The 56,369-nt window shown below is 62.4% G+C and carries 54 protein-coding genes (1 of these 54 running past the window's edge); 27 read left to right on the top strand and 27 right to left on the bottom strand.

Annotated elements, in window-relative coordinates:
• Together crtB and QQJ98_RS19165 are read left to right on the top strand one after the other, a co-directional pair.
• Window positions 1-929 carry the 3' portion of a 15-cis-phytoene synthase gene (gene crtB, locus QQJ98_RS19170; protein WP_284326896.1) on the top strand. The gene continues 97 nt to the left of window position 1, outside the view, so only the last 929 of its 1,026 coding nucleotides appear in the window; the start codon falls outside the window, past its left edge; its stop codon occupies window positions 927-929.
• Between the two features lie 36 nt (window positions 930-965).
• Window positions 966-1,499, top strand: a complete 534-nt coding sequence (locus QQJ98_RS19165) for a TspO/MBR family protein (protein WP_284326895.1) — start codon at window positions 966-968, stop codon at window positions 1,497-1,499.
• A gap of 523 nt (window positions 1,500-2,022) precedes the next feature.
• Here QQJ98_RS19165 and crtC read toward each other — a convergent pair.
• Window positions 2,023-2,859, bottom strand: coding sequence for a carotenoid 1,2-hydratase (gene crtC / locus QQJ98_RS19160; protein ID WP_284326907.1), 837 nt, complete (start codon window positions 2,857-2,859; stop codon window positions 2,023-2,025).
• Window positions 2,856-4,415, bottom strand: a complete 1,560-nt coding sequence (gene crtD, locus QQJ98_RS19155; RefSeq protein ID WP_284326894.1) for a 1-hydroxycarotenoid 3,4-desaturase CrtD — start codon at window positions 4,413-4,415, stop codon at window positions 2,856-2,858. Before crtD ends, crtC begins: the two co-directional genes overlap by 4 nt.
• A 116-nt stretch (window positions 4,416-4,531) precedes the next feature.
• On the opposite strand from crtD, the gene QQJ98_RS19150 reads away from it, so the two are divergent.
• From QQJ98_RS19150 to dxs, 13 genes are all read left to right on the top strand, one after another.
• Window positions 4,532-5,413, top strand: coding sequence for a polyprenyl synthetase family protein (locus tag QQJ98_RS19150; RefSeq protein WP_284326893.1), 882 nt, complete (start codon window positions 4,532-4,534; stop codon window positions 5,411-5,413).
• Between the two features lies 1 nt (window position 5,414).
• Window positions 5,415-6,533 carry a methyltransferase gene (locus tag QQJ98_RS19145; protein WP_284326892.1) on the top strand — a complete coding sequence of 373 codons (1,119 nt, stop codon included), beginning with the start codon at window positions 5,415-5,417 and terminating at the stop codon, window positions 6,531-6,533.
• 134 nt (window positions 6,534-6,667) lie between these two features.
• Entirely contained in the window at window positions 6,668-7,624 is a 957-nt protein-coding gene (gene bchC / locus QQJ98_RS19140) for a chlorophyll synthesis pathway protein BchC (protein WP_284326891.1), read from the top strand.
• A complete protein-coding gene (locus QQJ98_RS19135) occupies window positions 7,621-8,625 on the top strand; it encodes a chlorophyllide a reductase iron protein subunit X (RefSeq protein WP_284326890.1) in 1,005 nt (334 codons plus the stop codon). Before bchC ends, QQJ98_RS19135 begins: the two co-directional genes overlap by 4 nt.
• A gap of 54 nt (window positions 8,626-8,679) precedes the next feature.
• A complete protein-coding gene (gene bchY / locus QQJ98_RS19130) occupies window positions 8,680-10,251 on the top strand; it encodes a chlorophyllide a reductase subunit Y (RefSeq protein ID WP_284326889.1) in 1,572 nt (523 codons plus the stop codon).
• Entirely contained in the window at window positions 10,251-11,729 is a 1,479-nt protein-coding gene (bchZ, locus tag QQJ98_RS19125; RefSeq protein ID WP_284326888.1) for a chlorophyllide a reductase subunit Z, read from the top strand. The genes bchY and bchZ overlap by 1 nt, the downstream gene beginning before the upstream one ends.
• On the top strand, window positions 11,726-11,947 hold the full coding sequence (pufQ, locus tag QQJ98_RS19120) for a cytochrome PufQ (protein ID WP_284326887.1): 222 nt from the start codon (window positions 11,726-11,728) through the stop codon (window positions 11,945-11,947). The genes bchZ and pufQ overlap by 4 nt, the downstream gene beginning before the upstream one ends.
• 120 nt (window positions 11,948-12,067) lie before the next feature.
• A complete protein-coding gene (pufB, locus tag QQJ98_RS19115) occupies window positions 12,068-12,217 on the top strand; it encodes a light-harvesting antenna LH1, beta subunit (protein ID WP_284326886.1) in 150 nt (49 codons plus the stop codon).
• A 14-nt stretch (window positions 12,218-12,231) separates the two neighbouring features.
• A complete protein-coding gene (gene pufA, locus QQJ98_RS19110) occupies window positions 12,232-12,420 on the top strand; it encodes a light-harvesting antenna LH1, alpha subunit (protein WP_284326885.1) in 189 nt (62 codons plus the stop codon).
• Between the two features lie 127 nt (window positions 12,421-12,547).
• Window positions 12,548-13,396 carry a photosynthetic reaction center subunit L gene (gene pufL / locus QQJ98_RS19105; protein WP_284326884.1) on the top strand — a complete coding sequence of 283 codons (849 nt, stop codon included), beginning with the start codon at window positions 12,548-12,550 and terminating at the stop codon, window positions 13,394-13,396.
• Window positions 13,389-14,312, top strand: coding sequence for a photosynthetic reaction center subunit M (gene pufM, locus QQJ98_RS19100; protein WP_284326883.1), 924 nt, complete (start codon window positions 13,389-13,391; stop codon window positions 14,310-14,312). The genes pufL and pufM overlap by 8 nt, the downstream gene beginning before the upstream one ends.
• A gap of 28 nt (window positions 14,313-14,340) precedes the next feature.
• Window positions 14,341-14,571 (top strand): RC-LH1 core complex protein PufX, encoded by a 231-nt coding sequence (gene pufX, locus QQJ98_RS19095; RefSeq protein ID WP_284326882.1) that lies wholly within the window; start codon window positions 14,341-14,343, stop codon window positions 14,569-14,571.
• Between the two features lie 172 nt (window positions 14,572-14,743).
• Entirely contained in the window at window positions 14,744-16,651 is a 1,908-nt protein-coding gene (dxs, locus tag QQJ98_RS19090) for a 1-deoxy-D-xylulose-5-phosphate synthase (protein WP_284326881.1), read from the top strand.
• A gap of 159 nt (window positions 16,652-16,810) precedes the next feature.
• Here the strand turns inward: dxs and QQJ98_RS19085 are convergent, their stop codons facing one another.
• From QQJ98_RS19085 to bchF, 15 genes are all read right to left on the bottom strand, one after another.
• Entirely contained in the window at window positions 16,811-17,311 is a 501-nt protein-coding gene (locus tag QQJ98_RS19085) for a c-type cytochrome (protein WP_284326880.1), read from the bottom strand.
• A gap of 82 nt (window positions 17,312-17,393) precedes the next feature.
• Window positions 17,394-18,605: a 5-aminolevulinate synthase gene (gene hemA, locus QQJ98_RS19080; protein WP_284326879.1), complete on the bottom strand. Its 1,212-nt coding sequence runs from the start codon at window positions 18,603-18,605 to the stop codon at window positions 17,394-17,396.
• Window positions 18,595-19,419, bottom strand: a complete 825-nt coding sequence (gene puhE / locus QQJ98_RS19075) for a putative photosynthetic complex assembly protein PuhE (RefSeq protein WP_284326878.1) — start codon at window positions 19,417-19,419, stop codon at window positions 18,595-18,597. Before puhE ends, hemA begins: the two co-directional genes overlap by 11 nt.
• A gap of 85 nt (window positions 19,420-19,504) precedes the next feature.
• Window positions 19,505-20,611, bottom strand: coding sequence for a magnesium-protoporphyrin IX monomethyl ester (oxidative) cyclase (acsF, locus tag QQJ98_RS19070; protein ID WP_284326877.1), 1,107 nt, complete (start codon window positions 20,609-20,611; stop codon window positions 19,505-19,507).
• A complete protein-coding gene (locus QQJ98_RS19065; protein WP_284326906.1) occupies window positions 20,608-20,904 on the bottom strand; it encodes a hypothetical protein in 297 nt (98 codons plus the stop codon). The genes acsF and QQJ98_RS19065 overlap by 4 nt, the downstream gene beginning before the upstream one ends.
• A gap of 22 nt (window positions 20,905-20,926) precedes the next feature.
• Window positions 20,927-21,391, bottom strand: coding sequence for a photosynthetic complex assembly protein PuhC (gene puhC, locus QQJ98_RS19060; RefSeq protein ID WP_284326876.1), 465 nt, complete (start codon window positions 21,389-21,391; stop codon window positions 20,927-20,929).
• A gap of 9 nt (window positions 21,392-21,400) precedes the next feature.
• The gene (puhB, locus tag QQJ98_RS19055) at window positions 21,401-22,030 is read right to left on the bottom strand and encodes a photosynthetic complex putative assembly protein PuhB (protein ID WP_284326905.1); all 630 of its coding nucleotides are present in this window, start codon (window positions 22,028-22,030) and stop codon (window positions 21,401-21,403) included.
• A 2-nt stretch (window positions 22,031-22,032) separates the two neighbouring features.
• The gene (puhA, locus tag QQJ98_RS19050) at window positions 22,033-22,806 is read right to left on the bottom strand and encodes a photosynthetic reaction center subunit H (protein WP_284326875.1); all 774 of its coding nucleotides are present in this window, start codon (window positions 22,804-22,806) and stop codon (window positions 22,033-22,035) included.
• A 16-nt stretch (window positions 22,807-22,822) separates the two neighbouring features.
• On the bottom strand, window positions 22,823-24,262 hold the full coding sequence (locus QQJ98_RS19045) for a PucC family protein (protein ID WP_431307840.1): 1,440 nt from the start codon (window positions 24,260-24,262) through the stop codon (window positions 22,823-22,825).
• Window positions 24,262-24,927: a magnesium protoporphyrin IX methyltransferase gene (gene bchM, locus QQJ98_RS19040; RefSeq protein ID WP_284326874.1), complete on the bottom strand. Its 666-nt coding sequence runs from the start codon at window positions 24,925-24,927 to the stop codon at window positions 24,262-24,264. The genes QQJ98_RS19045 and bchM overlap by 1 nt, the downstream gene beginning before the upstream one ends.
• Window positions 24,927-25,826, bottom strand: a complete 900-nt coding sequence (bchL, locus tag QQJ98_RS19035; RefSeq protein ID WP_284326873.1) for a ferredoxin:protochlorophyllide reductase (ATP-dependent) iron-sulfur ATP-binding protein — start codon at window positions 25,824-25,826, stop codon at window positions 24,927-24,929. Before bchL ends, bchM begins: the two co-directional genes overlap by 1 nt.
• Before the next feature lie 106 nt (window positions 25,827-25,932).
• The gene (locus QQJ98_RS19030; RefSeq protein WP_284326872.1) at window positions 25,933-29,487 is read right to left on the bottom strand and encodes a magnesium chelatase subunit H; all 3,555 of its coding nucleotides are present in this window, start codon (window positions 29,485-29,487) and stop codon (window positions 25,933-25,935) included.
• Window positions 29,477-31,084, bottom strand: a complete 1,608-nt coding sequence (gene bchB / locus QQJ98_RS19025; protein ID WP_284326871.1) for a ferredoxin:protochlorophyllide reductase (ATP-dependent) subunit B — start codon at window positions 31,082-31,084, stop codon at window positions 29,477-29,479. Before bchB ends, QQJ98_RS19030 begins: the two co-directional genes overlap by 11 nt.
• A gap of 73 nt (window positions 31,085-31,157) precedes the next feature.
• Window positions 31,158-32,450, bottom strand: coding sequence for a ferredoxin:protochlorophyllide reductase (ATP-dependent) subunit N (locus tag QQJ98_RS19020; protein ID WP_284326870.1), 1,293 nt, complete (start codon window positions 32,448-32,450; stop codon window positions 31,158-31,160).
• Entirely contained in the window at window positions 32,447-32,935 is a 489-nt protein-coding gene (gene bchF / locus QQJ98_RS19015) for a 2-vinyl bacteriochlorophyllide hydratase (protein WP_284326869.1), read from the bottom strand. Before bchF ends, QQJ98_RS19020 begins: the two co-directional genes overlap by 4 nt.
• Before the next feature lie 320 nt (window positions 32,936-33,255).
• Here bchF and QQJ98_RS19010 point away from each other — a divergent pair, with 320 nt between their 5' ends.
• From QQJ98_RS19010 to QQJ98_RS18980, 7 genes are all read left to right on the top strand, one after another.
• On the top strand, window positions 33,256-34,047 hold the full coding sequence (locus tag QQJ98_RS19010) for a hypothetical protein (RefSeq protein WP_284326868.1): 792 nt from the start codon (window positions 33,256-33,258) through the stop codon (window positions 34,045-34,047).
• A gap of 51 nt (window positions 34,048-34,098) precedes the next feature.
• A complete protein-coding gene (gene ppsR / locus QQJ98_RS19005; protein WP_431307839.1) occupies window positions 34,099-35,514 on the top strand; it encodes a transcriptional regulator PpsR in 1,416 nt (471 codons plus the stop codon).
• A gap of 206 nt (window positions 35,515-35,720) precedes the next feature.
• Window positions 35,721-36,629 (top strand): chlorophyll synthase ChlG, encoded by a 909-nt coding sequence (gene chlG / locus QQJ98_RS19000; protein WP_284326867.1) that lies wholly within the window; start codon window positions 35,721-35,723, stop codon window positions 36,627-36,629.
• A complete protein-coding gene (locus QQJ98_RS18995; protein WP_284326866.1) occupies window positions 36,626-37,921 on the top strand; it encodes a BCD family MFS transporter in 1,296 nt (431 codons plus the stop codon). Before chlG ends, QQJ98_RS18995 begins: the two co-directional genes overlap by 4 nt.
• Before the next feature lies 1 nt (window position 37,922).
• The gene (locus tag QQJ98_RS18990; RefSeq protein ID WP_284326865.1) at window positions 37,923-39,104 is read left to right on the top strand and encodes a geranylgeranyl diphosphate reductase; all 1,182 of its coding nucleotides are present in this window, start codon (window positions 37,923-37,925) and stop codon (window positions 39,102-39,104) included.
• Entirely contained in the window at window positions 39,101-39,619 is a 519-nt protein-coding gene (idi, locus tag QQJ98_RS18985; RefSeq protein ID WP_284326864.1) for an isopentenyl-diphosphate Delta-isomerase, read from the top strand. The genes QQJ98_RS18990 and idi overlap by 4 nt, the downstream gene beginning before the upstream one ends.
• A 538-nt stretch (window positions 39,620-40,157) precedes the next feature.
• A complete protein-coding gene (locus QQJ98_RS18980) occupies window positions 40,158-41,345 on the top strand; it encodes a sensor histidine kinase (RefSeq protein ID WP_284326863.1) in 1,188 nt (395 codons plus the stop codon).
• Window positions 41,346-41,453: 108 nt separating this feature from the next.
• Here the strand turns inward: QQJ98_RS18980 and QQJ98_RS18975 are convergent, their stop codons facing one another.
• The 6 genes from QQJ98_RS18975 to QQJ98_RS18950 all read right to left on the bottom strand — a co-directional run bounded on the left by QQJ98_RS18975 (window position 41,454) and on the right by QQJ98_RS18950 (window position 48,631).
• Entirely contained in the window at window positions 41,454-41,879 is a 426-nt protein-coding gene (locus QQJ98_RS18975) for a response regulator (RefSeq protein ID WP_284326862.1), read from the bottom strand.
• A 233-nt stretch (window positions 41,880-42,112) separates the two neighbouring features.
• Complete coding sequence (locus tag QQJ98_RS18970; RefSeq protein ID WP_284326861.1) at window positions 42,113-43,681, bottom strand: cisplatin damage response ATP-dependent DNA ligase; 1,569 nt, start codon at window positions 43,679-43,681, stop codon at window positions 42,113-42,115.
• Window positions 43,678-44,667, bottom strand: coding sequence for a ligase-associated DNA damage response exonuclease (locus QQJ98_RS18965; RefSeq protein WP_284326860.1), 990 nt, complete (start codon window positions 44,665-44,667; stop codon window positions 43,678-43,680). The genes QQJ98_RS18970 and QQJ98_RS18965 overlap by 4 nt, the downstream gene beginning before the upstream one ends.
• Window positions 44,667-45,923 carry an MFS transporter gene (locus QQJ98_RS18960; protein WP_284326859.1) on the bottom strand — a complete coding sequence of 419 codons (1,257 nt, stop codon included), beginning with the start codon at window positions 45,921-45,923 and terminating at the stop codon, window positions 44,667-44,669. Before QQJ98_RS18960 ends, QQJ98_RS18965 begins: the two co-directional genes overlap by 1 nt.
• Window positions 45,924-45,996: 73 nt before the next feature.
• Window positions 45,997-47,475: an alpha/beta hydrolase gene (locus tag QQJ98_RS18955; RefSeq protein WP_284326858.1), complete on the bottom strand. Its 1,479-nt coding sequence runs from the start codon at window positions 47,473-47,475 to the stop codon at window positions 45,997-45,999.
• Window positions 47,476-47,650: 175 nt separating this feature from the next.
• On the bottom strand, window positions 47,651-48,631 hold the full coding sequence (locus QQJ98_RS18950) for a ParB/RepB/Spo0J family partition protein (protein ID WP_284326857.1): 981 nt from the start codon (window positions 48,629-48,631) through the stop codon (window positions 47,651-47,653).
• A 283-nt stretch (window positions 48,632-48,914) separates the two neighbouring features.
• Here QQJ98_RS18950 and repA point away from each other — a divergent pair, with 283 nt between their 5' ends.
• From repA to repC, 3 genes are all read left to right on the top strand, one after another.
• On the top strand, window positions 48,915-50,090 hold the full coding sequence (gene repA, locus QQJ98_RS18945) for a plasmid partitioning protein RepA (protein ID WP_284326856.1): 1,176 nt from the start codon (window positions 48,915-48,917) through the stop codon (window positions 50,088-50,090).
• The gene (repB, locus tag QQJ98_RS18940) at window positions 50,091-51,029 is read left to right on the top strand and encodes a plasmid partitioning protein RepB (RefSeq protein ID WP_284326855.1); all 939 of its coding nucleotides are present in this window, start codon (window positions 50,091-50,093) and stop codon (window positions 51,027-51,029) included.
• A 167-nt stretch (window positions 51,030-51,196) separates the two neighbouring features.
• The gene (gene repC / locus QQJ98_RS18935; RefSeq protein WP_284326854.1) at window positions 51,197-52,402 is read left to right on the top strand and encodes a plasmid replication protein RepC; all 1,206 of its coding nucleotides are present in this window, start codon (window positions 51,197-51,199) and stop codon (window positions 52,400-52,402) included.
• Here repC and QQJ98_RS18930 read toward each other — a convergent pair.
• Together QQJ98_RS18930 and QQJ98_RS18925 are read right to left on the bottom strand one after the other, a co-directional pair.
• Entirely contained in the window at window positions 52,362-52,709 is a 348-nt protein-coding gene (locus QQJ98_RS18930) for a hypothetical protein (protein ID WP_284326853.1), read from the bottom strand. The genes repC and QQJ98_RS18930 overlap by 41 nt on opposite strands.
• A 208-nt stretch (window positions 52,710-52,917) precedes the next feature.
• Complete coding sequence (locus QQJ98_RS18925; RefSeq protein WP_284326852.1) at window positions 52,918-53,757, bottom strand: PRC-barrel domain-containing protein; 840 nt, start codon at window positions 53,755-53,757, stop codon at window positions 52,918-52,920.
• Window positions 53,758-53,772: 15 nt separating this feature from the next.
• On the opposite strand from QQJ98_RS18925, the gene QQJ98_RS18920 reads away from it, so the two are divergent.
• On the top strand, window positions 53,773-54,114 hold the full coding sequence (locus tag QQJ98_RS18920; RefSeq protein WP_284326851.1) for a hypothetical protein: 342 nt from the start codon (window positions 53,773-53,775) through the stop codon (window positions 54,112-54,114).
• 91 nt (window positions 54,115-54,205) lie between these two features.
• Window positions 54,206-55,030, top strand: a complete 825-nt coding sequence (locus QQJ98_RS18915; RefSeq protein WP_284326850.1) for a cobalamin B12-binding domain-containing protein — start codon at window positions 54,206-54,208, stop codon at window positions 55,028-55,030.
• A gap of 6 nt (window positions 55,031-55,036) precedes the next feature.
• On the opposite strand, the gene QQJ98_RS18910 is transcribed toward QQJ98_RS18915, so the two are convergent.
• Window positions 55,037-56,008, bottom strand: coding sequence for an NAD(P)H-binding protein (locus tag QQJ98_RS18910; RefSeq protein ID WP_284326849.1), 972 nt, complete (start codon window positions 56,006-56,008; stop codon window positions 55,037-55,039).
• Window positions 56,005-56,369, bottom strand: a 365-nt coding sequence (locus QQJ98_RS18905) for a uroporphyrinogen decarboxylase family protein (RefSeq protein ID WP_284326848.1), incomplete at its 5' end; no start/stop codon positions are given. The genes QQJ98_RS18910 and QQJ98_RS18905, both read right to left, overlap by 4 nt.

Genomic DNA, 56,369 nt, shown 5'->3' with positions numbered 1-56,369 from the left:
GCGACCCCGCGCTGGCGCTTTATGCCTTCTGCCGCCTAGCCGACGATGCCGTCGATGACAGCGACGACAAGGCCCCCGCCGTGCTGGCCCTGCGCGACCGCCTCGATCTCGTCTACGCCGGCCGCCCGCGCAACGCCGCCGCTGACCGGGCCTTCGCTGCCGTGGTCGAAGATTTCGACATGCCCCGCGCCTTGCCGGATGCCCTGCTCGAAGGTCTCGCTTGGGATGCCTTTGGCCGCCAATATCAAACCTTGCCCGACCTTCTGTCCTACTGCGCCCGTGTCGCCTCTGCCGTTGGCGCGATGATGTGCGTTCTGATGCGGGTGCGCGACGCTGATGCCTTGGCCCGGGCCTGCGATCTGGGGCTGGCGATGCAGCTGACCAATATCGCCCGCGATATTGGTGAAGATGCGCGGGCAGGGCGGTTGTACCTGCCGCTCGATTGGCTGGCCGACGCCAAGCTGACTCCCGCCGCCTTCCTGCAAAACCCGCAAGCCACCCCCGCCCTGCGGGCGCTGATCCAACGCCTGCTGACCGAAGCCGCCCGCCTTTACCACGAAGCCGAGGTTGGGATTTCCGCGCTGCCGCTGACCTGCCGCCCCGGCATCTATGCCGCCCGCCATGTCTACGCCGGCATCGGTGGCGCAGTCGCGCGCAATGGATATGACAGCATCACCGCCCGCGCCCGCACCAGTGGCGCGCAAAAACTCGGCTGGCTGGCGCTGTCGCTGACCCGCAGCGCCGCGTCAGCCCTGCTGCCCGGATCGGCCACATTGCACGCCCCCGCCCGCCCGGAAACCGCCTTCCTCGTCGATGCCGCCGCGCGCAAATCCGCCCGCTTCAGCCGATCCGAAGCCTTGTTCGCCGCCCTTGCACAACTTGAATCCAAAGATCGCGCCCGCCGCCCCTTGGATCGCGCCGGAATCTGACCTAGCTTCAAACCACCCTAGTTTGGAGCGACGCCGATGGACTGGCCCCTGTTTTTCACCTTTCTGGCCGCCTGCGGTGCCGCCGCCGCAACGGGCGCGATGTTCAACCCCGGCGCGTGGTATGACAGCCTGCAAAAGCCAACATGGACCCCGCGCAACTGGGTGTTCCCGGTGGTCTGGACCACGCTCTATCTGCTGATCGCCTATGCCGCGATGCGGGTGGCAGGCGTTGCCTTGTCGGCTGATGTAACGGGCGGCGCGGCCGTTGCGGGCACCACGCCCTTGCCCGGCTCGGCCGTCTTGGCAGGCAATGTGGTGCAAGCCTTGGCGTTCTGGGCGCTGCAAATCGCGTTCAACACGCTGTGGACCCCGGTGTTCTTCGGCCTGCACCGCATCCGCGCCGCGATGGTGGTGATGGTGTTCCTGTGGCTTTCCGTCGCCGCGACGACGTGGAGCTTCTTTGGCGTCGATTTCTGGGCGGGCGCCGCGTTCCTGCCCTATCTCGTCTGGGTCACGATTGCAGGCGCGCTGAATTTCAGCGTGATGCGGCTGAACCCCAACGCAGGATAAAGCGAAGTTCCGCAATGGCCAAGGCCATCGCCTTGGCCAAGCGCAGCGGTTGGTGTTCCGGTCGGGGGCCAAAGTCCCCGGCCAGCGCCCGTCCCGCCCAAGCCAAAGCACTGCACCTTTCAGCGATTGCATGCTGACCCTCTTCCCGAACCGAAAGAAAACGCTCCATTGGAGCGTTTTCCGGTGAGTTGCTCATAAGCCTGAAAGGCGTTGAGCAAGGGGCGTCATGCCGCAAACCAACGTCTGTAAATCGGGGCGCGCCTGACTGGGCTGGCGCGGAAACCGCGCCTGCCGAGGGGTGATGAGCGATTAGAAATCTTCCAGTGGAAGATTTCAGCGAAGAACGCCCGGCCCGTGGCCGGGCCGGGTGGCAGGCGCGGCCCGATTTGTCTGCGGCCAAATCGGGCAAAACCCACAGCCGCGCATCATAAATCGACCACATACACTACATATTGTATAAAATCGTCCGAAATCCAGGGAAAACCACAAGTCTGTCCCCGCGGGGACAGATTTTTCCGCGCCTTTACGGCCACTTTTCCCGCCGCGGCACCCGAAACGCCAGCATCGCTTTCACCACCGGGGATCGGAACCGCCCAAGGTCCAACGCCTCATGCACCCCCGTCACCACCTCGCCGTCGATCCGGGTTTGCACCAGTGATCGGCTGTAAAACGGCGCGTCCAGCAGCGCCTTGGTCTGGCGCGGCGCAGCCCCCGCATCACAGCGGGTATCGCGCTTGATCCGCCATCCGGTGCGCGCCAGTGGCGCCAGCGGTGGCGGCGCAATCTGCACCGCAGACCCATCCGCCGCCACATCCAGCCCCAGCGCCAGCGTCGATCCATCGGCCCGGATGCCATCATAAAAACACGTCGTCCCGCCATGGGCGCGCGGATAGCGCCCCCATGTCCAACGCTGAAAATCCGCCTCCAACGCCGCCTGCCCAAAGTTGGCATCGAAATAGCCGTGCCCCGTCCAAGCGTGCCCCTGCGACAGATCCACCTCGATCCGGGCCGAGGGCGCAAACGGTCGCCAGATATGCCGCGCATCCGGGGTCAGCATCGCCTCCACCTCCGTCACAGCCGAGGGCGTCAGCCGGATCTGCCCCTGCACCCGCGCAATGATCGGCAGGCCCGAGACCTCATTCACATCAATCACCAAAGTGCCGTTCTGCCACGCCATCCGGCTGGGCCCGATCTGCAACGCATCCCGGCTTTGCAGCAACGCCCCCCGCCCCCGGTCGGTCATGGTAAAGCGCCCACCCGGCCCATAGGTCACCACATTGATGCAACAATGGTTCGCCGGATCGCGCCGCCCCGACCACGCATACCAGGGCGAGAACACCGAGCCGATAAAGCCGATCACAGAGACCGCGCGCGTCCCGTCAGCCGAGACACCATCGACATACCACCACGCATAACCGTCCGGGGCCACGACGCATCCGAAGTCAGGTCGTTCCGTATCGCCTCGGCCGCGTGCTTGCCGGATAAGGCCGCCATCGGCACCCCCGCCCCCGGATGCGCGCCGCCCCCCGCCAGATACAGCCCCTGCACCGCTGTCCGCGCGCCGGGTCGCTGAAAACTCGCCATCAGCCCCTGCGGACTGCGCCCATACAGCGCCCCCTGCGACCCCGGAAACAGCCCCGCGAACCCCTGTGGCGTCATCAGGGCTTGGTCGGGGGGTGGGGGCGAAAACGTCAGGCCGAACTTGGCCAGTTGCGGAAAAGTCTTGGCGCGACATTCGGAAACCTCATGCGGGGAAAGGGTCGTCTTGGCGGGGGCGTTCATGATGATCTCAAACCGCTCTGGCCCGGAATTAGGGAAATCTGGCACCGAACGATCCTGCGCGCAGACATACAGCGTCGCCTCATCCGGCATCCGGCCTTGGCGGATCGGCCCGAATTCAAGCGCGGTGTCGCTGTTGAAAAACACATTATGATGCGCCAGATCGAACGAGGCAGGGGTGGCGGCAAACGACCAGACCCAAGCCGACAAACTGCGCGGATGCGCCGCAATCGGTTTCAACGCCTGCTGCGGTCCATTGCCCAAAAGCCCCGCCAAAAGCGCCGCCGGATCGCCATTGAACACCACCGCATCGCATTTCATCGCCCGCCCGTCTGACAGCACCACCTCTGTCACCCGCCCCCCCTGCCGCAGGATGCGCAGCGCCGAGGTGCCATAGCGAATCGTCACCCCCAGCCGGGTCGCAAGCTCTGCCAAAGCGCGGGCCAGATGATGCATCCCCCCCTTAACCGCCCAAACCCCCTGCGCCTCGGCCTGCCAGATCAGCGCCAGCACCGCAGGCGACATATCCGGCGCACCGCCAACATAGGTGGCGTATCGCCCAAACAACTGCCGCAAGCGCGGGTCGGTAAAGCTGTTGCAAAGGTGCGCCGCCAAGCTTCGCTGCGGCAAAAGCGCAGGCCAAACCGCAGGCGCGCGCAAAGCGTTCAGCCCAATGCCAGCCAGATCAGGCCGCATCGCCTGCAGCATCGGCCGCTCAAACGCCTTGTAAAGCTGGGCGGATTGACGGTTGAAGGCCTGAAACTCCGCCTCTGCCTTGGCCCCCGCAAACTCGGCAATCGCAGCGCCACTTTGCGCCGGATCGGCAAACAAATCCAACCGCCCGCCATCCAGCCACCAATGCCGCGCCAGCAACGGCTGCGGCACCAGCGTCAGGTGATCGTCCAGAGTCTCCCCCGCCACCGCGAACAATTCATCAAACACCGCCCGCAACGTCAAAACCGTCGGCCCCGCATCAATCGGCCCCGCCATCGACGCCAAACAGCGCATCTTGCCGCCGGGGTAGGCCTGCGATTCGACCAAAGTCACCTGCATGCCAGCGGCGGCCAAGCGGATGGCAGAGCATAGCCCCCCCATGCCCGCGCCGATGACGATGATTTTTTGCCCTGCGGTTGCCATGTCTGATTGTTGACTTGGACATGGAAACTGTCCAGTATGATTTACATATATGTGTCATTTTATAGTGACACTTCCCGATGGATCAGCCGGGCGCCCGGCCGTTGAGGAGCTTTCTTATGAAGATCGACGAACGGCTTGATGCGGCGACAGCGCAGGTTTTGCGTGGGGCTATGGGCGGCGATGCCCCGGCGCAACTGGCGCAGGCGCTGCACTATGCGGTGACGCCGGGTGGGGCGCGGATCAGGCCGACGATTCTGCTCAGCGTGGCTTTGGCCTGCGGCGATGATCGCCCCCGCCTTTCCGATGCGGCGGCGGTGGCGCTGGAGTTGATCCATTGCGCCAGCCTTGTGCATGATGATCTGCCCTGTTTTGACGATGCCGACCAACGCCGCGGCAAGGCAACCGTGCATCGCGCGTTTTCTGAACCGCTGGCGGTGCTGACCGGGGATAGCCTGATCGTGTTGGCGTTTGATGTGCTGGCGGCTGCGGCGGGCAAAGATGCTGACCGTGCCTTGCAGATGATCCGGGTTCTGTCGCGCCGCACCGGAATGCCGGATGGGATTTGCGCGGGGCAGGGGTGGGAGAGTGAGTCTCAGGTCAACCTGTCCGCCTATCACGGCGCCAAAACCGGGGCGCTGTTCATTGCCGCGACGCAGATGGGTGCGCTGGCTGCGGGGCAGGATGCCGAGCCTTGGGAAGAATTGGGCGCGCGGATTGGTGAGGCGTTTCAGGTGGCCGATGATCTGCGCGATGCGCTGTATGATGCCGAAACTCTTGGCAAACCTGCAGGCCAAGATGCGGCGCATGGGCGGCCCAATGCGGTGACATCGCTGGGGGTGCAGGGCGCGATCCGGCGGCTGAAAGATATCTTGGGTGGGGCGATTGCCTCGATTCCGTCTTGCCCCGGCGAGGCGATGCTGGCCGAAATGGTGCGGCGCTATGCCGAACGGATGACTCCGGTGGCCCCGGTTTTGCAGCGGGCCGACGTGCGGCGCTGATATGACGGTTTTGCCCAGCCTAAGCTCTTTTCGGCGTGGCTGGCTGTTGCGGCTGGCGGCCTCGCGCAGGTTTCAGGTTTGGGCGGCACGTATTCCTTTTGTGCGGCGGATTGCGCGGGCCGAGGGTGCGGCGTTGTTCGACGTGGTCGCAGGGTTTGTAAACGCGCAGGTTCTGATGGCGCTGGTGGAATTGCGCGTGCTGCATCTGCTGCAAGATGGCCCGATGGCGGTGCCGCAGATGGCGGGCCTGTGCGCGGTGCCGCCCGAACGGATGCAGGTTTTGCTGCAAGCGGGTGCAGGGCTGGGCTTGCTGAAGCGGCACCGCGATGGCCGCTTTGGTCTGGCCCTGCGGGGTGCATCGCTTTTGGCCGTTCCGGGTTTGCAGGCGATGATCCTGCACCACCGCGCCCTTTATGCCGATCTGGCCGACCCGGTGGCGTTTCTGCGGGATGGCCGCGACACCCAGCTTGCGCGGTTCTGGCCCTATGTTTTTGGCGCGGCGGGCGCGGTCGATCCGCAGGTCACGGCGACCTATTCCGAGCTGATGGCCGAAAGTCAGGTGCTGGTGGCCGAGGATACGTTGCGGATGGCCCCGCTGACCGGGGTGCAGCGGCTGATGGATGTGGGCGGCGGCACGGGGGCGTTTCTGGCAGCGGTGGGTCGCGCCTATCCGCAGATGCAGCTTGATCTGTTCGATCTGCCCGTGGTGCTGGAAGGCGCGCGGACACGGCTGGCGGCTTCGGGCTTTGCCGGGCGGCTGGCGCTGCATCCGGGCAGTTTTCGGGATGATCCGTTGCCGGTGGGGGCTGATGCGATCAGCCTGGTGCGGGTGCTCTATGATCACGATGATTCGACGGTGCTGCGGCTTTTGCAGGCGGTGCATACGGCCCTGCCCGTGGGCGGGCGGCTGATCATATCCGAGCCGATGTCAGGTGGGGCTGTGCCTGACCGCGCAACCGATGTGTACTTTGCAATTTACACTATGGCGATGCAAACCGGGCGCACACGGTCTGCCGCAGAGATTGAGGCGATTTTGTCAGCGGCGGGGTTCACAAGTATCTGTGTTCATACAGGATTTCGGCCTTTCATCACATCGGTCATCACGGCCCGGCGCGGGTGAGTTCACAGAGAAGTTTTCAAAAGTGTCTATTTTGTTTGACAGTTATATATGTAAGCCTAGAATGACACCAAGAGGATAGCGCAGGGTTTGGTCTTGTATTGAGACTCAGGGCCTCAGCCATCCGGGGAGTGATCGTGAAAACCAATGCCGTCATACTTTCTGCACCAAAGCAGCTGTCACTGGGGCAACTGTCACTGACGCCGCCCGGCGTGGCGGATGTTGTGGTGCAGATCGCCTATTCGGGTATTTCGACGGGCACGGAAAAGCTGTTCTGGTCGGGCACAATGCCGCCGTTTCCGGGCATGGGTTATCCGCTGGTGCCGGGCTATGAGGCCGCGGGCGAAGTGGTTGAGGCTGGGCCCGAATCGGGTTTGCGTGTCGGCGAGTATGTGTTCGTCCCCGGCGCGAATTGCTTTGAGGCGACCGAGGCTGGTCCCGTGCGTGGGCTGTTTGGGGCGGCGTCGCAGTTGCTGGTGACGCCCGGTGCTCGGGTCACGCGGATTGACCGGGCCCTGCGGGCCGAAGGCGCTTTGCTGGCTTTGGCCGCGACGGCGCGGCATGCGCTGGCCGGATTTGACCGAGCTTTGCCGGATCTGATTGTGGGGCATGGGGTTTTGGGGCGCTTGCTTGCGCGGCTGACTGTCGCCGCTGGCGCACCGCCGCCGGTGGTGTGGGAGACCGATCTGGCCCGGCATGCGGGCGCGGAAGGTTATCAGGTGATGCTGCCGGAAGACGATCCGCGCCGCGATTACGCCGCGATCTACGATGCCTCAGGTGCGCCTGACCTTTTGAACCGCCTGATCGGGCGGATCAAAAAGGGTGGCGAGATTGTTTTGGCGGGCTTTTACACCCAACCGATTTCCTTCGCCTTTCCGCCCGCCTTCATGAAGGAAGCGCGGTTTCGCATTGCCGCCGAATGGGCTGCTGATGACATGGTGGCGACGCGCCAACTTGTTGAATCCGATGCGCTTTCGCTGGCGGGGTTGATCACCCACACCGGCGCCGCCAGCCAAGCCGCCGCCGCCTATGAGACGGCATTCACCGATCCGAACTGCCTTAAAATGATACTCGACTGGAAGGGCCACGCATGACGCTTGATATTCCGAACCTTGTCGATTTCGACAATCGGCTGCGCGAAGAGGCGCATCAGGAACCTTCGTTGGAAATTCCCCAGGGCGTACCGACCAAGAAAACCCAGATCATCGCGATCTATGGCAAGGGCGGCATTGGCAAGTCTTTCACCCTTGCGAACCTGAGCCACATGATGGCCGAGATGGGCAAGCGCGTGTTGCTGATCGGCTGCGATCCGAAATCTGACACCACCAGCCTGTTGTTTGGCGGCAAGGCGTGCCCGACGATCATTGAAACCTCGTCGAAGAAAAAGCTGGCGGGGGAAGAGGTCAAGATCGGCGACGTCTGCTTCAAGCGTGGCGGTGTGTTCGCGATGGAACTTGGCGGGCCGGAAGTGGGCCGGGGTTGCGGCGGGCGCGGGATTATCCACGGGTTTGAACTGCTGGAAAAGCTGGGGTTCCACGATTGGGATTTCGACTATGTGCTGCTCGATTTTCTGGGCGATGTGGTCTGCGGTGGCTTTGGTTTGCCGATTGCGCGCGACATGGCGCAGAAGGTCATCTTGGTCGCGTCGAACGATCTGCAATCGCTGTATGTCGCCAACAACGTCTGCTCGGCGGTGGAATATTTCCGCAAGATGGGCGGAAATGTCGGCATTGCGGGGCTGGTGATCAACAAGGATGACGGCACGGGCGAGGCTGCGGCTTTTGCTGATGTGGTCGGGATTCCAGTGCTGGCGGCGATTCCGCAGGACGATGATCTGCGCAAGAAAAGCGCGAACTATCAGATTGTTGGCAGCTATCAGTCGCAATGGGGCCCGATGTTTGCGGCCCTTGCCGAGGCCGTGGAAATCGCACCTCCGGTCCGCCCGAAGCCCGTCAACCAAGACGGATTGCTGGCCTTGTTCGATGCTGAAACCACAGGCGCCAATTTCGTGCTGACCCCGGCAACCGATGCGGACATGCGCGGCAAGAATGCCGTTCTGAAGAAATCGCTGGAAGTGGTGTATGACCATGTTTGACCTTGATCGCCTTGCCGAAATGGAAGCCGCTTTGCGCCGCCTTGTGGGTGCGAAATGACCGAAATCGGCTATGACAGCGCCCATGACGCGCCGCTGACCCAGATTGCGGCGGCAGAGGCCGAACCGCAATCGCAGGTCAGCGCGCCCGTTGATGGCATGGGCTGTCATGCCGGGGCGGCGACGATGGAGGCTGCGGCGCGCGCGGCTGGCAATTCGGAACTGTTGGACCAATACGCGGCGGATTATCCGCAAGGCCCGCATGACAAACCGCAAAGCATGTGCCCGGCGTTTGGCTCTTTGCGCGTCGGGCTGCGGATGCGGCGGGTGGCTACTATTCTGTCGGGCTCGGCCTGCTGCGTTTATGGGCTGACCTTTGTGTCGCATTTCTACGGCGCGCGTCGGTCGGTTGGTTATGTGCCGTTCAACTCGGAATCCCTTGTGACCGGCAAGCTGTTTGAGGACATCCGCGACGCGGTGCATGAACTGGCTGACCCCGAGCGTTATGACGCGGTGGTGGTGACCAACCTGTGTGTGCCGACAGCCAGCGGTGTGCCGCTGCGGCTGTTGCCCAGCGAAATCAACGGCGTGCGGATTGTCGGCATTGATGTGCCAGGCTTTGGCATCCCGACCCATGCCGAGGCCAAGGATGTTCTGGCCGGGGCGATGCTGAAATATGCCCGGGCCGAGATTGAGGCGGGGCCGGTGGCAGCGCCTGCGGCTGGTCGTTCGGATCGCCCGCAAGTGGCCTTGTTGGGCGAGATGTTTCCAGCCGACCCGATGATGCTGGGCGCGATGCTGGCGCCGATGGGCTTGGCGGCGGGGCCAGTGGTGCCGTGCCGCGAGTGGCGGGAACTCTATGCGGCCCTTGATTGCGATGTCGTGGCTGCGATCCATCCGTTCTACACCGCTGCGGTGCGTGAGTTTCAGGCAGCTGGCCGCAAGATTGTCGGCTCTGCCCCGGTTGGCCATGATGGCACGGCGGCTTGGCTGGCGGCGATTGGTGAGGCTTATGGCATTGATCCGGCGCGGATTGCGGCGGCGCAGAACGCCTTTTTGCCCGCGATCAAAGGCGCTTTGGCGGCCAACCCGATCAAGGGCACCATCACGCTGTCGGGCTATGAAGGCTCTGAATTGCTGGTCGCGCGCCTGCTGATCGAATCCGGCGCGCATGTGCCTTATGTCGGCACCGCTTGCCCGAAAACGCCTTGGAGCGCGCCCGATCTGGAATGGTTGGAGGCCAAGGGCGTAAAGGTGAAATTCCGCGCCTCGCTTGAGGATGATCTAAGCGCCATGATGGCGATCCGGCCCGATCTGGCGGTGGGGACGACTCCGCTGGTGCAGAAGGCGAAGGAACTGGCGATCCCAAGCCTTTACTTCACCAACCTGATTTCTGCGCGGCCCTTGATGGGGCCAGCCGGGGCCGGGTCTTTGGGGCAGGTTGTCAATGCCGCCATCGCAGGCCGGGGCCGGATGGAGGTGATGAAAGAGTTTTTTGAGGGCGTTGGCACCGGCGATACCGCTGGCATCTGGGAAGGTGCGCCAAATCTGCGCCCCGATTTCCGCGCTGTGCATCAGAAGAAACTCGACAAGATCGCCCGTGCCGCCAAGGCCGAGGAGATGATCTGATGTTGGTGCAGGATCATGACCGGGCAGGGGGCTACTGGGGCGCGGTTTATGCGTTTTGCGCCGTCAAAGGGCTGCAAGTGGTGATTGACGGGCCGGTGGGCTGCGAAAACCTGCCTGTCACCTCCGTTTTGCACTATACCGACGCGCTGCCGCCGCATGAGTTGCCGATTGTGGTGACGGGCTTGGGCGAAGAAGAACTGGGCCGCGATGGCACCGAAGGGGCGATGAAGCGGGCGTGGAAAACGCTCGACCCGGCGTTGCCTGCGGTGGTGGTGACGGGCTCTATCGCCGAGATGATCGGTGGTGGTGTGACGCCGATGGGCACCAACATCCAACGCTTTTTGCCGCGCACGATTGACGAGGATCAGTGGCAGACCGCCGACCGGGCGATGACGTGGATTTTCACCGAATTTGCGATGACCAAGGGCCGGATGCCTCCCGAGGCGAAACGTGCCGAGGGTGCCAAGCCACGGGTGAACCTGCTAGGGCCGATGTATGGCGTGTTCAACATGGCCTCGGACTTGCACGAATTGCGCCGTCTGGTCGAAGGCATCGGGGCCGAGATCAACATGGTGATGCCTTTGGGTGCGCATGTGGCCGAGATGCGCAATCTGGTCAACGCTGACGCCAATGTGGTGATGTATCGTGAATTTGGCCGGGGTTTGGCCGAGGTATTGGGCAAGCCCTATCTGCAAGCGCCGATTGGCGTCGACAGCACGACGAAATTCCTGCGCAAGCTGGGCGAGATGCTGGGGCTGGACCCCGAGCCGTTCATCGAGCGGGAAAAGCACTCGACGCTCAAGCCGGTGTGGGATCTGTGGCGCTCTGTCACGCAGGATTTCTTCGCAACCGCGTCTTTTGCGATTGTGGCGACCGAGACTTATGCGCGGGGCATCCGCAATTATCTTGAGGCTGATCTTGGCCTGCCCTGTGCTTTTGCCGTGGCGCGGACGCCGGGGCAAAAGACCAACAACGAGGCGATCCGGGGACTGTTGAAACAGCATCGGCCCTTGGTGGTGATGGGGTCTATCAACGAGAAAATGTATCTGGCGGAACTGAAAGGCGGCTTTGGGCCGGCCCCCAGTTTCATCGCGGCTTCGTTTCCCGGTGCTGCGATCCGCCGTGCGACCGGCACGCCGATGATGGGCTATGCCGGGGCGGTCTGGATCTTGCAAGAAGTGTGCAACAGCCTGTTTGACGCGCTGTTCCACATTCTGCCGCTGGGCACCGAGATGGATTCGGCTGCCGCAACCCCCACGACATTGCGCCGCGATTTCCCTTGGGATGTCGATGCGCAGGCGGCCTTGGACCGCATTGTGAACACTCACCCGATCCTGACCCGGATCAGCGCCGCGCGGACGTTGCGCGATGCGGCCGAAAAGGCTGCGCTGGATGCAGGTGCTGAACGTGTGGTGCGCGAAACCGTGGAGGGGCTGCCCGGCGTGGCCCTTTCCTCTGCTTTGGGAGAGAGAACATGAGTGATTACACCGCAAACGGCGACCTGCATCAGGTCAAGCGTTTGAACAAGACCGAGTTCTTCATCTATTTCGCGCTGATTTTCAGCTTGGCCGTGCTGCCGCATGTGGTGGGCTGGCTGCTGCAAACGCTGCGTCATGCCAAGTTGCCCCGGCTGGGGCCTGTGGCGCGCGCGCTGAAAGATGCGCAGGCCGTCACGCCTATGATTTTCCGCGGATAACCATCCGCACACAGAATTCGCCCTTCCGGCAACGGGGTGGCGAAACATCGGAGGGGCATTCCGCCCACCGTGGCCCGGCCGCAGGGAATGCGGCGTCAGTCCGAATATCCGGAGGGTACTATGGCTGATAGAACCGACCTGTCTTTTACAGGTCTAACTGACCAGCAGGCGCAAGAGCTGCACTCGGTCTACATGAGCGGGCTTTGGTTGTTCACGACCATCGCCGTTATCGCGCATATAGCCGTGTTCATCTGGCGTCCGTGGTTTTAAGGGGGGATCTAGACATGAGCAAGTTCTACAAGATCTGGCTGATTTTTGATCCGCGTCGCGTGTTTGTGGCACAGGGCGTTTTCCTGTTTCTGCTGGCCGTGATGATCCATCTCGTCCTGCTGTCGAACCCGGCTTACAACTGGTTCGATATCGCGGCAGCAAAATATAACTACGCACCTGTGGTTGTTGCCCCGGCTCCTTGATTGGGGCCTGCACTTGGTGCGGGCGGCTTCAATCGGCCGCACCAAATTTTACAGACAAGAACAATAGACGGTCGCGGGGCTTTGCGGGTGCAAGGTGGCTGATCCGTCCAACCGCGGAGAGGGAAGCATGGCACTGCTCAGCTTCGAACGAAAATACCGCGTGCCGGGTGGCACGCTGATCGGCGGGAACCTGTTCGACTTTTGGGTTGGACCGTTCTACGTCGGCTTCTTTGGGGTCACGACCTTCTTCTTCGCGGCCCTTGGCACCATGCTGATCTTTTACGGCGCAGCGATGGGGCCAACGTGGAACCCGTGGCTGATCTCTATCACGCCGCCGCCGATCGAGAACGGCCTGGGCTTTGCACCGTTGATGCAAGGCGGGTTGTGGCAGATCATTACGGTTTGTGCGGCGGGTGCCTTTATCAGCTGGGCGCTGCGCGAAGTTGAGATTTGCCGCAAGCTGGGCATCGGGCTGCATGTGCCGATTGCCTTTGGCGTGGCGATCTTTGCCTATCTGACGCTGGTGGTGATCCGGCCCATTCTGATGGGGTCTTGGGGTTATGCCTTTCCCTATGGCATTTTCAGCCATCTCGATTGGGTCAGCAACACCGGCTACACCTATGGCAATTTTCACTACAACCCGGTCCATATGATCGCGGTCAGCTTTTTCTTCACCAACTGCTTCGCGCTGGCTTTGCATGGCGGGTTGATCCTGTCGGCGGCAAATCCTGGCAAGGGTCAGGTGATGAAAACGCCGGACCATGAAGACACCTTCTTCCGCGATCTGATCGGCTATTCGGTGGGCACCTTGGGGATTCACCGTCTGGGCCTGCTGCTGGCGCTGAATGCAGGGTTCTGGAGTGCGATCTGCATCCTGATCTCGGGCACGATCTGGTTCGATCAATGGGTTGATTGGTGGAATTGGTGGCTGCAACTCCCGTTCTGGGCAAACATTCCAGGAGGCGTCAATGGCTGAGTATCAGAACATTTTCACCCAAGTGCAGGTGCGCGCAGCGCCTGAAATGGGGATGGTCGAGAACGTCGATCTGTCAAACCGCACCAAGACCGCAGGCTTTTCGACGCTGATGGGCTGGTTCGGCAATGCCCAGTTGGGCCCGGTGTATCTGGGCACCTTTGGGGTGATCAGCATGGCCTGCGGGCTGATCTGGTTCATGATCATCGGCTTTTGGTTCTGGCATCTGGCGGGGTTCAACCCGGCGGTGTTCGTGCGTGATCTGTTCTGGATGGCGCTGGAACCGCCTGCGCCCGAGTGGGGTCTGCGGTTTCCGCCGATGATGCAGGGCGGTTTGTTTCTGGTGGCGGGGTTCTTCTTTCTGATCTCGCTGTCGTGCTGGTGGGTGCGCACTTATCTGCGGGCCGAGGCTTTGGGGATGGGCAAGCATGTGTCCTGGGCCTTTGCTGCGGCGATCTGGCTGGTGCTGGTGCTTGGGCTTATCCGCCCGGTGTTAATGGGCAGTTGGTCGGAAGCGGTGCCTTACGGGATTTTCCCGCATCTGGATTGGACCAACCTGTTCAGCCTGACCTATGGCAACCTGTTCTATAACCCGTTCCACGCGCTTTCGATTGCGTTCCTGTATGGCTCGGCCCTGCTGTTCGCCATGCACGGGGCGACCATTCTTTCGGTCACCCGACTGGGTGGCGACCGCGAGTTGGAGCAGATTGTGGATCGTGGCACGGCCTCGGAACGGGCGGCTTTGTTCTGGCGCTGGACCATGGGTTTCAATGCCACGATGGAGGGGATTCACCGTTGGGCCTGGTGGTTTGCGGTGTTGGTGCCGATCACCGGAGGCATCGGGATTCTGCTGACCGGAACGGTGGTGGATAACTGGTTTGTCTGGGCGCAAGACCACGGCTATGCGCCGTTGAATTAAGCAAACAGATCGTTGGAAAGGATAGATCATGTCTGACGAGCATTTATACGAGGGTCAAAGCCCGGTGGTCCGCATGCGGGTCTGGGCCTTGGGGCAGATGGTCTGGGGCGCGTTTATGGCGGGCCTTGGGGTTGCGGTGGTCGGTGCGATCTTGCTCGCAATCTGGGGTATCAGCCTGCTGCTGCCCGAGGCAAGCAAGCAAGCGCCGTCGCCCTATGGCGCGCTGGAAATCAGCCAGCCTGCAGTGCAGATCGTGTGATGAAAACCGGGTCTGGCAGCGTTGCGTTGCCAGACCTGCAACGAGGTTGGGGCCAAATGCCGGCTCAAACTCTGGGCACCTCCACAGCCCGGTTCCCTCCTGAATGGCAACAGGAACCTGGTGCCGTGTGTTTGACACCCGGCACCTTTTTTTCATAGCAAAGGCCACAGCCATGCCACTGGAAACTCCGCTTTTGGATACGGTCAACTCTCCGGCAGATTTGCGGGGGATGAGCGACGGCGAACTTGCGCGATTGGCGGACGAGTTGCGCGCCGAGGTGATTTCGGTGGTGTCGGAAACCGGCGGGCATCTGGGGTCGTCGCTGGGTGTGGTGGAATTGTCGGTGGCGATTCACGCGGTGTTCAATACGCCGGTCGATAAGCTGATCTGGGATGTCGGGCATCAGTGTTATCCGCACAAGATCCTGACGGCGCGGCGGGCGCGGATGCGCAGTTTGCGGCAGGGCGGTGGGCTTTCGGGATTCACCAAGCGGTCGGAATCCGAGTTTGATCCGTTTGGCGCGGCCCATTCCAGCACTTCGATCTCGGCGGCTTTGGGTTTCACCATTGGCCGCGATATGGGGATGCCCACGGGCGATGCGATTGCGGTGATTGGCGATGGCGCGATCACGGCGGGCATGGCCTATGAGGCGATGAACGCGGCGGGGGATCTGGGCAAGCGGTTGTTTGTGATCCTGAACGACAATGACATGAGCATCGCACCCCCGGTGGGCGCGTTGAACAAATACCTCAACGGTTTGTCGGCCCATGCGCCGTTTGCGGCGTTGCGTGGGATGGCCGAAGGGTTTGAGGCGGCTTTGCCGGGGCCCTTGCGCGATGGTGCGCGCCGTGCGCGGGCACTGGTGACGGGCACGCCGGGTGGTGGCACGTTGTTCGAGGAATTGGGCTTCACTTATATCGGGCCGATTGATGGCCACAACATGCCGGAATTGCTGGCGACGCTCAGGGCGGCGAAAACGCGGGCGACGGGGCCGGTGCTGATCCATGCGGTGACGGTGAAGGGCAAGGGCTACGGCCCCGCCGAAAGTGCGGCCGACAAATATCACGGGGTGGCGAAGTTTGATGTGATTTCCGGCACGCAGGCGAAGTCGAAATCCAACGCGCCTGCCTATACCTCGGTGTTCGGGTGCGCGTTGACGGATGAGGCCGCGCGCGATGGCCGGATCGTGGCGGTGACGGCGGCGATGCCTTCGGGCACCGGGCTGGACATGATGGCGGCGCGGTTTCCGGCGCGGGTGTTTGATGTGGGCATTGCCGAACAGCATGGTGTGACCTTTGCTGCGGGCATGGCGGCCTCGGGGTTGAAGCCGTTTGTCGCGATTTATTCGACGTTCTTGCAGCGCGGTTATGACCAGATCGTGCATGATGTGGCCTTGCAGGGCCTGCCGGTGCGGTTTGCGATTGATCGGGCCGGGTTGGTCGGGGCGGATGGTGCCACCCATGCCGGGGCGTTTGACGTGGGATACCTGGCCAATCTGCCGGGGTTCGTGGTGATGGCTGCGGGGGATGAGGCAGAGCTGGTGCATATGGTCGCCACCGCGGCGGCCTATGATGGCGGGCCGATCTCGTTCCGCTATCCCCGCGGGGAAGGATCAGGCGTGCAAATGCCGGAACGTGGCGAGGTGCTGGAGATTGGCCGGGGCCGGGTGCTGCGCGAGGGCAGCGATGTGGCGCTGTTGTGTTTTGGCGCGCATCTGCCGGAATGTCTGCTGGCGGCGGAAACTCTGGCCGCGCAGGGGGTGTCGGTGACGGTGGCGGATGCGCGCTTTGCCAAGCCGCTGGATACTGCGCTGATCGGGCAGCTTGCCCGCCATCATGCGGCGGTGATCACGGTCGAGCAGGGCGCGGGTGGCGGTTTTGGGGCGCAGGTGTTGCAGTATCTGGCCAATTCGGGCGGGCTGGATCACGGCTTGCGGCTGCGCACCCTGACCCTGCCGGATCGGTTTATCGAACAGGCCAGCCCGGCTGCGATGTATGCCGATGCGGGGCTGACGGTGGCGGATATTGCCGATGCCGTGCACAAGGTTTTGCCGCAACACGGGGTGGCCAAGCGGGCCTGAACAGGTGTGGATTCTGTCCCAGCTGGGACAAATTTCTGTAGGGTGTGGTTTTCGTATTTTCGCATACTATATCTAGTGCGCCACCCGCCTGAGCGTGTAATCTAAAGCAAAAGGCCCCCGCGATTTCGGGGGCCTTTGCATTTGGCGAAAGCCAGAGATTTACGGCGTGGTTGCAGGTGCTGCCGGATCGGCAGGGGCTGCGGCGGCCGGATCAGCCGGGGCGGCTGCAGCACCAGCGTTGGGGCTGAACTGCACCAGATAGGCGTAAACGTCTTCCGCAACTGCGGCGTTCTTCACCTTGAACATCATCTTGGACTTGGCACCTTTGTCGCCCAAGACGGTTTTCCAGTGGTTCGACGGGTCTTGCACATAATCGACAAAGCTGGCTTCATCCCAGACCAATCCGGTTTTGCCTGCGGCGACAATCGACTCGCCGTATTTGAAACCCGGATAGCTGCCAACCTGACGGCCAAACACGCCATACAGGTTCGGGCCGGTTTTCGCACCTTTGCCCGCGACGATGTTGCCAGCGTCATCGACAGCCGAGTGGCAGGTCTGACATTGTTTGAACACGGCTTCACCTTTGGTCGCATCACCCGCCGCAAAGGCGGGTGCCGCGGCGGTTGCCAAGACCGCGAATAGGACGAGTTTCGATTTCATCAGGATCCTCCCTGTTTTCGATGATAGGATTACGTTTGATGCGACAATATGGATCACTCCAGCCGCATCAAATCAGCGTGATTTAGGCCACGGCGTGCGAGATCGCGCAGCGGTGCCATAGGGCCGAAAGCGCGTTGGCCAGATGGTCGATATCGGCGTCGCTGTGGCAGGGCGAGGGCGTGATGCGCAGACGCTCGGTGCCTTTGGCGACGGTGGGGTAATTGATCGGCTGCACATAGATGCCCCAGTCGCGCATCAGGATGTCGCTGATCATCCGGCACTTGATCGGGTCGCCGATCATCACTGGGATGATGTGGCTTTCGTTGGCCAAATGCGGGATGCCCAGACGATCCAGCCGGGCGCGCAGTTTGGCGACCTGTTCTTGCTGGCGCAGGCGTTCGACATTGCTGGTTTTCAGATGCTGGATCGAGGCGGTGGCGGCTGCGGCCACGGCAGGCGGCAAAGCGGTGGTGAAGATGAAGCCCGAGGCAAAGCTGCGGATGAAATCGCACAAAGCCGCCGAGCCGGTGATATAGCCGCCGACCACGCCAAACGCCTTGCCCAAGGTGCCCTCGATCAGGTCGATCTGATCGGCCAGCCCTTCGCGTTCCGACACGCCACCGCCGCGCGGGCCATACATGCCGACCGCGTGCACCTCGTCAATATAAGTCAGCGCGCCATGGGCTTTGGCGACTTGCACGATTTCCTTGATGGGCGCGATGTCGCCATCCATCGAATAGACGGATTCAAACGCCACGATCTTTGGGCGGTCGCCCACGGCGGCCAGTTTGCGATCAAGGTCGCGCCAGTCGTTGTGCTTCCAGATCACCTTGTCGGCGCGGGAATGGCGGATGCCTTCGATCATGCTGGCGTGGTTGCCGGCATCGGACAGGATGACCGCGTTGGGGATGCGGCTGCCGAGGGTGGAAAGCGCCGCCCAGTTTGACACATAGCCCGAGGTGAACAGCAGCGCTGCCGCCTTGCCGTGCAGATCGGCCAGTTCAGCCTCGAGCAGCAGGTGCTTGTGGTTATTGCCCGAGATATTGCGGGTACCGCCCGAGCCGGTGCCGCTGGTTTGCACGCAATCAATCATCGCCTGCACCACGGCGGCGTGTTGGCCCATGCCAAGATAATCATTGGAACACCAGACGGTGATTTCGGAAACCGTGCCATCCTTGTGGTTTTCCGCGCGCGGGAAGGCGCCGCGTTTGCGCTCTAACTCGGCAAAGGAGCGGTAGTTGCCTTCGGCTTTCAGGGCATCAAGCTGGCTGTGGAAAATCTGATCAAAGTCCATTGGCGTCCTCGAGATGGTCTTTTTGCGGGGTCAGCGAGAGGGATTTGCGGGCCGGAAGCATCCAGCGCCACAGTTTTTCGTCTGGCAGGGGAAGCACCATGAACCAATGCTCCAGCAGGGCCAGCAGGCACAGGCAGGTCAGCAGCGCATAGCCCACCGACATGCCGGGGTGGGTGACGTTGATCGCACGCTCTAGCAGCAGGGCAGAACCTACGGTGAGGGCGGAGACCGAGAGCGGGAAAAAGGCGGTGATGCGGCCGATGCGGAAATAGGTGGCGAGGTGTGCAAGGGGCCGGGGCAGGAAGTGTGTGTTGATGCGGGGCACGCCGAGGAACAGGTTCAGCTTGGCGAACACGCGGGCGATGAACAGCAGCGCGAAGGTGCCAAAGGCGAAGGGGTTGGCGGCGTGCAGCGAGGCGAGCCCGAGGGCCGTCAGCGTGGCGATCAGCGTCAGTTCGTGCCAGGCGATGGTGCCAACCGCCCGCCAGAACCGGTCAGCGGGGGTTATGAAGGCGGGGCAGGCAGTGCGGTTTGGCCCGGTGATGACGCCGGACAGGAAGGCGAGTTCGATCCAGGCCCAGAGGGCGAGGGCGGCCAGAAAGGCCAGATAGATGCCATTGGCTGACAGATCGGGCAAGGATGCCCACGCCGCCGCAAAGCCGATTGCCAGCAGCGGCAGGCCGATGATCACCGAATTCAGATGATCTTGTGCCGTGCCATTGTCGGCCACCCGCACCCGCCACAGAATGACGCCGGTGGAGAACCACCACATGAACAGCGTCGTTGCTGCGGCAAGCCACGGGTTGTCGCTCATGGCGTTGCCCAGCTTGGCAATGCTGTCGTCGGGCGGGGGCCGGGACGCGCCCGCCCCAAACCGCCGACCTTATGCGGGAAAGGGGTCAATAGACCGGCTCCAACCGCACATCTTTGGGTGGCTCTGACTTGATCACCGGGATGGTGTACAGCGCCACGAATGCCGCGCCCGCTTTGATCACGCCCAGCTTGTGGCTGAACCAGCCGCCGACACCGCCCTTGCGCTTGCCCGCATCCATCTGCCCGAAGGCATCGCGCATCCGGCGCAGGTTTGGCAGCCAGCGTTTGTGGTCGATGTCGATTTCCAGCGGGAACACCTGCCGCGCGATGGCCGAGGTTTTGCGATACACCTCTTGGTCATACCATTCGATATCGACGCCGAGGGCCTTGTGAAATTCCGGGCGCTGATGGTCGCGCACGAACATGGTCGAATACACAGCGGTCAGGAAGAAGCGGATCCAGAGTTTGTTGGCGAAGCTGTTGGTCAGTTTCGGATCTGTGCGCATCAAGAGGGCAAAGGCTTCGCCGTGGCGAAACTCGTCATTGCACCATTCGCGGAACCATTTGAAAATCGGGTGAAAGCGCTGGTCGGGGTTGGCTTCCAGATGGCGATAGATGGTGATGTAGCGCGCATAGCCAATCTTTTCAGACAGATAGGTGGCGTAGTAGATGAATTTCGGGCGGAAATAGGTGTATTTCTTGGCCTTGGTCAAAAAGCCAAGGTTCACCGCAACACCTGCTTCGCGCAGCGCGTCATTGATAAAGCCAGCATGGCGGGCCTCGTCGCGCGACATATAGCTGAACAGCTCGCAGATGTCGGGGTTAGAGCCGCGGCGCTTCATTTCTTTATACAGCACGCAGCCGGAAAATTCGGCGGTGCAAGAGGAGACCAGAAAGTCGATAAACTCGCGCTTCAGCTTTGGTTCCATGCCGTCCCAGTTAGCATCCCATTCCGTCCAATCGACGGTTTTCTTGAAATGGCCCTTGTTCGGGTCGGATTTCATCTCAGCCAGCAGCGCATCCCATTCTTTGCGCACGGGGGTGACATCAACGCGGTCCATCTCGTCAAAGTCGGTGGTGTAAAAGCGCGGGTTGAGCAGGGTGGTTTCGGTCGCCATGGCCTGCGTGTCTTGCGGCTGGGCGGCGGCAAGTTCGGCGTAATCGGCATCAAGGCCCTTTGGGGTGGCGTTCATAGCGTCACCTCATCCGAGAACGAAAACTCGCACAGTTCCATAAAGCCAAAATCGCCGGTCGCGCGGGTCCACAGACGTTCCAGCCAAGAGGCGCGGGTGATGGTGGCTTGGCGGTCTTCGATGATCAGCTCGCCGTAAGCGGCCATGATCGGCGCGCCATGCACCAGCACCTCATCGCCGGGATAGACCACGGCACCATTGTTGAAACGGACATGGGCGTGCAGGCTTTCAAAGCGGTGGCTGACCTCGACGGTGCAGGGCACGTCTTCTGCGGTTTTACGAAAAATTGCCATCATTTGGTTCCCATTATTATGATCACAGTTGTGACATGAGCCGTTCAAACGCAGCCCTGTTGTCATATCCGAATGCGCCCAATTCTGCGCTCCATCCGGTGTAGTCATCTTGTGCCGTCAGGCGGCCATTCGCGTATTCCACAATACGCAAAGGTTTCAGTTTATCTACGCCCGCGGTGAGGCGCGCGCGTTCCATGCCGTTCTGAATGACGGTGATAAAGCCGCCGTGCGGCAGGGCCATCAGTTCGGTGCCGTCGGTTGCCAGAACGGTGACGGCCTGGGCGCCGCCACCTTTCAGGATGATGCTGCGTTCGGCCACGATGGCGGCGGATTTCGGCACGCCGACGTGATCGCGGCCGCTCAGCACCGAAAAGCTGACGACGGCAAGGCTGGCCAGCACCAGCGCCAGCATGGCCAGCAACACCGGCTTGGGGATCATGTCTTTGCTGTCAGAGGGGCGGGCGTGGGTTTGCGTTGGGCTGGCCATGATCTCCTCCTATTCCGCCGCCATTGCCATTGCGGGCATCACGCGGGCGACTGTGGGTTCACTGATGCGGGTCTCGGCGGCGTCGGCCAGAACCTTTGCCACGCGGGCGGCATCGGGGATGCAGCGCAGGGTGGGTTGGGTTTTGGCAAAGCGCCACGGGCGGACATGCGGCCAGCACACCAGATAGGAAATCCGGGTTGCGCCAAGGGTTTCCAAGGCGATCGAGCCTGTGCCATTGCGCTTGGTTGCCAGAGTGGCTGCCCCCACCTGCTTGAATGGTACGTTCAGCGTGACGGTCAGCGCCGCCCCGATCCGCAAGGCGACGCGAGCGGTGGTGATGGTGTAAACCGTGGCGCGGGCCTGCACCCAAGCCATCAGGTAAAGGATGCCGCAGGCCACCAGACCGATGACGAGATAGGGCAGCATCACCGCGATCACCGAGGCTGGGCTGCCATCTGACACCGCAGATGCCCGCCAGATCGCCAGCACCACGAAATAGCCAGCCACCCAAGTGACCTTGAACGCATCGCGGGCCAACGCCAAAGCGTCGGGGCGGCCTTGCCACAGCAATTCTTCACCCAGTGGCGGGCGCTCTGGCAGGCCGCGCACGGGTTCGGTGGCGAAGTCGTCGTGGCCCATGCTCATGGCTTCCACGCCAAAGAGCCGCCCTTGCGCTTGTCGGCTGCATACAGCGTGCCGCCAGCATAATAGGCGCTGATCTTTTCTTCTTCCAGCAGGGTCACTTCGGTCAGCGATTTGGTGCCGGGAACGCCATCAAACAGATCAGACGACAGCGAATTGATCCGCACCCGGTCTTTCCAGACCTTGACCATCGGCATCGGCACAAGGCAGCGGTGGCCCGAGTTCAGGTTGATTTCCAGATAGCGCACCAGTTGTTCGGGGGCATCGACCCACATATCGGCGATGCGGCCCACCACCTCGTTATCGCCCGCCTGCACTGGCAAGCCGCGCGGATCACGCCCGGCTGAAACCATGAAAGCCGGGGCCTGCGCCATCGGCACGATCTTGTTGTGGCCGTGGCCGTCGAGTTCCGGCACATCGCGGCGCGGGGCCCAGGATGCGGGGCCGACGCCATCGGTCATCGGATTGCCCAAAGGCGCATGCGGAAAGCCTTCTGACACTGCGGTGCGGCCCAAGGCGACGTCGCGGGCCTCACGCGCGCCATTGGGCACGGTGACTTCGCCCCGGCCATGCGGCAGGATAAAGGTCTTGGGCTTGGGCACTGGGAACGGGCCTTGGTTGGGCGCAGCTGCGCCGTTTTCCAGCTCTAACGGGTAGCCTTCGCGCATGTTTTCGGTTTGCAGGTAATAGACCAGCAGCGCGAAAAAGACCCAGAACAGCCAGATGGCCAGCGAAGCAAGGTCGAAGTTGCCAAAGAAAGTTGTGCCCAGCATGGGGTGTCCTCCGGGGTTAGTTGGGGAAATCGACAAGGCCCAGACGGGCGGTGTCGGCTTTGGATTGCGCATTGAAAAGGCTGACGCGCACAAGCGGGGCAAGGGCGATCAGGGTGACAAACAGAACGACGATTTCGATCATGTAAACAACAGAGTAGCCAAAGGCGGGGGCCGCAAACACCGGGCCAAAGCCGCCTTGCAGGGCGTAAGCGCCAACGCTGTCGCGCAAGCCGCCGCCGAGGGCGATGGACAGGCCTGCGGCGGTGGCTTGTGCAGCCCCCCACGCGCCCAGCACCAGCCCGCGCCCGGCCACGCCCTGTTCAGGCAGCGACATCGCGGCGGTCAGGGTGGCCACGGCAAACAGGCCCGCGCCTAAGCCAATGCTCCACGCGCCGATGTAGAACAGCACGGTTGAGTGCAGCGGGGCGGCAAAGATCACCATCAGAAAGGCCACGACGCCGACCAGAAGCCCGCGCGCCGACATGCGGAACATATCCTGCCCGTTTGACATCCAGCGGCCCGCAAGCACAAAGCCCACCAGCGCGCCCATCGCGTTGCAGGCGGTCAGCCAAGTTGTGGACCCCACCGAAAGCCCAAGGATTTCAGCGCCGTAGGGTTCCAGCAGCACGTCCTGCATCTGAAACGCCATCGTGCCCAGCATCACCACCAACAGCAACCGGCCCGCATGGCCGCCCGCCATCAGATCGCGCCAGCCTTCGTGAAAGATCGGCGTGGTGCGGGCCATTTCCTCGGCGTTCATCGGGCGAACCTTTTCCTGTTTCCACAGGGCGGTCAGGTTCAGCACCATGGTCGCCACGCCGCAGCCTTGCACGACACGGATCAGGCGGATTTCGTCGAAATTACGCAAAAGCAGGCCCAGCACCACGGCAGAAACCGCCATGCCCAGCAGGAACATCACATACAAAAGGGCGACGACGCGGGGCCGGGTTTCAGGGGTCGCGCGGTCGGATGCCAGCGCCAGACCGGCGGTTTGGGTCATGTGCATGCCCACACCTGTCATCAGAAAGGCAACGCCCGCCAAGGCCTTGCCCGCCCATTCCGGCCCATGCACCTGATCGCCCGACAGCACGATCAGCGCAAATGGCATGATCGCAAGGCCGCCCATCTGCCACAGGCTGCCGAACCAAAGGTAAGGCACGCGCTTCCAGCCGATCCAGCTTTTGTGGGTGTCAGACTTGTGGCCCAGCAGGGCGCGGAACGGGGCAGAGACGACGGGCAGCGCGATCATCAATGCGACAATCGAGGCAGGCACGCCAAGTTCCACAATCATCACGCGGTTCAGCGTGCCCAAAAGCAGCACCGCCGCCATGCCGACCGAGACCTGAAACAGCCCCAAGCGCAGCAGTTGCGGCAGGGTGAGCCCCTCGGATGCGGCATCGGCAAACGGCATCCACCGCGCGCCAAGTTGTTGTACATGCTTTGATTTGAAGAAAATCACGGCCGATACTCCAGACATTCCGAAATATAGAACCCGCGTGAGACGCGGTCGATTTTGCTGACCCGGCCCTTGGTGGCGCGGTTCAGGGTGGCAAAGGCGTGCGGCACCATGATCGGGCTGCGATCGGCGCGGGGGAAAAGTTTTCCCATGCTCCAGAACGTCATAAGGAACGCGGTTTTTGGGGCGACGGTGAACACCACGGCGCGTTCGGTGCGGCTGCCCAGGCGATCCAACGCGGCGGTGATATCGGTGGTGCCGTAGTAAATCAGGCTGTCCATCGCGATGACGTAATCAAAGCGGCCATGGTCGGCGGTCATGTCGCCAGAGGCAAAGCTGACGCGGGACGCATGTTCGGCGGGCAGGCGGGCAAGGGCGATGTCAACCAATGCGGGCGAGATATCGACGGCCATCACATCGGCGCCGCGCGCGGCCAATTCGGCGGTCATCTGCCCCGCGCCGCAACCAGCATCCAGAACCCGCGCGCCGCGCAAATCGGTGGGCAGTTGTGCCAGCATCAGCGCGCGCATCTTGTCGCGGCCTTCGCGCACGGTCTGGCGGATGCGGGACACGGGGGCGTCGGAGGTCAGACGCTCCCACACCTTGGTCGCCGAGCGATCAAAGTAGTCTTCCACACGAGTCAGGGTTGCGTCGTAATTGGCCATCAGTCGAACCCCAGCAGCTCAAAAATCTCACGATCCGGCAGCGGTGCGGGCGTCGATCCGGGTTCCTGCACCGAGCGCCACAGCTTGTCGGCCAGCCGCATGTATTCGGCGCGGGCCATCACGATGTCTTCGGAATCGTCCATCTCGAACAGGGTCTTTTTCTTCAGGCGCGAGCGGCGGATCGCATCAATGTCGGGCATATGCGCGATGCGGTTGAAGCCGACGCGCTCGCAGTAGCGGTCTACCTCGTTCGTGTCGCGCGAGCGGTTGGCGACGCAGCCAGCCAGCCGCACCTTGTAGTTGCCGGATTTGGCCTGCACGGCGGCGATGATGCGGTTCATCGCATAGATGCTGTCGAAATCATTGGCGGTGATGATCAGCGCCCGGTCGGCGTGCTGTAGGGGGGCTGCAAAACCGCCGCAGACCACATCGCCCAGCACGTCGAAAATCACCACATCGGTGTCTTCCAGCAGGTGATGCTGTTTCAGCAGTTTCACCGTCTGCCCCACCACATAGCCGCCGCAACCGGTGCCAGCGGGCGGGCCGCCAGCCTCGACACATTTCACGCCGTTAAAGCCGGTGGCGACGTAATCTTCGGGGCGCAGTTCCTCGGCGTGGAAATCCACGTCTTTCAGAATGTCGATGACGGTGGCTTGCAACCGCCCGGTCAGGGTGAAGGTGCTGTCATGTTTGGGGTCGCAGCCGATCTGCAGCACCCGTTTGCCCATCATCGAAAACGCCGCCGACAGGTTGCTTGAGGTGGTGGATTTACCGATCCCGCCCTTGCCATAGACCGAAAACACCTTTGCGCCTTCGATCTTGGTGTCGGCATCCTGATGCACTTGCACGGAACCGTCGCCATCAAGGCCACGCAGGTTCGGAACGTTATCAAGGCTCATGATACGGCCCCTTTCATATTGGGGAAAATATTCGGGCTGCAATGAAGGCATTGCAGCTTGCCGGAGGCTGCGACAGGGCGGCAGCGTAGGGTTTGACGGGGGGCGGTCATTCGGCTGCGATCCCTTCCAAACGGTCTTCCAATTCATCGGCAGCGCCTTGAAGTGCCGCCAAGGTGGCGGCGTCGGGTGTCCAGTAGCTGCGCTCGGAGGCTTCGATCAGGCGGTTGGCCATCCGGGCCGAGGCGACTGGGTTCAGCGCGGCCATGCGTTTGCGCATCGCTTCGTCCAGCACAAAGGTTTCCGACAGGCGCTGATAGACCCAAGGATCGACCGCTTCGGCGGTGGCCGACCAGCCCATGGTGTTGGTCACATGCGCCTCAATCTGGCGCACACCTTCGGCGCCGTGTTTCAGCAGGCTTTCGTAGAATTTCGGGTTCAGCGTGCGCGAGCGGGACTCGAGCGCGATCTGGTCGCGCAGGGTGCGGATCTTGCCAGTGCCACGGGTCTGGTCGCTGATATAGACAGGAGTATCGCTGCCGCGCTGGCGTTTGACGGCGCGGGCGATGCCGCCGAGCGTGTCAAAGTAGTGATCCACGCTTGTGACGCCGAGTTCGACGGATTCAAGGTTCTGATAGGCCAGTTCGACGTTTTTCAGCGCCTTTTGCAGCATGGCGGCGTTTTTCACCGCTTTGCCATCGCGGCCATAGGCAAAGGATTTACGGGCCTCGTAAGCGTCTGCCAGCTCGTCTTCCTGCCCGAAGGCAGAGCTGTCGACCAGCTGGTTGACGTTCGAGCCGTAAGCGCCTTCGGCATTGGAGAACACCCGCAGCGAGGCCACTTCCATATCGACGCCCATCTGTTCGGCATAGGCAAGCGCATGGGCGCGGATGAAGTTTTGCGCCAGCGGCTCGTCTGCGGTGGCGGCCTTGTAGGCGGCTTCGGCGAGCATCTTGGTTTGCAGCGGCAGCAGGTCGCGGAAGATGCCCGACAGTGTCATCAGCACGTCGATGCGCGGGCGGCCAAGTTGCGCCAGCGGCACCAGATCGGCCCCACACAGGCGGCCATAGCTGTCGAAGCGGGGGCGCGCGCCGATCAGGGCCAGCGCTTGACCGACCGGGCCGCCGTCAGATTTGATATTGTCGCTGCCCCAGAGCACGAGTGCTATGGATCGCGGTAGGGTGGGGTGGGCGGCGAGCAGGCGATCAGCCTGTGCAGCGCCGTCGCGCAAAGCGAACTCGGTCGGCATACGGAACGGATCGAATGCGTGGATGTTGCGACCGGTGGGCAGGATTTGCGGGCTGCGGATCAGATCGCCGCCGGGAACCGGGGCGATAAAGCGGGCCGACAAAGCGCGCAGGATGCCGGGGATTTCGGTATCCTGTTGCAGTTGCAGGTCAATGCGGGCGCGCTCGGCGGCGTCCATTGGCGGCAGCAGGTTCAGATATTCAGCGCGCGCGATGGCGGTCATCGGGCGGCCCAGAACGTGCAGGCCATCGGGGATCAGGGCAGCTTCGGCCTCGAGCAGTTTCAGCCAAAGGGCGGCGGGGGCGTGGCCTGCCATGTCGACCAAAGCGGCTTGCTCGATGATCAGCGTTTCCAACTCGGCGCGTTCAGGGGCAACTGTGGGCAGCGCGCGCCAGCGGGTCAGGCTGTCTTTCAGATCGACCAAGCCTTTGTAAAGGCCAGCTTGTGCCAGCGGCGGGGTCAGATGGGTGATGGTCACGGCATTGCTGCGGCGCTTGGCAAGCGTCGCTTCGGACGGATTGTTGGCGGCGTAGAGGTAGATATTCGGCACCTCGCCAATCAGGCGATCGGGCCAATCTTTGCCGCCAAGGCCAGCCTGTTTGCCGGGCATGAATTCCAAAGCGCCATGCATGCCGAAATGCAGCAGGGCGTCGGCCTGATAGGTGTTGCGCAGCCACAGGTAGAACTGCACGAAGGCGTGGGTGGGGGCAAAGCCACGCTCGAACAACAGGCGCATCGGGTCGCCTTCATAGCCAAACGTGGGCTGCAGGCCGACGAAGATGTTGCCGAACTGTTGGCCCAGCACGAACACCCGGCGGCCATCCGATTGCACGCGACCGGGGGCAGCGCCCCAAACCGCTTCGACCTCGGCCAGATGGGTGGTGTTGCGCACGATGGTATCGGCATCAACAAAGGCCGCGACATTGGCGGGTTGACCATAGTGCGCGGCATTGCCGCCCAAGACGGCTGCGCGCAGATCATCGACCGAGGCGGGGACGTCGAGCGTATAGCCCGCGGCTTTCATCGCGGTCAGGGTGTTGTGCAGGCTTTCAAACACCGACAGATAGGCGGCGGTGCCAGCCGCGCCCGCGTTTGGCGGGAAGCCGAACAGCACGATCCCCACCTTTTTGTCGGCATTGCTGGCCTGATGCAGCTTGGCAAGGCGCAGGGTTTTTTCGGCGAGGACCGTGATGCGCTCTGAGCAGGGCGACATCGCACGGCTGTCGGTGGCACCGCTGCACATATGCGCGCAGCCTTGGCAGCCATTCAGGCCGTGGCGGCCCGCGAACACTGTTGGGTTGGTGGCGCCGTCAATCTCGGGCAGGGCGATCAGCATGGTGGTTTCAATCGGACCAAGGCCTTGGCCAGCGCTGGCCCATTGACCAAGGGTCTGAAACTCCAGCGGGTGGGCTGCGATATAGGGCACATCCAGCGCGGTCAGGGCAGCGACGGCAGCGGGGCTGTCGTTGTAGGCGGGGCCGCCGACAAGGCTGAAGCCGGTCAGCGACACCATCGCGTCGATGCCGTTGAAATAGGCGTTGATCGCGGGGCGACCATCAAGCCCGCCCGCAAAGGCCGGGATGCAGGCGATGCCGCGGGCTTCAAACGCGGCGATCACGGCATCGTAATGGGCGGTATCGGATGCCAGAACATAAGAGCGCAGCATCAGCAGGCCAACGGTGGCGGTGGCGGTGGCGGGGCGCGGCAGTTCGGCCAGATCGGTGGTGATGCGGCCTGCAAGGCGCGGATGATAGAGGCCAACATCCGGGTAATCGACCGGGGCTTTGCTGGCCGCACCGCGCCAATCCTTGCGGGTGGAATAGCGGCCAATCAGAAAGCGCACCATCTGTTCGATATTGTCGTCGGACCCGCCCAGCCAGTATTGCATCGACAGGAACCATGCGCGCATGTCCTGTGCTTTGCCCGGAATCCAGCGCAGGATTTTCGGGATGCGTCGCAGCATCGACATCTGCTTTTCGCCGCTATTGGCAGAGGTTTTTGCGCTGGGTTTCAGCTTTTTCAAAAGCGCCATCGCCGCTGAGGCGGGCTTGGACATATCCAGATCGCCCATTTTGGTCAGCTTGACGATCTGGCTGTCGGCAATCACGCCGATGAAGGCATCGACGCGGGCGCGGGCCTCTGTCAGGGCGGGCAGGATGGCGGTGATGTGTTCTTCGATGAAGATCAGGTTGGCGATGATGATATCTGCGGTTTGCAGATCGGTCTTGCAGCGGTCAAGCGCTGCGGGGTTTTCGGCCCATTCGGCGGCGGCGTGGATGGTGATGGTGAGGCCGGGGAAGTCGCGGGCCAACCGGGGGGCTATGCGCGCGGCGGGGCCTGCGGCGTGTTGATCCAGCGTGACCACAACGATGTTGTAGCTGACGCGGGTGCCGATAAGGGGGAGATCAGCGCGCATAATGGGCTTTGGCCTCATACAGGGTTTCAACGCTGATGCTGGTGAGACCTTTGCCCGCGGCGAATTTCTCGGTGTTGCGGCGGGCCTTGCCGCGCACGAAGAACGGGATCTTGCGCAGCTCGTTCTCGGCATCCGACAGCCAGATCACGTTGGAGTCTGTCGGTGCATCTTGCGGCTGGGTATTTTGCGGTGGGCTGTTTTGCGGCGGGGGGGCGATCGCCGCGGGCATCGAGCCCGCGTCAATCGCAGCCGCAGGGGCGGCTTCAGCGCCGAGAGGGCGGGCGATGTGCTGGCCGCCATGGTGGGATGCGCCGGCCTCGTCGTGGAATTCGAAATCATCGCGGAACATATGCAGCAGGTGTTCTTCCAGACCCATCACCAAGGGATGCACCCAAGTGTCAAAGATCACATTCGCGCCTTCCCAGCCCATCTGCGGCGAGTAGCGCGCGGGGAAATCCTGCACATGCACCGGGGCCGAGATCACGGCGCAGGGGATGCCCAGACGTTTGCCGATGTGACGCTCCATCTGGGTGCCGAGGATCATCTCGGGGTGCAGGGCGGCGATGGCGGACTCTACCTCGAGGTAATCGTCGGTGATCAGGGCCTCGACGCCGTAATCCTTGGCCAAGGCGCGGATGGGGCGGGCCATTTCGCGGTTGAAGCAGCCAAGGCCAGCGACCTCAAACCCCATTTCGTCGCGGGCGATGCGGGCGGCGGCGGCGACATGGGTGCCGTCGCCAAAGATGAACACGCGCTTGCCGGTCAGGTAGGTGCTATCAACGCTGCGGGTCCACCACGGCAGGCGCAGGCGCGCGGTGTCGGATTTCAGCGGCAGGCCGGTGATGCTGGCGACTTCGGCGAGGAAATCATGGGTGGCCCCCACGCCAATCGGCACGCATTTGGTGTAGGGCTGTTTGAAGGTCGTCTCAAGCCAGCGGGCGGCGGATTCGGCATGTTCGGGATACATCAGCACGTTGAAATGCGCGGCCCCCATGCGGGCGATGTCTGACGGGCGTGCGCCCATCGGGGCGCAGACGTTCACCGCGATGCCCATGTCGGCCAGCAGGCGGGTGATTTCTACAATGTCATCACGATGCCGGAAACCGAGTGCGGTCGGGCCGATCAGATTGGCGGTGATATGCGCTGTGCGGGGGGTGGGTTTGGCGAGATGGCGGACGATCTGCAAGAATGTCTCATCGGTGCCGAAGCCTTCTTTGCGCTGATAGCTGGGCAGATCGAGCGGGATCACCGGGATGCCCAGATCCATGCTTTCGGCCAGCCCGGCGGGGTCGTCCTGGATCAATTCAGCGGTGCAGGACGCGCCGACAATCAGCGCCTCTGGCTGAAAGCGCGCGACCGCATCCTGACAGGCGGTTTTGAACAGGGTGGCAGTGTCGCCGCCCAGATCGCGGGCCTGAAAGGTGGTGTAGGTGACAGGCGGGCGATGGTCGCGGCGTTCGATCATGGTGAACAGAAGATCGGCATAGGTATCGCCCTGCGGCGCGTGCAGGACGTAGTGCAGACCCTTCATGCCGGTGGCGACACGCATCGCGCCAACATGCGGCGGGCCTTCATATGTCCAGAGGGTGAGTTTCATGCGGCCACCACAGCCGGGGGCGCTTCGCCCCCCGGACCCCCAGAGAGTATTTGAGCCAATGTGAAAGTTGGGGTCATTCGGCGGCCTCCATCCGGGGGGCCAAGGGGGCGAGCAGGGCACGGCGGCGCAAAGGCTTGGCGAACAGGGCAGCAAGATCACCGGCCTGTTCGTAGAAATGCACCGGGGTGAACACCAGTTCGATGGCCCATTTGGTGGCCATGCCCTCGGCCTCCAGCGGGTTGGCCAGACCAAGGCCGCAGACGGTCAGATCTGCGCGGGCGGCGCGGGCGCGGGCGAGTTGCTTGTCAACGTCCTGGCCTTCGGAGATCACCGGGCCTTCGGCCAGCAAGGCGAGTTCCGGGGCCAGCAGATCGCGGTGCAGGAAGGGGGTGCCGACCTCTAGCGCGGTCATGCCACATTCGCGGGTCAGAAAGCGGGCGAGGGGGATTTCAAGCTGGCTGTCGGGGAAGAAGAAGATCGACTTGCCGTCAAGGGCCTGCCGCGCCGCCGAGATGGCCTTTTCAGCGCGGGCGCGCGGGGCGGCGGTCACGGCATCAAACAAGTCTTGCGGCACGCCAAATTCGGTGGCGATGGCTTGCAGCCACAGCGTCGTGCCTTCAGCGCCAAACGGGAAGGGGGCGGCGATATGGCGGGCACCCCGGCGCAGCAGGGCCGCATGGGTGTCGCCGAGGAAGGGCTGCACCAGCGCGAAAACGGTATTCTCACCGACCTGCGGCGCATCGGCGCTGCGCCGTGCAGGCAGGCAGCGCACGTTGCTGATGCCCATTGCGGCCAGCAAGGCCAGCGCCTGATCTTCCACCACATCAGGCAAAGCACCGACGATCAGCAGCTCGCGCGCGTCGGATTGCGCCAGCGCTGGCACCATCGAGGCAAGGCAGGCATCCTCGCCTTGGGTGAAGGTGGTTTCGATTCCCGAGCCCGAATAATTCAGCACCCGCACATGCGGCGCGTGCGCGGCACTCATCCGTTCAGCGGCGCGGTGCAGGTCCAGTTTGATCACTTCGGACGGGCAAGAGCCCACCAGAAACAGCTGCCGAATGTCAGGGCGGCGTGACAACAGCCGCGCAACTTCACGGTCCAGCTCGGTCTGTGCATCGACGAGGCCTGCGAGATCTTTCTCTTCGAGAATCGCTGTGCCAAAGCGCGGCTCGGCAAAGATCATCACACCCGCCGCCGATTGCAGCAGGTGCGCGCAGGTGCGCGAACCCACCACCAGAAAGAACGCATCCTGCATCTTGCGGTGCAGCCAGATGATGCCGGTCAGCCCACAAAACACCTCGCGCTGGCCGCGCTCTTTCAGCACGGGGGTGTTGCTGCAACCGAGGCTTGGAAGCGTGCCGGTCATGCCCGCACCGCCTGATCTAAGCGTGCGAGGCGCAACTTGCGAATGAATTGCCCGGCGTTGATCGCATAGGTGAGGTAAGCCGCCAGCGCCAAGGCCATCAGCCCCATCGGCGACAGCGCGCCCGTCCAAAGTGCTATAATATAAGCAGAATGTAGGCCGATCACCGCAAAGCTGAACACGTCTTCCCAGAAGAAAGCCGGGGCGAGAAGGTATTGGCCAAACACCACCTTCTCCCAGATTGCCCCCGTTACCATGATCAGGAACAAGAGGCCGGTTTTCACCAGAATGGACACGGTGGCGGCCATGTAGCCCTCACCCGTCAGCATGTAGCGCAGCACCAGAACCAAGGAGATTGCGAAGGCCAGAAACTGAATGGGGGCCAGAATCCCTTGCACCAAAGTCCACTTGGTCGCGTCGCGCCGCGCACGCTCGGCCGCCGTATAAAGCGGTTGGCGCTGCGATAATTTGGGGCGACTCGCGGGCATGGATTGGCTTTCAAACGACTTATCCTGATGCCAACCCTAGCCCCCCGATTCCGAATGTGTCAACTGAAACTTACACTATTGAGGTTGACATACCCTGCAGGATTTCACCGAAAATCACCATCTTTGCTGCAAAAAAAGCATGTGATTATTATGTAGAAACAGATACTTGAAATAATGCGCCCGCGTGACTACCCTGTAAGGTGTCAATTTTCTTTGACAAAATGTTGGTCCTATTGGAGAGTTGAGGGCAAGGATGACCCCGATCGTGCTGGCATATTCAGGCTGCGATTTTGCGGGCGCCCGTTTGAGGAGCCGGGGCAATGCCAGAGTTTCAGCCTCTTCATCAGGCGCGCAGCTTGTCTGCGGACAATTCTGGCGTCAGTTTCTTTGCCTCTCAGGTGGTGTCGCTGCTGGCCGATCGCAGCGTGAAATCGGTGGTCGAGCCGCACGAGCAGCTGATCGCGGGGCTGATCACGGCCTCTTTGTCGGGCACCAAAGCTGCGTTTTCGGGCCTGCTGACCGAGGTGAAGCGGGCGCGGATCAGTCTGGCGGCGCTGTCGGATGTGTATATCCCGATTGCCGCGCGCCGGATGGGGCAGTCGTGGCTGGACGACGAGTTGTCCTGGATCGACGTGACCATCGGCGTGGGGCGGCTCCAAAGCCTTTTGCGCGAGATTGGCACGGCATGGGTGGCGGATCAGGCGGGCGACACGGGGCACGGCACGGTGATGTTGATCGTGCCAGAGCGCGAGCAGCACACCTTGGGGCCGATGGTGGCCACCGGGCAGTTGCGCCGCTACGGGGTTTCGGTTTGCCTGAGAATTGCGCCAAGTTTCAACGAATTGCGCAGTTTGATGGCAGCGCGGCATTTCGATGGGGTGATGATCTCGGTTGCCACCAAGGAAAAACTCGAATCCGCCGCAAAGACGATACAATTTTTAAAGACCATCATGAGCAGTCCAACCCCGATCGTCGTCGGGGGGGCCGTGATGTCAAAAGTGGAGGATCCGGCTTCATGCACAGGGGCTGATTTTTCATCCAATGACATTGGCGCTGCGCTGGAGGTTATGGGCCTTAAGTTCGACGCCTTTTGCGTGCTGAAGCGCGCTTAACATACCGTGGTCCCGGTGAGACGGGTGGGCGGCAAAAATGGCGAAACTGCTGTGAACACTGACACGAAACACTTTTTGACGGGCATGACGATGCCGCTGATTGATCCAGAGTTGCTCTCTGAGATCGTGTCGACGGCTGCGGACATTTCTTTGCTGATTTCCGGGGATGCGCGGGTTGCGGCTGTGATGGTCAATCCCGGGCATCCGGCGTTTGGGCGGCTGGACAGTTGGGTTGGCAAGCCGGTGGCCGATATCATCACCGATGAAAGTTATGAAAAGCTGGTCAAGCGGCTGGCGGTGATTGGCAAGCAGGGCTCGCGGGCCTTGGCGGTTGAGGTCAATCATATTGATCAGGCGCTGTGGGAATTTCCGGTGCGCTATTCGATGCACAACATCGGCAAGGACCGGACCATCCTGATGATGGGCCGCGATATGCGCCCGGTGGCAGAGATGCAGCAGCAACTGGTGATGGCGCAGTTTGCGCTGGAGCGTGATTATGAAACCCAGCGCGAAATGGACACGCGCTACCGGGTGCTGATGGAAGCCACGCGCGATGCGGTGGTGCTGGTTGCTATGAACTCGGGCCGGATTTCTGATCTGAACGCGGCGGCGGCTTTGATGCTGGGGGGATCGCGGCAAGATCTGGTCGGGGCTGCGATTGCGCAAGAGTTTGAGGGGCGGCGGCGCGGCGAGTTTCTGGAAACCTTGTCCAACATCGCCTCGGCCGATGCGGTCAACCCGGTGGAATTGGTGGCGCGGCGGTCGCAGCGGCGGGTGCGGGTGATCCCCAAGCTGTTCCGTGCGGCGGGTGAGCGGCTGATGCTGTGCCGGATTGAGGCACCCGATCAGGCCAACACCCCCAACACCGAAACCAATGAAAATCTGGAACGGCTTTTCCACGAGGGCGTGGATGGCATGGTGTTTCTGGATCAGGACGGCGTGATTACCTCGGCCAATGATGCGTTTCTGAAGATGACCGACAGCACGCATGTGACCAGCGTGCGCGGGCGCTCGATGGGTGATTTTCTGGCGCGGGGCGGCGTTGATCTGCGCGTGCTGTTGGACAATGCCCGGCGGGCGCGGCAGTTGCGGATGTATGCGACGCGGATCCTGAACGAGTTCAAGGGCGAAGTTGCGGTTGAGATTTCCGCCACTTTCCTGAGCGACCGGCCCAATCCCGGCTTTGGTTTGATCATCCGCGATGCCAGCCGTGCCGAGATGCTGCGCAAGCCCGGCTTTACCGCAGGCGAAGATGGTATGCGCTCTGTGATGGAGTTGGTGGGGTCTTCGACGCTGAAAGACATCGTCACTGAGACCACCGATGTGGTTGAGAAGATGTGTATTCAGACCGCGGTGGACCTGACCCGCAACAACCGCGTGGCGGCCGCCGAGATGCTGGGGCTGTCGCGGCAGTCTTTGTATGTCAAGCTGCGCAAGTTTGGATTGCTGAGCAAAGACGACGAATAGCGGCAGAGCGCCTTCACCGGGAAAATCGGCAAAATATCTGTCCCAGCGGGGACAGACTTGTATCTTGCGGGATTTTCTAGGCGTTTTTCTACCATATCTTGTGGAATTTGTCGGTTTTCGGCATGTGCGGGTGACTGCGCCGGGGTGCTGGGGGTCGCGCAGAATTTGCGCTTGATCGACTCGGGGTTGTCATGTTTAGTTGACACATGAGCGTATCAACAAACTTACACATGGCCACCCGCCCGCAGCCCAAAGCCGTTTTGGAGCTGATCAAACCGATTACATGGTTTCCGCCGATGTGGGCGTATCTGTGCGGCATCATCTCGGCTGGCGTGTCGCCGTGGTCGTCGTGGCCCTTGGTGATTTTGGGCGTGGTGCTGGCGGGGCCGGTGGTCTGCGGCATGTCACAGGCGGCGAATGATTGGTGCGACCGCCATGTCGATGCGGTGAACGAGCCGCATCGCCCGATCCCGTCGGGGCGGATACCGGGGCGTTGGGGGCTGTGGATTGCGCTGGCAATGTCGGTGCTGTCGCTGGCTTTGGGCTGGCTGCTGGGGCCGTGGGGGTTTGCCGCGACGGTGGTTGGCGTGCTGGCGGCCTGGGCCTATTCGGCGGAACCGGTGCGGCTGAAGCGGTCGGGCTGGTGGGGGCCGGGGCTGGTGGGCCTGTGTTATGAGGGGCTGCCGTGGTTCACGGGGGCGGCTGTGCTGGCGCAGGCGATGCCGTCTTTCCCGGTGGTGACGATGGCGCTGCTGTATGCGTTTGGCGCGCATGGCATCATGACATTGAATGATTTCAAGGCACTGGAGGGGGACCGCCTGCATGGAGTGCGGTCTTTGCCGGTGACGTTGGGGCCAGAGGTGGCCGCGCGGGTGGCTTGCACGGTGATGGGTGTGGCGCAGGCGTTGGTGGTGGCGCTGCTGTTCGTCTGGGGCAGGCCGTGGCACGCGCTGGCGGTGCTGGCGCTGCTGTGCGCGCAGATTTGGGCGATGAAAACCCTGCTGGCTGACCCCAAGGGCAAAGCGCCTTGGTACAACGCCACCGGGATTGCGATGTATGTCAGCGGCATGATGATCACCGCTTTTGCCATCCGCACGTTGGAGGTTGCACAATGACGCATCTGTCGTGGTTTTCCATTGTGCGGCTGGGGTTGGTGCAATTGTGTCTGGGCGCGATTGTGGTGCTGACGACCTCGACGCTTAATCGGTTGATGGTGGTCGAGGCGGCGCTGCCCGCGCTGCTGCCGGGGCTGTTGGTGGCGCTGCATTATGGGGTGCAGATCACGCGGCCAAACTGGGGGTTCCGGTCGGATAGCGGCGGCAATCGCACGCGGTTTATCGTGCTGGGCATGCTGGCGCTGGCCTTGGGTGGGTTTCTGGCGGCTTTTGGCTTTGTGGTGATGGTGGGGGCCTATTGGCCGGGGCTGGCGATTTCGGTGGTTGCGTATGCGCTGATTGGCGTGGGGGTGGGGGCCTCTGGCACCTCGCTTCTGGCGCTGCTGGCGCAGGCGACGCATCCACGGCGCAGGGCGGCGGCGGGGACGATCACTTGGCTGATGATGATTTTCGGGATTGCGGTGACGGCGACGGTGGTGGGCAAGCTGCTGGACCCCTACACGCCCGCGCGGCTGTTGGAATTGGTCGGAGCTGTGGGCGTGATCGCGGTGGCGCTGACGGGTGTGGCCATCTGGGGGATTGAGGCGCGGCATGGTTTTGTGGCGGTGCCCGATATCAAGCAACCGTTTCGGGACGGCATTGCCGAGATCTGGGCCGAGCCGCGCGCGCGGCATTTCACGCTGTTTATCTTTCTGTCGATGACCGCCTATTTCATGCAGGAATTGATCCTTGAGCCTTATGCCGGGTTGGCGTTTGGGTTCACTCCGGGCCAGTCGACGCAGCTTTCGGGCGCGCAGAATGGTGGGGTTTTCATCGGGATGCTGACGGTGGGGATTGCGGCGACGGGGCTGCGGATCGGCTCGCTGCGGGCTTGGGTGATGCTGGGTTGCGCGGGATCGGCGGCGACGCTGGTGGTGCTGGCTTTGGCTGGGCAGATGGCGGCGGGGGCGGGGCTGGTGTTGCCGGCGACGGTGGCGCTGGGGCTGTTCAACGGCATGTTCGCGGTGGCGGCGATTGGCTCGATGATGGCGCTGGCGGGCGAGGGGCGCGGGGCGCGGGAAGGCACGCGGATGGGGCTTTGGGGTGCATCGCAGGCGATTGCGGCGGGGTTTGGCGGGCTGATCGGGGCGGGCGCTGTCGATCTGGCACGGCAGTTCACCGATACGGCCAGTGCTTTTGGCGCGGTGTTCGTGCTGGAGGCTGGGCTGTTTGCGGCGGCGTGTTGGATGGCCGCGATGATCATTGACACCCAGCGTCAGCCCGGTTTCGGCCATATGGTTGCAGGAGAATGACATGAGCTATGATGTGGTCGTGATCGGCGGCGGGCCTTGCGGGGCGACGGCGGCAAATGATCTGGCGCGGGCGGGCTGCGATGTGGCTTTCCTTGACAGGGCGGGGCGGATCAAGCCGTGCGGCGGGGCCATTCCGCCGCGGTTGATCGAGGATTTCTCGATCCCCGCGGGGCAGTTGGTGGCGCATATCCAGACGGCACGGATGATCTCACCCACGCAGCGCGCGGTGGATATTCCGATCGAGAATGGCTTTGTCGGCATGGTGGACCGTGAGCATTTCGACGAGTTTCTGCGGGTGCGGGCGGTGGAGAATGGCGCTGTGCGGTTGATAGGCACCTATCTGCGGCTGGAGCGGGACGCGGATGGCACGCATGTGATCTACCGTGACAAGGCGACGGGGGCCGAGATGCGGCTGGCCACGCGGTTGGTGATTGGCGCAGATGGTGCACGGTCTGTTGTCGCCAAAACCGAAGTGCCGGGGGGCGACAAGATCCCCTATGTCATTGCCTATCATGAGATTATCAAGGCTCCGGCAGCCAGTAACTCCTATGATCCGGGGCGCTGCGATGTGATTTATGACGGCAAGATCAGCCCCGATTTTTATGGCTGGGTGTTCCCGCATGGTGAGCATTGCTCGGTCGGCATGGGCACGGGGATTGATGGCATTGATCTGAAGCAGGCGACCGCTGATCTGCGGGCCTCGGCTGGTTTGACGGGATGCGAGACGATCCGGCGTGAGGGCGCGCCGATCCCGCTGCGGCCGATGGACCGTTGGGACAATGGCCGCGATGTGGTGCTGGCGGGCGATGCGGCGGGGGTGGTGGCGCCGTCGTCGGGTGAGGGGATTTACTATGCCATGGTCGGGGGCCGGGTGGCCGCCACGGCGGCGCAGGCCACGCTGGCCACCGGGCGGGCATCCAAGCTGAAACTGGCGCGCAAGTTGTTCATGAAGGAACATGGCACGGTGTTCAAAGTGCTGCGGTCGATGCAGGACGCCTATTATAAATCGGATGAACGCCGAGAGAGGTTTGTCAGCCTGTGCCACGATGTCGACGTGCAAAAGCTGACGTTTGAGGCCTATATGAACAAGAAGCTGGTATCCGCGCGGCCCTTGGCGCATATCAAGATCGGCTTCAAGAATGTGCGGCACCTGATGGGCTTTGTTCCCCCGGAATATGTATGAACCAGATGATCCCCGCTTGGGTAAACGGCACGCTGACCCCGGTTGACAAGCTGGAGGTGCATCAGCGCGGGCTGCGGCATCTGGCGGTGTCGGTGTTCGTGATGGACGGCGACAAGACGCTGCTGCAACGCCGGGCTTTGGGCAAATATCACACGCCGGGGCTGTGGACCAACACCTGCTGCACGCATCCGCGCTGGGGCGAAGACCCGCAGGACTGTGCCACCCGCCGCCTGCGTGAAGAACTGGGCATCACCGGGCTTGCGCTGCAACCCGCAGGCCATATCGAATACCGCGCCGATGTCGGCAATGGTCTGACCGAGCATGAGGTGGTCGATATTTTCATAGCCCACGCCACGCAGGGCCTGCCGCTGGCGCCTGATCCGGCAGAAGTGATGCAAACCAAATGGCTGCCGCGCGGGCAATTGGCCGCGCAAGTCAACGCCAATCCGGCACAGTTCACGCCTTGGCTGAAGATCTACCTTGATGCCGGGGTGGCAGCACTAAGCGCCGGTTAGTCCCAGCACCATCAGACTGATCTTGCACCCCGACCACCACAAGCCGCGCATGTGGCAATCGGTTTCGTGCAAGACACTGACTGCATGGCAGCCCCAAGCAAATTAATGGGCTGGAGCTGGGGCGGGCTTGTGAGGCTTTGAGCTTCCGCGAGATTATCAGATAATGATTGTTATGTCATATAATCGCGGGACTTCTTGCCGCGCATCGCTCATTTGAACCCGTTTCAAGCCTTAGCCGCGGTGGAAGCTGCCATGACCGCGCTTTGCCAATGCCAAGGTGGCAGCGATTGCTAGGCAGCCATCATCCCAATCGCTCGTGCTTATGCCGGATCGCAAGCCATTCCGCAGTTCATCAGACACGCTTTGGTGACGTTACAACAGTGTGATACAAAGTGTATTGACGCCAGCGCCCGGACAGGATTTTGCAAGCGTTACTGGTCAGCGCCCGCACCGTCAGAAATATTAAACCTGCGCCTTTGGGAGCCAAAACCAAAGCTGTGCATTATACTTGTCCATCTACCACGTTCGGAACCACAGCATGACTTCATCTTACGACGTCGGATCGCCCACGCCAACGGGCACTGGGGCCGACGTGTCTGAAACTCTGAAAAATGGCGCGGTTGCGTCAGATGTGGGTATCGACAAAGACGTGGGTATAGACACATCTGGTGAAAAATCTGGTAATCGCGCCGCTGCCAGCCCGGCGCACAGCACGCATGCTGCGATGCCTGATTTTGCCGCAATCGCAGATGTGATGCCGCAAATGGTCTGGTCGACGCGGCCTAATGGGTTTCACGATTATTACAATGCCGGGTGGTATGATTTCACCGGCGTGCCTGCTGGCAGCACCGATGGCGAAGGCTGGAACGGCATGTTTCACCCCGATGATCAGGCGCGGGCTTGGCAGCGTTGGTCAGAATCGCTGGCAACCGGCACGCCTTATGAGATCGAGTATCGCTTGCGGCACCATTCCGGCGAATATCGCTGGGTTTTGGGCCGTGCGCGGGCGGTGCGCGATGAGCATGGCCAGATCGTGCGCTGGTTTGGCACCTGCACCGACATCCATGACACCAAGAAAGCCGCGGAATATGTGGAGCTTCTCAGTCAGGAACTGAGCCACCGCATCAAGAATATTTTCGCCATCGTGCAAAGCCTTGTTGGCTTGTCTGGACGCCGCGCGCCTGAATCGGCGGCGTTTGCGCGCGATTTGCAGGCACGGATTGGGGCTTTGGGGCGGGCGCATGATCTGGCACGGCCGCACAGCGATCAGTCGCGGCCGCATCATGGCGGCGTGACGCTGCACAGCCTTGCCCGCGAAATTCTGAAACCTTACATTGCGATGGATGATGGCCGCATCAGCATCAGCGGCGAGGATGTTGCGGTCGATGATGCCGCCGCCACGCCGTTCGCGCTGCTCCTGCATGAATTGGCCACAAACGCCAAGAAATACGGCGCGCTGTCCACCGAGACGGGCAGCGTCGATATCACCTCGTCTTGCGAGGGCGATGAATGTCAGCTGATCTGGACCGAGCGTGGCGGGCCACAGGTCGTGGGGGCACCAGAGGCGACGGGGTTCGGCACCAAGCTGATGTTGGCCAGTTCTCAATCACATCTGAACGGCAAGATCGCCTGGGCTTGGCAGGGCGAAGGGCTGGTCGTGACCGTCACCTGCCCCCGCAGCAGCCTGTTGCGCGCGGCCTGTCGGGCGGAAGCCTCTGGCGCTTAGGGCTGTATCTTGCAGGGTTAGGCCTTGCAGGGTTAGGCAATGAAAAATCCGCCTGAACGCAGGCGGATTTTTTCTGACCAAGGGCGCGTGTCGCCGCCGGTTGCGGCCTTAGGCGCTGCGCTGTTGCGATTGGAACACCGTCAGCGCCGAGGGCGGCGGCATCACTTGGCCTTCCATGCGCTTCAAGCTGAGCACATATTCCACCGTCTGCCGGATCGTATGCGGATCGGTCGGTTTGGGCAGCACGCCAATCGCCCCCGGCACGCCATCACCCAGCATGCGCGGGTTGGCGGTGATGAACACCACGTTCACCCCAAAATCCCGCGCCAGACGCGCGCCGATTTCCGGCCCAGTCGGGCCATCGCGCAGGTTCACATCCACCAGCGCCACATCAGGATTGGCTGCCCCAAGCTGCAACGCGCTTGAGGTGTCAGCCGCTATCCCGACCGTTTCAAACCCAAAATCTTCGAGGGTCGCTTCCAGATCCATCGCGACGATGATCTCGTCCTCGACAATCAAAATGCGTCCAGCCATGATAACACCTATTCGTTTCACATATTCTGCCTCGAAAATCACACGAGGCCTAGTCTAACGGGCCATCAAATGCATGGTTCCCTGTCACTGCGGCTTGCCTGCTACATGTTGCACGGAATCTTCTGTCGACTCTGGCGGGTTTGCGGCGGCTGGGGCGGAATTGGCGGCATTTCGGCGGCAGCTTGGTCTGAAATGGCAAGGATTTGGCGGATAAGGCGGGTCGGCCGGGGCTTTCACAACATCGTGCGCAGGGTGTCCAGATGGTCTGCCTCGGCTGCGGGCTTGTCCCAGCGGATGCGCGAGATGCGCGGGAAGCGCATGGCAAGGCCCGCTTTGTGGCGGGTGGACAGGTTCAAGCCTTCAAACGCCACCTCGACCACCAGCAAGGGTGCCAGTTGCCGCACCGGGCCGTAGCGCTGAGTGGTGTTCTTGCGCACGAAGCGGTCAAGCTCTTTCAGCTCTTCATCCGTAAAGCCGAAATAGGCTTTGCCAACGGGCACCAGATCGGGGCCGTCCCAGACGCCAAAGGTGAAATCGCTGTAGAAGCCTGATCGTTTGCCATGGCCGCTTTGCGCGTAAAGCAGCACCGCATCAATCACCATCGGGTCGCGTTTCCACTTGAACCACGGCCCGCGCGGGCGGCCTGCCACATAGGGCGCGGTGCGGCGTTTGATCATCACGCCTTCGATCACCTGCGCCGGGGGCGCGGCGCGCAGGGTGGTCAGATCCTGCCATGTGGTGAAGGGCAACAACGGGGAAAGGTCGATGCGGTCGCTGTCAAAATCCGCAGCCTGTAGCCGGGCGCGGCGGTCTTGCAGCGGCAGGGCGCGCAGATCCTCGCCCTGCCAAGTCAGAATATCATAAAGCCGCAGGCTGGCGGGATGGCTTTGCAGCATGGCCTTGCTGACCAGCTTGCGCCCGAGCCGCTTTTGCAGATCGGCAAAGGGGGCAACATCGCCGTCACGCCGGATCAGCAACTCGCCATCAACAGCGCCTTCAAAATTCAGCGCATCCAGCAGATCGGGGAAGGCTGCGCCAATGTCCTCGCCGGTGCGGGAATACAGCCGGCGCATGCCGCCTTCGGACACCGCCTGCACGCGGATGCCGTCCCATTTCCATTCGGCGATGTAGTCAGCAGGGTCGAGCGCGGCCAATTCGCTGGGGGTAATCGGGGTCGACAGCATCACCGGGCGGAACGGGGCAGCCGCCGCGGCTTCGGGGCGCGCGCCGCCCGCCAGCCAATCGAACAGGGCTGTGTAGGGCGGCGTCAGACCGTGCCAGATTTCCTCGATCTCTTCAACGCTGCGCGCCGAGTCTTGCGCCGCCGAGCCTTGTGCCAGGGCAACCCGTGCCAACCGGGCAGATAGACCGACCCGCATGTTCCCGGTCGCCAGTTTCAGGAAAGCCAGCCGTTCGGGCGGGGTCATCCGATCCAGCACTTGGGCGATGGCTGCGGGCAGCGCCAGTTTGCCAGTGTCACGCAACAAGGCGACGGCATCCGAAAGGGTGACTTCGGGGCCAGAGGTGGTGGCTTCGGGCCAGATCAGCGATATGGTTTCCGCCAGATCGCCAACGAAATCATAAGACAACGCAAAAAGCTGCGCATCCATCCGCTCGCCTGCCAGACGGCGCAGCAGAGATGGCGAGACTTGCCGCAAATCCAAGCCGCCGGTCAGCGCCGCCAAGGCCCAGCCGCGATCGGGGTCGGGGGTGGCTGCGAAGTAATGCGCAAGGATGGTCAGCTTGGCATTGCGGCCTGCGGTGAAGGCCAGCCGTTCGAGAAGGCGCGCGAAGGCTTTCATTCTGGCTCGTCCTCATACCCCACCAGCCGCAGCGGGCGGGCGGCGATGCCTTGGATTTCGCACCAGCGCAGCAAGCCGTCTTCGGTGCCGTGGGTGATCCAGACCTCTTGCGGGGCAAGCTCGGTGATGGTGGCGGTCAGTTGCGGCCAATCGACGTGGTCGCTGATCACCAAGGGCAGCTCTACCCCGCGCTGGCGGGCGCGGGCGCGCACGGTCATCCAACCCGAGGCATAGGCGATGACGGGATCGCGGAAGCGCTGCACCCAAGGGCTGGCGAAGGCGGAAGGCGGGGCAAGGATCAGTTGCGCGTCGCCGGGATCGGTGGCGGATACCAGCGGGCCAAGGTCGATGCCCTGTTCGACATGGTAATCACACAGCCGTTTCAGCGCGCCGTGGATGGCGATAGGGGCGTGATGGCCTGCCGCGCGGGCAAGGGCGATCACCCGTTGGGCTTTGCCAAGCGCATAGGCACCGACCAGATGCGGGCGGTCGGGAAATTCGGCCATGCTGGCCAGCAGGCGCGCGGCCTCGGCAATCGGGTCGGGGTGGCGGAACACCGGCAGGCCAAAGGTGGCTTCGGTGATGAAGATATCGCAGGCCACCGGTTCAAACGGCAGGCAGACCGGGTTCGGCGCGCGGCAATAATCGCCCGACACAAGGATGCGCGGGCCATTATCCGGCGTGATCAGGATTTGTGCCGAGCCCAGCACATGCCCTGCGGGGTGAAAGCTGACGGTGACACCGCCGAGGCGGGTGGTGCCTTCGGCGATCTGGCGGGACGCGGTGAAATCCTCGCCATAGCGGATCGCCATGATCTCCAGCGTTTGCCGGGTGGCCATCACGGCGGCATTGCCGGGGCGGGCGTGATCGGCGTGGCCGTGGGTGACCAAAGCGCGCGGCACCGGGCGCAAAGGGTCGATGTAGAAATCACCCGGGGCGCAGTACAGACCCATTTCGGTGGGATAAAGGATGTCTTCGGCGCGCATCAGGTTTCGGGATCCTCGGACGGCAGGGCGATCACCAAGGCGAGTGCTGCCAGTTTCAGCACGCAGGGGATCACGGCATAGGCGATGTTCAGGGTGCTTAGGGCTTGTGGGCTGTTAACGGCGCCGGGCACGAAACCGTTCCATTGCAACAGCGGCATCACGATAAAAGCTGCCAGCGCCAGCCCGAGTTTGCCCGCAAACGCCCAGATGCCAAAGGCGAGCGAGGCTTTCAGCCCTGCCCGCGTCAGCGCCACCGAAAACATCGCGGGCAAAAGGATGGTGTCTGACCCCAGCGCTGCCCCTGCGGCGATGCAGATGATCGCAAAGCCCAAGTAATCGCCGGGGGCAAGGAAGGCCGCGCCCGCAAAGCCCGCTATCGCCAATGGCATCGAGATCATCAATGTGGTCTTGGCCCCGATGCGCTGGCTGATCTTGGTCCAGACCGGCACGCTCAGCCCTGCGCTGAGGAAGAACAGCGCCAGCAACCCCCCTGCCCTGCCCGGCAGTTGCAAGCGATCTTCGACAAAGAACAAAAACAGCGTTGAGGTGATGGCGACGGGCAGGCTGTTGACCAAGGCCAGCACCAGAATCCGCAGCGCGCCTGCGTTGGCCAGACCTGCGAGGGAAAACGACTCGCCCAGGATCACCGGGCGTTGCCAGATGGGAAAGCTGATCGCGGCTGTCAGCACCGCAAGCCCGCCCAGCAGTAGGCCGAACGCAGGATAGCCCTGCCCCCCTGCCCCCAACACCACCAGCACCGCCGGGGCCAATGCCGCAAGGATCACACCGGCGAGCATGCCGCCCTCGCGCCAGGCGGCGAGGGTCAGCAGGGCTTGCGGTTCGGGTCGCTCGGCCAGCGTGGCGCTGCGACCGTACAGCAGGATGGTGCCAAGGCTGTAGGTGGAAAACAGCAGGATCAGGGCGGCCACCAGTTGTGCGGTGACATGCGGGCCGGGGGAGAGCGAAAACAGCAGCGGAAAGCCCACGGCCAGCCCCGCCACGGCGGCCATCGCGAAGGCGGTTTGCAGGCGGGGCCAGCGGTCAATCGCCCAGCCGATCAGCGGATCTTGGGCAAGGTCAATCACCCGGATCAGCAGCAGGATGGTGCCGATGGTGCCCAGACTGAGGCCCAGATTGATCGCGGCAAACTGCGGCAGGTGGATATACAGCGGGATGCCGGTGGCCGCCAGCAGCAGCGCATACAGGCTGACGCGGGGGTAATGGCTGCTGCCACTGGGGGCTCGGGTGGTCGGCATGGGATGGCGGCCTTTGCAACGGGTTGGCCTTGATATGGGCCGGTTTTGCCGCGAGGCCAGTCAGGGCGTTGGTTTAAGCTGGGGCAAACAGCGGAAAGCTGACGCCAAGCGCCCATGCGAGGCAAAGGCCCAAGCCAACGCCCGCCGCCCAAGCGCCCGCGCGTTGCCCGACCCAGCGCCCCATCAGCCCATGCACCAGAAAGAACAGCGCGAACACTGGCAACACGATCAAAACGAAGGTCAGATCATCGGGCCGCAGCAAGGCCGCCATGATCAGCGAGGCGAACAGCGCCAGCCGTGCGGCCACGCGCCGCCATATTGGGGCGCGTCCGGCTTGGGTCAGGTGGCTGTCGGCCAGCATGCAGGGGATGGTGCCCAAGCACAGCGCGGCGATGATCGGCAGGCGCTGCGGTGTGGGCAGGAAGTTTGCGGCGTAACGGTCAAGTGCCAAGCCGAATACCGCGATGCCCCACAAAGCGAGGACCAGTGCCGACAGCGCTGCGGCTGTGCTGGGCCTGCGCGGCCAGATCCGCAGCAGCGCCAGTTGCAGCGCGCCAAAAACGGCCAGATGCAGCATCAGATAGTCGGCCACCAGCACCGGCAAAAAGTTGCGATATACAGGTGTGATCAGCAGCGGGGTCAGCGCCAAAGGGATCAGGATGGCCAGCAGAAACCGCCGGGTCGGGATGGCGGGTGCTGTGGGGCCAGCGGGTAGGTTCGCGGCGAGGGGGTAAAGGCCCAGAACGATGCCGTCCAGCAGCGCGAGGATCCACCAGCCGCGCGGGGTGGGCTTGGTTGCGCTGGTGTGCTTAAAGCTGGTGTCGAACCAGTCTTGCGCGGCCTGCACGGCAGATGTGCTGAACAGCACGCCGACATGCTCGACACCGGGGGCGACCATGGTGGCGCGGCGGGTGGGGCCGGACCCTACCACCGCACCCTCGGCAGCGGCGGGGTTCACCTGACGGGCGGCGTCCAGCCCGGCCTTGCGCAGAAAGCTTTCCCATTGCCCCGAAATCACCAGCAATTGCTGGGGCGAATCGGCGGTGACGGCCTGTGAGAACATCGAAATCGCGACCACGGCCTGCACGGGCTGGTTGCTTTCGACCTCGGCAATGCTGGCGCGGATGATGATGTCGGTGGCCATCGAATGACCCAGCAGGCCCACGCGATTGTCACCGGGCAGGCTGCGGGCATAGGCGATTATGCGGCGCGTCTCGGCCACCAAAAGTGCTGTGGTGCCGTCGATTGCGGTGACATCGCCCGACATTGGTTTGGGGTTGCGGCCATGGCCTTCAAAATCGAACGCCAGCACCCGGTAGCCTGCTTGGGCCAGGGCGAGGGAATAGGATTGCATGATCTGACGCGAGCCGGCAAAGCCATGCGCCACCACGATCACAGGGCCAGAGGGCGCGCGTTGATAGAGGGTGACGGGGGTGGTGCCGATGCGCAGGTCGGAAATCTGCAACCCTGCGCGCGCGCGTTCCAGTTGAAACAGCGCAGCAAAGCAAAGCAGGAGCGCCATGATGCCGACAAAGGGGCGAAATCGGATCACATCGGGGCTTTGCGGTTGGGGCGCGGGCCGGGGCGGGCAGCGCGGGGGGCTGTGCTGCCCAAGATCGGCCAGCCTGCCGCGCGGTGCAAATGGTTTCTGCGGGATTTTTGGCAAACCGCGGGAGGGGGATATTCCCCCCCCCGCACCCCCCCTGCCCTATTTGGCTGGCGGTTTGCTATCCCAAGGCGGCGCAGAACGCGGCGATGGCGGTTTCCAGCCGGTTGCGCGGGGTTTGGGTGAAATCGCGATCCAGCTGCAAGGCAATTTCGCCCGGCGCGATGGTGCAGGTGACGGCCCCGCCCAGCAGGGTCAGCCGGAGCATCTCGCCGCGCGGTTTGGCGGCGGTGTGGGGGCTGCGGGCTTGTCCCCGCGGGGACAGTTGCGCTGCGATCTGCGGGGTTTCAATCTCGGCGGCGAACAGGCGCAGGATTTCAAGCTCGGCTGCGGCGTCGCGGTCGGGACAGGCGCGCAGGGCTTTGTGCAGGGCGGCGCTGCGGCTGGAATCGTGCTTGAGCGCCTGATTGAGGCTGACGCCCAACGCGCGCGGGATCGCCTCGGGAAATTCCAGCACCTTTTCCAGCCGGACCATCAATTCGGCAAAATGCCGGACGTAATTGCGCCTTTGCCGACTGGTCGAGGCGAACAGCTCGTCAATCGCTTCGTCCAGCGTGGTGCAGGCGGTGGCGCGATCATAGCAGTAGATGGTGGCAATCCGCCCCATCTCGGCCCAGGACAGGTTTTTGCGCACCAGATTTTCATCGACCATACGGCGATAGAGCTGATCAACGGGGGTGAAGTCTGCGACCGGAATGGCCGCGATTTCGGCAAAGCAGGCCAGCCCGGTTTCAGCGTAAAGCGCGCGAAAGGCCGACAATCTGCGCCAGCCCTGCACCAGTTCAAACTGACCGGGGCGCGAGGTGTCGATGCGAATCGGGTTTGACAGGCCAGTGGCGAGAATCGAGGCCTTGAGATCGTCGATTTCGGGGTCGATGTGGCAGGCGCGATCGCGTTTCAGCTTGGTTGTGGTGATCGCATCCAGCGGGATGAACAGAATTTCCTGGCCCTGCGGTCGTGGTGCGTCCGGTGTGTGTGCGGGGGGCTGTTCGGCTGTGACGGGGGGGATCGGCAGGGCTGTGAAGGGGCGTGTGATCGACATCGGGTTTCCTGTAAAACAAGCGTGGGATGTGGATAACTTGGCCGCAAATCGGTTTCAGAAGCTTTCCGCCGCCGTGCGCTGGGGGCCTTTGCGGGCGCTGAGCGACAGCGATTCTGTCCCAGCTGGGACAAATCTCTGGTGATTGTGGTTTTGGGATAGGGCGCCACAAGATACAGAAATGTCTTGCGCGACTCGGATTCCTGCGCCATTCAATTACGGTATAAACGGAAATAACCGATAAATGCCGTAACAAACGGTGTTAGACACTAAGTCTGGGCAGGACATGCAAGAAAAAAACCGGATCGACCGTTTGGTCGGCGAACATGCTGCCAAGCTGTCAGAGCGTCTGATGGCGCATCGCACGCAGCTTTTCCCACCCAATGCGCAAAAGCAACTGCGCTCGTTCAGCTCGGGCGAGGTGGCGGGGCTGCTGGGCGTGAAAGACGCCTATCTGCGCAAGCTGTCGCTGGAAGGGCGCGGGCCGCAACCGCAGACGGGGGCTGGCGGGCGGCGGATGTATTCTTCGCAAGATATCATGGCGTTACGGCAGATGCTTGAAGTGGGTGCGAAAGCGCCGGGCACCTACATTCCGGGGCGGCGGGCCGGGGATCATCTGCAGGTGGTCACGGTGATCAACTTCAAAGGTGGCTCTGGCAAGACCACGACGGCGGCGCATCTGGCGCAAAAGGCGGCGCTGGATGGCTACCGGGTGCTGGCGATTGACCTTGACCCGCAGGCCAGCCTTTCGGCGCTGCACGGCTATCAGCCCGAGTTTGATCTGGCCGATGGCGGCACTTTGTATGACGCGATTCGCTATGATGATCCGGTGCCGCTGCGTGACATCATCCGCCCGACGTATTTCACCAATCTGCATCTGATTCCCGGCAATCTGGAGTTGATGGAGTTTGAACATGACACGCCGCGTGTGCTGGCCGAACGCAGCGCTAACCTGTTCTTTACCAGAATTTCCGATGCCTTGGCGCAGGTGGAAGCCGAGTACGATCTGGTTGTGATCGACTGTCCGCCGCAACTGGGGTTTCTGACCATGTCGGCACTGTCTGCGGCCACTTCGGTTCTGGTGACGGTGCATCCGCAGATGCTGGATGTGATGAGCATGTGCCAGTTTCTGCTGATGACCTCGAACCTGCTGGGCGTGGTGGCGGATGCGGGCGGCAACATGAGTTACGACTGGCTGCGCTATCTGGTGACGCGGTATGAACCCGGCGATGGGCCGCAAAACCAGATGGTCAGTTTCATGCGCAGCCTGTTCGGCGACCATGTGCTGAACCATACCGTGTTGAAATCGACGGCTATTTCGGATGCGGGCCTGACCAAGCAGACCTTGTACGAGGTGGAAAAGGCCGATTTCACCCGGGCGACCTATGAGCGCGCGATGGAAAGTCTGAACGCGGTGAATGGCGAGATTGAGGGTCTTATTCAAGCGGCATGGGGGCGGTAGATGGCACGCAAGGATGTGTTGATCGGATTGCTGGCGACCCCTGCGCCCTCGGCTGCGGCACCGCCCCGGGCGCAAAAGGGCGCGATTGGGGCGGTTTCACGCTCGATTGCCGATCTGAAAGCCCGCTCGGTGATCGAGCTTGACCCCGATCTGATCGAGGCGGGCGGTTTGCAGGACCGGCTGGAAAGCGATGCGGTGGATGACAGCGCTTTGGCGCGGTCTATCGGTGAGTATGGCCAGCAGGTGCCTGTGCTGGTGCGCCCGCATCCTGAGGTCGAGGGGCGCTTTCAGATCGTCTATGGCCGTCGCCGGGTGCTGGCGATGCGCGCGCTGGGGCAGCCCGTCAAGGCGCTGGTGCGTGATCTGGATGACCGGGCGCTGGTGCTGGCGCAGGGGCAGGAAAACACCGCGCGGCGCGATCTGTCGTTCATCGAGAAGGTGAATTTTGCGCGGCAATTGCAGGATGCGGGCTATGACCGCAAGGTGATCTGCGATGCGCTGTCGGTGGATAAGACTCTGGCGTCGCGGATGCTGTCGGTGGCGGGGCGTTTGCCGGCGGCGCTGATCGAGGCGATTGGGGCCGCGCCGTCGGTGGGCCGCGACCGTTGGCTGGCGCTGGCTGATCTGGTCGAGGCGGGCGGCGACGGTGTCGCGGCGGCGGTGGGCGAAAGCTCGGACGCGCGGTTTCAGGCGGTGTGGGATCATCTGACCACGCAAGCCACCACACGCCAGCCTGCCATGGGGGCGACCCCCCTGCCCCGCCCTGCCCCGCGTGTGGTGCTGGCGATCGGCGGTGCGCCCTTGGCCGAGGCGTCTTTGGGCGCCACAACCCTGACATTGAAGCTGCGTCTGACGCAAACCGCCGGGTTTGAGGACTGGCTTCTCGACAATCTTCCCGCCCTGCTGCGCGATTGGCAGAGTGGCAAGCCCAATGCGTAACCCTGAACCAGAAAGGAGGCACGGTCCGGCATAACAAAAAGCCCCCCGGAACATGACATTCCGAGAGGCCCATTCTTGTCTTTGCACTTCAAGAAATAGGCGCTCTTGTGTTCGGCTGTCAACCGCTGTTTTCAGCGGCCGGAGCAGTTTTGCCGCGTGATACCCCAATGAAACACATCTCAGTGACGCCCTTTGGGCGGCAAGCGGTGACGGCTGGCCTGTTGGCAGCGCGTGCCCTGGACGAGTCCGCCCTGCCCCAATCTGGTTTGCCCCGCATTGATAAATGGTCGCTTTTCAACGACTTGCGCACAGCACGGGTGCGGTTTGGCCTAAGCGACCGCGATCTGTCGGTGCTGTATGCGCTGCTATCCTTCCTGCCCGCCAAGGCGCTGGAGGACACGGCCGATCTGGTGGTGTTTCCGTCGAACGCCGCGCTGTCAGACCGCGCGCATGGCATGGCGGAAAGCACGTTGCGGCGGCATCTGGCGGTGTTGGTCAAGGCGGGGCTGCTGTGGCGGCAGGATAGCCCCAACGGCAAGCGCTATGCGGCGCGGGATCGCGCAGGTGCGTTGGTGCAGGCGTTCGGGCTGGATCTGCGCCCGCTGCTGCTGCGCGCGGGCGATATCGTGGCGGCGGCGGCAGAGGTGACGCAGGCCGCAGATCATCTGCACCGCGCGCGTGAAGCGCTGGTGTTGCGGATGCGCGATGCGGCCAAGCTGCTGGCCTATGGCATCGAGGCTTGCCTGCCGGGCGACTGGGCGGGGCTGGAGGCGCGCTTGCTGCCGCTGCGGGCGGCGTTGCGGCGCAAGATGGACGCCGATGTTGTCGCGCGGCTTCTGGGCGAGGCTGGGGATATCCTGCAGGCTTTGCGCGTTATGATTGATGTTAAATCAGAAAAAATGCACGGCACTGCCGCCCATTCTGAGCGTCACTATACGAATTCAAAGCAAGACTCTTATGAATTTGAACCTTGCCTAGAAACAGGCAGGGGCGGCGGCGCGGTCGCGTCTGAACCTGATCAGGGGGTGGGGGTGCAGATGCCAAGTGTTCCGCTGGTGTTGGTGCTGAAAGCTTGCCCCGATATTCAGCCCTATGCCCGATCAAACCTGACGCAATGGCGCGATCTGGTGGTGCTGGCGTCGGAATTGCGCGGGATGATGGGGATTAGCGCCTCGGCTTGGGCGGAAGCGCAGCGGTTCATGGGGCCAGAGACGGCGGCGATTGCGGTGGTGGCAATGATGCAGCGGATTGGCAGCATTTCCAATCCGGGCGGCTATCTGCGGGCACTTTCGGGCAAGGCTGCGGCGGGCGGATTCTCGGCGGGGCCGATGATCATGGCGCTGCTGAACAGCGAAACGGCGAGGGCGGCGTGAGGTTGACAGCTGTCAACTGTGGGGCGGAGTTGTCAGCTGTCAACTTTGTCGGGTCGAGGCTGGCATGACGCAATCCGCCAAGGGCGATGGTTGCGACGCCAAGCCCTGCGTCAATGGCGCTGCGCTTTAATGGCAGCAGCGTCGAGGCCAAGGTCGCGGGGCGCTCCACAGCCTTCATCACCAGCCCGATACGTCGTAAAATATCCGAGTTCTGGGGAATCCAGCGTATCGCCAAATGCGGGCTGCCGTTGATGTTTTGGGGTAAGGTATTGAAAGTATGTGGAATATGGCCCGAAAGACTGCCCATTCGCCTGCATCTTTTGGCTTTGAAGCGGGGCTGCGTTCGTCACCTCAAGCCCGGTTGCCCTGCGCATTAAACAGCGGCGTTTGGGGATGCCGCAAACCGATTGCGCGGTAGGAAAATGGTGTGAAAAGGCCCGCCGGGAAGGGCGGGCCTTATTTGTTTGATCAGACCACATTTTTGATCAGACCAGTTTTTCGGTCAGACTGGCAGATCAGCCTTCATACTTCGGCAAAGCTTCCAGCTGCTCTTTGGTTTGACCCAAATAGACGCGCAGTTCGTCGCCATCGGCGGCTTTCAGAATGTCCACTTCGGCCAGCGGCAGAGCGACGGGCTTTTCACCCATGCCAAGGAAACCGCCAACATCAACGATGACCTGTTCGATCTTGCCATCGGCCGACAGCACCAGATTTGACACTTCACCAATCGACGCATCGGTGGCGTCATAGACCTTGGCACCGGTCAGCTTTTCCGAGGTCAGCACGGTGGCATCGGCTGCGACATAGCCTTCACGCACCAGCGGCGCGCGGGTGGTGTCCGCCGTCGTGGTGTCCGCCATGGTGGTGTCGGCGGCCATCGCATCGGCAGCAGGTGCTTCTGCAGTTGCGGCCGGTGCCGTCGTGGCGTCGCCCATGGTGTAGGCCGGGGCCGCTTCAAAATCGGCGCGCTTGGCCGACATCACAAGGAAGAAGTCATCCGGCGCATCGGCAGTGGCGCTGTCGCTGACGAATTTGATCGCCTCCATGCCAACGGCGACCTGACGCTCGCCCATGCCAAGGAAACCACCGATATCGACCAGAACCGCATCGACCTTGCCATCACGCGACAGGATCACGTCGTTGACTTCGCCGATATCATCCCAACCATCCTGAGTGCCGTTATATTCGGTGGCATCAATCGCGGCTTCGGATGCATAGATCCGCATGCCGATGAAATCAGACGCCCGCACATTCAGCGGATCGGCTGCAGCACGGAAAGCGCTGGCGGAATCTTGAGCAAAAGCGGCACCGGAAAGGCCCGCAACCATGGCGGTAGAAAGCAAAAACTTTTTCATCGTAGTCTCCTGTGGATGCATTGGTTTCACGCATTCAGCGCTGTCTGGAAAACGTCATCGCCGCAGGGTGGTTCCAAAATTAATCAACAAATTCAATTGGAACCAACACGGCCTTTGGGCGTTGCCGCCGGTTTTTCAGTGCAAAGCAGCACTGGATTGGGCCATGCAATCTGCCATACCGGCCTTATTTTCCTGACCATCCGCGCGCAAATCATATTGCAGCGGGCTATCATGGGCGGCGTATCAAAACAGCTTGGGAACGATCTTCCCAAAGCTGCACCGCAGCATTTTAACAGGCGCAGTGCAGCAATTTTTGCGGTGATTATTTTCCGGCAAAGCAGACTTGCTCCAATTTAGAAAGGCCATATAGTCAGACCTTCAAAGGCATACGGAGATCGGTTGATCTCTCGGCGGGCCATTGGCACTGATGGCTTTGGAGGGGGTCAACATGTCACGCTCTGCTACATTTGACAGGCACATGCTTGAAGCGGCGTTCTCTGAAGTTGAGGTCGTGCAAAAGTCATTGCCGCAAGCCACGCTGACCACGCTCGCGGCTGAGGTTGTCAGCCGCGTTGCCAACAATCTGCGCCTTGACGTGTTGCCCGATCTGCAGCCATGCCCCGATGAAATAGACATGCTGTGCAATGCCTTACTGTCGGATGACCCTCATGAAGCCGCCAGTTTCATCGAAAGCGCGCAGCTGAAAGGGTCCAGCTATGAAACGCTGTGTCTGCTGTATCTCAGCGTGGCCGCGCGGCGGTTGGGCGAGTGGTGGGAGACGGATGAGGTCAGTTTTTACCGGGTGACGATCGCTGCGGGCCGGATCTATGCCATTCTGCGCATCCTGCGGCGTGAACGCCCGACTGCCGCGCCAAACTTGCTGCGCGCGGCCACCTTTGCCTCGGTTCCGGGTGAGAATCATACGCTTGGCATCACCATCGCCAGCGACCTTGCCCGAGAGCGCGGCTGGGATATCGAGCTGATGGTCGGGTTAAGCCATGATGCTTTGGTGGAAAAGCTGGAGCATCGCCAGCCCGTGTTGATCGGGTTATCCGCCAGCGGCAAGCGGTCGCTGCCCGCGCTGACGCGGCTGATCGTGGCCTTGCGCATCCATAATCCCGGCGCGCGGATATTGGTTTGTGGCCAGATCGCCGCCAGCAATCTGACTTTGGTGGGGGTGACGGGCGCGGATGCGGCGGCGGCGGATTTCGACAGTGCTTTGGCGCATATGGATCGGTTGCTGAACCTGCCCACCAACAGGCTGATGATCTAGCCGCGTCTAGAAGACCGCATGCGCGCCGCGATCATCCAGCGCTTCGCCGCGCAAAAGGCGGGCGTAATGGTCAAACAGCGTGTCTGATCCTGTGCTGGGCGTGGCATCGGCGTCATAGCACCCGGTGGCGGGGTTCAGCACCAACATGGATTCGGTGGCATAATAGCGCCCGATCCGCGCCAGTTCGGCCTTGGCGCGCAGCGGCGGCGCAATCCGCCCCGCCGCGCTCAACCCGGCGATGATCGTATCCAGAAGGCCCACTGGCACATGCCGGAATTTCGGCGGCAGATCCAGCAGCCGAAACAATGCCTCGCCCTGCGCGCGCGGCGTGATCGCGGGGCCGGGGCCGCCAATCGGCAGGATGCGGTTGTGCAACTGAGGATCGCTGAGGCAATCGGCCAGATAGCGGGCAAGGTCGGCATCGCTGATCGGCTTGCACGCGGTCAAAGCCCCATCAGCAAACAGCAAAAACGACTTGCCTGCTTTCAGTCGGTTCAATTGCCCGGACAAGGATTTGAAATAGGCCGTTGGCCGCACGATGGAATAGATCAGGCCCGAGTCGATCAAGGCCCGCTCAAACGCCAGTTTGGCATGCTGAAATGCCAGTTTCGGCTTTTGCACGCAGATCGCCGACAGCAGCACAAACTGGCGCACCCCTGCCGCCTGCGCTGCAGCCAGCGCATCGACATGAGCTTTGTGATCAATCGCCCAAGCCTCTGCCGGGGCACCGCTGCGCGAGGCGAGACAAGACAGCACGGCATCAAACGCTTCGCCACGAAAGCCGTCGCGGGTCAGTTGGGCAGGGTCTGTCACATCCCCAAACCGCACCAGCGCCGCTTGGGGCAGGGGGGCGGCACCGGGCCGCACAAAACACACCACCTGATGCCCGCGCGACAGCAGCGCCGCCACTGTCGCGCGGCCAATCGTGCCGGTCGCCCCCAGCACCAACACCCGCAGGGCAGGGGGCGGCGCGCTCATCCCGCCCTGACCGTCTCAACCATCAGCGCCACGTTGTCCGGGCTGGCATCCGGCGTGATGCCGTGGCCGAGGTTGAAGATATGCGGGCCACCCTTGAAAGCATCGACCACGCGGCGGGTGGCGTCCACCAATTCCTGCCCGCCTGTCACCATATGCGTCGGCGACAGATTGCCCTGCACGCAGCCGCCCGGTTGCACATGCTCTGCCGCCCATTCCGGGCTGACCGAGTTGTCAATCGCCACGCAATCCGCCCCGGTCGCCTGCGCAAACCCGATGTATCCTGGGCCCGCCTCGCGCGGAAAGGCGATCACCGGCAGGCCGGGGTGCTTCGCCTTCAGGGCCGAGATGATCCGCGCGGCGG

It is taken from the genome of Cypionkella aquatica, from assembly GCF_030161095.1.
In the GTDB taxonomy this organism is placed as follows: Bacteria; Pseudomonadota; Alphaproteobacteria; order Rhodobacterales; family Rhodobacteraceae; genus Cypionkella; species Cypionkella aquatica.
Note: the sequence above shows the minus strand (reverse complement) of the source record. Positions and strands in the feature narration are given on the sequence as shown.

Excerpts from the sequence above, each read along its gene's own strand:
- pufX (WP_284326882.1), top strand. The coding sequence starts at position 14,341 with ATGTCTGACGAGCATTTATACGAGGGTCAAAGCCCGGTGGTCCGCATG.
- QQJ98_RS19010 (WP_284326868.1), top strand. The coding sequence starts at position 33,256 with ATGCCAGAGTTTCAGCCTCTTCATCAGGCGCGCAGCTTGTCTGCGGAC.
- QQJ98_RS19135 (WP_284326890.1), top strand. The coding sequence starts at position 7,621 with ATGACGCTTGATATTCCGAACCTTGTCGATTTCGACAATCGGCTGCGC.
- bchZ (WP_284326888.1), top strand. The coding sequence starts at position 10,251 with ATGTTGGTGCAGGATCATGACCGGGCAGGGGGCTACTGGGGCGCGGTT.
- crtD (WP_284326894.1), bottom strand. The coding sequence starts at position 4,415 with ATGGCAACCGCAGGGCAAAAAATCATCGTCATCGGCGCGGGCATGGGG.
- QQJ98_RS18965 (WP_284326860.1), bottom strand. The coding sequence starts at position 44,667 with ATGCGCGCCGAAGACATCCTTTATCCCACCGAAATGGGTCTGTACTGC.
- bchM (WP_284326874.1), bottom strand. The coding sequence starts at position 24,927 with ATGGCCAATTACGACGCAACCCTGACTCGTGTGGAAGACTACTTTGAT.
- QQJ98_RS18970 (WP_284326861.1), bottom strand. The coding sequence starts at position 43,681 with ATGAAAGCCTTCGCGCGCCTTCTCGAACGGCTGGCCTTCACCGCAGGC.
- idi (WP_284326864.1), top strand. The coding sequence starts at position 39,101 with ATGAACCAGATGATCCCCGCTTGGGTAAACGGCACGCTGACCCCGGTT.
- QQJ98_RS19065 (WP_284326906.1), bottom strand. The coding sequence starts at position 20,904 with ATGGCAATTTTTCGTAAAACCGCAGAAGACGTGCCCTGCACCGTCGAG.
- repA (WP_284326856.1), top strand. The coding sequence starts at position 48,915 with ATGCAAGAAAAAAACCGGATCGACCGTTTGGTCGGCGAACATGCTGCC.
- puhA (WP_284326875.1), bottom strand. The coding sequence starts at position 22,806 with ATGCTGGGCACAACTTTCTTTGGCAACTTCGACCTTGCTTCGCTGGCC.
- hemA (WP_284326879.1), bottom strand. The coding sequence starts at position 18,605 with ATGGACTTTGATCAGATTTTCCACAGCCAGCTTGATGCCCTGAAAGCC.
- bchY (WP_284326889.1), top strand. The coding sequence starts at position 8,680 with ATGACCGAAATCGGCTATGACAGCGCCCATGACGCGCCGCTGACCCAG.
- QQJ98_RS18950 (WP_284326857.1), bottom strand. The coding sequence starts at position 48,631 with ATGTCGATCACACGCCCCTTCACAGCCCTGCCGATCCCCCCCGTCACA.
- puhC (WP_284326876.1), bottom strand. The coding sequence starts at position 21,391 with ATGGCCAGCCCAACGCAAACCCACGCCCGCCCCTCTGACAGCAAAGAC.
- acsF (WP_284326877.1), bottom strand. The coding sequence starts at position 20,611 with ATGAACGCCACCCCAAAGGGCCTTGATGCCGATTACGCCGAACTTGCC.
- QQJ98_RS19085 (WP_284326880.1), bottom strand. The coding sequence starts at position 17,311 with ATGAAATCGAAACTCGTCCTATTCGCGGTCTTGGCAACCGCCGCGGCA.
- dxs (WP_284326881.1), top strand. The coding sequence starts at position 14,744 with ATGCCACTGGAAACTCCGCTTTTGGATACGGTCAACTCTCCGGCAGAT.
- QQJ98_RS19165 (WP_284326895.1), top strand. The coding sequence starts at position 966 with ATGGACTGGCCCCTGTTTTTCACCTTTCTGGCCGCCTGCGGTGCCGCC.
- QQJ98_RS19030 (WP_284326872.1), bottom strand. The coding sequence starts at position 29,487 with ATGCGCGCTGATCTCCCCCTTATCGGCACCCGCGTCAGCTACAACATC.
- bchB (WP_284326871.1), bottom strand. The coding sequence starts at position 31,084 with ATGAAACTCACCCTCTGGACATATGAAGGCCCGCCGCATGTTGGCGCG.
- chlG (WP_284326867.1), top strand. The coding sequence starts at position 35,721 with ATGAGCGTATCAACAAACTTACACATGGCCACCCGCCCGCAGCCCAAA.
- repC (WP_284326854.1), top strand. The coding sequence starts at position 51,197 with ATGAAACACATCTCAGTGACGCCCTTTGGGCGGCAAGCGGTGACGGCT.
- pufB (WP_284326886.1), top strand. The coding sequence starts at position 12,068 with ATGGCTGATAGAACCGACCTGTCTTTTACAGGTCTAACTGACCAGCAG.
- puhB (WP_284326905.1), bottom strand. The coding sequence starts at position 22,030 with ATGGGCCACGACGACTTCGCCACCGAACCCGTGCGCGGCCTGCCAGAG.
- QQJ98_RS18960 (WP_284326859.1), bottom strand. The coding sequence starts at position 45,923 with ATGCCGACCACCCGAGCCCCCAGTGGCAGCAGCCATTACCCCCGCGTC.
- pufQ (WP_284326887.1), top strand. The coding sequence starts at position 11,726 with ATGAGTGATTACACCGCAAACGGCGACCTGCATCAGGTCAAGCGTTTG.
- QQJ98_RS18910 (WP_284326849.1), bottom strand. The coding sequence starts at position 56,008 with ATGAGCGCGCCGCCCCCTGCCCTGCGGGTGTTGGTGCTGGGGGCGACC.
- QQJ98_RS19145 (WP_284326892.1), top strand. The coding sequence starts at position 5,415 with ATGACGGTTTTGCCCAGCCTAAGCTCTTTTCGGCGTGGCTGGCTGTTG.
- bchF (WP_284326869.1), bottom strand. The coding sequence starts at position 32,935 with ATGCCCGCGAGTCGCCCCAAATTATCGCAGCGCCAACCGCTTTATACG.
- pufM (WP_284326883.1), top strand. The coding sequence starts at position 13,389 with ATGGCTGAGTATCAGAACATTTTCACCCAAGTGCAGGTGCGCGCAGCG.
- QQJ98_RS19020 (WP_284326870.1), bottom strand. The coding sequence starts at position 32,450 with ATGACCGGCACGCTTCCAAGCCTCGGTTGCAGCAACACCCCCGTGCTG.
- QQJ98_RS18920 (WP_284326851.1), top strand. The coding sequence starts at position 53,773 with ATGCATTGGTTTCACGCATTCAGCGCTGTCTGGAAAACGTCATCGCCG.
- QQJ98_RS18915 (WP_284326850.1), top strand. The coding sequence starts at position 54,206 with ATGTCACGCTCTGCTACATTTGACAGGCACATGCTTGAAGCGGCGTTC.
- QQJ98_RS18925 (WP_284326852.1), bottom strand. The coding sequence starts at position 53,757 with ATGAAAAAGTTTTTGCTTTCTACCGCCATGGTTGCGGGCCTTTCCGGT.
- pufL (WP_284326884.1), top strand. The coding sequence starts at position 12,548 with ATGGCACTGCTCAGCTTCGAACGAAAATACCGCGTGCCGGGTGGCACG.
- puhE (WP_284326878.1), bottom strand. The coding sequence starts at position 19,419 with ATGAGCGACAACCCGTGGCTTGCCGCAGCAACGACGCTGTTCATGTGG.
- QQJ98_RS18930 (WP_284326853.1), bottom strand. The coding sequence starts at position 52,709 with ATGGGCAGTCTTTCGGGCCATATTCCACATACTTTCAATACCTTACCC.
- QQJ98_RS19150 (WP_284326893.1), top strand. The coding sequence starts at position 4,532 with ATGAAGATCGACGAACGGCTTGATGCGGCGACAGCGCAGGTTTTGCGT.
- pufA (WP_284326885.1), top strand. The coding sequence starts at position 12,232 with ATGAGCAAGTTCTACAAGATCTGGCTGATTTTTGATCCGCGTCGCGTG.
- QQJ98_RS18975 (WP_284326862.1), bottom strand. The coding sequence starts at position 41,879 with ATGGCTGGACGCATTTTGATTGTCGAGGACGAGATCATCGTCGCGATG.
- QQJ98_RS18995 (WP_284326866.1), top strand. The coding sequence starts at position 36,626 with ATGACGCATCTGTCGTGGTTTTCCATTGTGCGGCTGGGGTTGGTGCAA.
- QQJ98_RS18990 (WP_284326865.1), top strand. The coding sequence starts at position 37,923 with ATGAGCTATGATGTGGTCGTGATCGGCGGCGGGCCTTGCGGGGCGACG.
- bchL (WP_284326873.1), bottom strand. The coding sequence starts at position 25,826 with ATGAGCCTTGATAACGTTCCGAACCTGCGTGGCCTTGATGGCGACGGT.
- repB (WP_284326855.1), top strand. The coding sequence starts at position 50,091 with ATGGCACGCAAGGATGTGTTGATCGGATTGCTGGCGACCCCTGCGCCC.
- QQJ98_RS18980 (WP_284326863.1), top strand. The coding sequence starts at position 40,158 with ATGACTTCATCTTACGACGTCGGATCGCCCACGCCAACGGGCACTGGG.